This is a genomic window from Salinicoccus hispanicus, assembly GCF_009831115.1.
GTDB classification, from domain to species: domain Bacteria; phylum Bacillota; class Bacilli; order Staphylococcales; family Salinicoccaceae; genus Salinicoccus; species Salinicoccus hispanicus.
Genome location: NZ_WUUK01000005.1, coordinates 112411 through 170081, shown reverse-complemented (window position 1 = coordinate 170081; position 57671 = coordinate 112411). Strand labels below are relative to the sequence as shown.

58 protein-coding genes and 2 pseudogenes (2 of these 60 only partly in view) are annotated in these 57671 nt (G+C 44.7%); 39 read left to right on the top strand and 21 right to left on the bottom strand.

From position 1 onward, the window contains the following. Together GQ671_RS12345 and GQ671_RS12340 are read right to left on the bottom strand one after the other, a co-directional pair. Positions 1-743, bottom strand: the 5' portion of a protein-coding gene (locus GQ671_RS12345) for an alpha/beta fold hydrolase (RefSeq protein ID WP_160657747.1). It extends 70 nt beyond the left edge of the window; the window shows 743 of its 813 coding nt (coding positions 1-743); it begins with the start codon at positions 741-743; its stop codon lies beyond the left edge, outside the window. A gap of 225 nt (positions 744-968) precedes the next feature. Beyond that, complete coding sequence (locus GQ671_RS12340; RefSeq protein WP_160657744.1) at positions 969-1838, bottom strand: patatin-like phospholipase family protein; 870 nt, start codon at positions 1836-1838, stop codon at positions 969-971. A 158-nt stretch (positions 1839-1996) separates the two neighbouring features. Between GQ671_RS12340 and GQ671_RS12335 the strand changes: the two genes are divergently transcribed. Continuing rightward, positions 1997-2224 carry a hypothetical protein gene (locus tag GQ671_RS12335; protein WP_160657740.1) on the top strand — a complete coding sequence of 76 codons (228 nt, stop codon included), beginning with the start codon at positions 1997-1999 and terminating at the stop codon, positions 2222-2224. Positions 2225-2244: 20 nt separating this feature from the next. Next, entirely contained in the window at positions 2245-2457 is a 213-nt protein-coding gene (locus tag GQ671_RS12330; protein WP_160657737.1) for a hypothetical protein, read from the top strand. Positions 2458-2498: 41 nt separating this feature from the next. On the opposite strand, the gene GQ671_RS12325 is transcribed toward GQ671_RS12330, so the two are convergent. Then, complete coding sequence (locus GQ671_RS12325; protein ID WP_160657735.1) at positions 2499-3266, bottom strand: SDR family oxidoreductase; 768 nt, start codon at positions 3264-3266, stop codon at positions 2499-2501. A gap of 243 nt (positions 3267-3509) precedes the next feature. On the opposite strand from GQ671_RS12325, the gene GQ671_RS12320 reads away from it, so the two are divergent. Further along, on the top strand, positions 3510-4409 hold the full coding sequence (locus GQ671_RS12320) for a YsnF/AvaK domain-containing protein (protein WP_246153261.1): 900 nt from the start codon (positions 3510-3512) through the stop codon (positions 4407-4409). A 44-nt stretch (positions 4410-4453) separates the two neighbouring features. Here the strand turns inward: GQ671_RS12320 and GQ671_RS12315 are convergent, their stop codons facing one another. Then, the gene (locus GQ671_RS12315; protein ID WP_160657733.1) at positions 4454-5209 is read right to left on the bottom strand and encodes a hypothetical protein; all 756 of its coding nucleotides are present in this window, start codon (positions 5207-5209) and stop codon (positions 4454-4456) included. Positions 5210-5468: 259 nt separating this feature from the next. Here GQ671_RS12315 and GQ671_RS12310 point away from each other — a divergent pair, with 259 nt between their 5' ends. Beyond that, a complete protein-coding gene (locus GQ671_RS12310; RefSeq protein ID WP_160657730.1) occupies positions 5469-6176 on the top strand; it encodes a DNA alkylation repair protein in 708 nt (235 codons plus the stop codon). A 74-nt stretch (positions 6177-6250) separates the two neighbouring features. Here GQ671_RS12310 and GQ671_RS12305 read toward each other — a convergent pair whose 3' ends face one another. Continuing rightward, positions 6251-7024, bottom strand: a complete 774-nt coding sequence (locus GQ671_RS12305; protein ID WP_160657727.1) for an acetoin reductase — start codon at positions 7022-7024, stop codon at positions 6251-6253. A 224-nt stretch (positions 7025-7248) separates the two neighbouring features. On the opposite strand from GQ671_RS12305, the gene GQ671_RS12300 reads away from it, so the two are divergent. Together GQ671_RS12300 and GQ671_RS12295 are read left to right on the top strand one after the other, a co-directional pair. After that, positions 7249-8520, top strand: coding sequence for an OFA family MFS transporter (locus GQ671_RS12300; protein ID WP_160657708.1), 1272 nt, complete (start codon positions 7249-7251; stop codon positions 8518-8520). 83 nt (positions 8521-8603) lie between these two features. Beyond that, a complete protein-coding gene (locus GQ671_RS12295; protein WP_160657705.1) occupies positions 8604-9389 on the top strand; it encodes an SDR family oxidoreductase in 786 nt (261 codons plus the stop codon). 122 nt (positions 9390-9511) lie between these two features. Here the strand turns inward: GQ671_RS12295 and GQ671_RS12290 are convergent, their stop codons facing one another. Together GQ671_RS12290 and GQ671_RS12285 are read right to left on the bottom strand one after the other, a co-directional pair. Further along, complete coding sequence (locus GQ671_RS12290) at positions 9512-10147, bottom strand: NAD(P)-dependent oxidoreductase (protein ID WP_160657702.1); 636 nt, start codon at positions 10145-10147, stop codon at positions 9512-9514. A 232-nt stretch (positions 10148-10379) separates the two neighbouring features. Continuing rightward, entirely contained in the window at positions 10380-11219 is an 840-nt protein-coding gene (locus GQ671_RS12285; protein WP_246153284.1) for a YitT family protein, read from the bottom strand. Positions 11220-11787: 568 nt separating this feature from the next. Between GQ671_RS12285 and GQ671_RS12275 the strand changes: the two genes are divergently transcribed. The 6 genes from GQ671_RS12275 to GQ671_RS12250 all read left to right on the top strand — a co-directional run bounded on the left by GQ671_RS12275 (position 11788) and on the right by GQ671_RS12250 (position 17936). Continuing rightward, positions 11788-12255, top strand: a complete 468-nt coding sequence (locus GQ671_RS12275) for a MarR family winged helix-turn-helix transcriptional regulator (RefSeq protein ID WP_160657694.1) — start codon at positions 11788-11790, stop codon at positions 12253-12255. Continuing rightward, entirely contained in the window at positions 12255-12767 is a 513-nt protein-coding gene (locus GQ671_RS12270) for a GNAT family N-acetyltransferase (RefSeq protein ID WP_160657691.1), read from the top strand. Before GQ671_RS12275 ends, GQ671_RS12270 begins: the two co-directional genes overlap by 1 nt. Positions 12768-12781: 14 nt before the next feature. After that, on the top strand, positions 12782-13399 hold the full coding sequence (locus tag GQ671_RS12265) for an FMN-binding negative transcriptional regulator (protein WP_160657689.1): 618 nt from the start codon (positions 12782-12784) through the stop codon (positions 13397-13399). A 243-nt stretch (positions 13400-13642) separates the two neighbouring features. Further along, positions 13643-14386, top strand: a complete 744-nt coding sequence (locus GQ671_RS12260; RefSeq protein ID WP_160657686.1) for a glucose 1-dehydrogenase — start codon at positions 13643-13645, stop codon at positions 14384-14386. Between the two features lie 811 nt (positions 14387-15197). Next, on the top strand, positions 15198-15704 hold the full coding sequence (locus GQ671_RS12255; protein WP_160657683.1) for a CueP family metal-binding protein: 507 nt from the start codon (positions 15198-15200) through the stop codon (positions 15702-15704). A gap of 171 nt (positions 15705-15875) precedes the next feature. Beyond that, positions 15876-17936: a copper-translocating P-type ATPase gene (locus GQ671_RS12250; protein ID WP_160657679.1), complete on the top strand. Its 2061-nt coding sequence runs from the start codon at positions 15876-15878 to the stop codon at positions 17934-17936. A 132-nt stretch (positions 17937-18068) separates the two neighbouring features. Here GQ671_RS12250 and GQ671_RS12245 read toward each other — a convergent pair whose 3' ends face one another. Next, positions 18069-19118 carry a homocysteine S-methyltransferase family protein gene (locus GQ671_RS12245; protein ID WP_160657676.1) on the bottom strand — a complete coding sequence of 350 codons (1050 nt, stop codon included), beginning with the start codon at positions 19116-19118 and terminating at the stop codon, positions 18069-18071. 381 nt (positions 19119-19499) lie between these two features. On the opposite strand from GQ671_RS12245, the gene GQ671_RS12240 reads away from it, so the two are divergent. From GQ671_RS12240 to GQ671_RS12190, 11 genes and pseudogenes are all read left to right on the top strand, one after another. Next, on the top strand, positions 19500-20318 hold the full coding sequence (locus GQ671_RS12240; protein ID WP_160657672.1) for a MerR family transcriptional regulator: 819 nt from the start codon (positions 19500-19502) through the stop codon (positions 20316-20318). 80 nt (positions 20319-20398) lie between these two features. Continuing rightward, the gene (locus GQ671_RS12235) at positions 20399-21595 is read left to right on the top strand and encodes an MFS transporter (protein WP_160657670.1); all 1197 of its coding nucleotides are present in this window, start codon (positions 20399-20401) and stop codon (positions 21593-21595) included. 87 nt (positions 21596-21682) lie between these two features. Continuing rightward, positions 21683-22087 (top strand): DoxX family protein, encoded by a 405-nt coding sequence (locus tag GQ671_RS12230; RefSeq protein WP_160657668.1) that lies wholly within the window; start codon positions 21683-21685, stop codon positions 22085-22087. 28 nt (positions 22088-22115) lie between these two features. Further along, positions 22116-23069, top strand: coding sequence for a VOC family protein (locus GQ671_RS12225; RefSeq protein WP_160657666.1), 954 nt, complete (start codon positions 22116-22118; stop codon positions 23067-23069). Positions 23070-23396: 327 nt separating this feature from the next. After that, positions 23397-23813, top strand: a complete 417-nt coding sequence (locus tag GQ671_RS12220; RefSeq protein WP_160658018.1) for an NUDIX hydrolase — start codon at positions 23397-23399, stop codon at positions 23811-23813. Positions 23814-23839: 26 nt separating this feature from the next. Continuing rightward, positions 23840-24073, top strand: a complete 234-nt coding sequence (locus GQ671_RS13145) for a GNAT family protein (protein ID WP_380645457.1) — start codon at positions 23840-23842, stop codon at positions 24071-24073. Beyond that, positions 24055-24543, top strand: coding sequence for a GNAT family N-acetyltransferase (locus GQ671_RS12210; protein ID WP_160657662.1), 489 nt, complete (start codon positions 24055-24057; stop codon positions 24541-24543). Before GQ671_RS13145 ends, GQ671_RS12210 begins: the two co-directional genes overlap by 19 nt. Before the next feature lie 72 nt (positions 24544-24615). Continuing rightward, entirely contained in the window at positions 24616-24903 is a 288-nt protein-coding gene (locus GQ671_RS12205) for a hypothetical protein (RefSeq protein ID WP_160657660.1), read from the top strand. A gap of 95 nt (positions 24904-24998) precedes the next feature. Further along, entirely contained in the window at positions 24999-25289 is a 291-nt protein-coding gene (locus GQ671_RS12200; RefSeq protein ID WP_160657657.1) for a hypothetical protein, read from the top strand. Between the two features lie 450 nt (positions 25290-25739). Next, a pseudogene (locus GQ671_RS12195) lies at positions 25740-26213 on the top strand (IS30 family transposase); the annotation flags it as partial. 793 nt (positions 26214-27006) lie between these two features. After that, positions 27007-29145 (top strand): LTA synthase family protein, encoded by a 2139-nt coding sequence (locus GQ671_RS12190; RefSeq protein ID WP_160657654.1) that lies wholly within the window; start codon positions 27007-27009, stop codon positions 29143-29145. Between the two features lie 181 nt (positions 29146-29326). Here GQ671_RS12190 and GQ671_RS12185 read toward each other — a convergent pair. The 3 genes and pseudogenes from GQ671_RS12185 to GQ671_RS12175 all read right to left on the bottom strand — a co-directional run. Next, positions 29327-29595, bottom strand: a pseudogene (locus tag GQ671_RS12185) (alcohol dehydrogenase); the annotation flags it as partial. 165 nt (positions 29596-29760) lie between these two features. Further along, positions 29761-30612, bottom strand: coding sequence for a formyltetrahydrofolate deformylase (purU, locus tag GQ671_RS12180; protein ID WP_160657652.1), 852 nt, complete (start codon positions 30610-30612; stop codon positions 29761-29763). 339 nt (positions 30613-30951) lie between these two features. After that, the gene (locus GQ671_RS12175) at positions 30952-31461 is read right to left on the bottom strand and encodes a cupin domain-containing protein (protein ID WP_160657649.1); all 510 of its coding nucleotides are present in this window, start codon (positions 31459-31461) and stop codon (positions 30952-30954) included. A 115-nt stretch (positions 31462-31576) separates the two neighbouring features. Between GQ671_RS12175 and GQ671_RS12170 the strand changes: the two genes are divergently transcribed. Beyond that, entirely contained in the window at positions 31577-32089 is a 513-nt protein-coding gene (locus tag GQ671_RS12170) for a GNAT family N-acetyltransferase (RefSeq protein ID WP_160658016.1), read from the top strand. Between the two features lie 137 nt (positions 32090-32226). Here GQ671_RS12170 and GQ671_RS12165 read toward each other — a convergent pair whose 3' ends face one another. From GQ671_RS12165 to GQ671_RS12145, 5 genes are all read right to left on the bottom strand, one after another. Then, positions 32227-33093 carry a DMT family transporter gene (locus tag GQ671_RS12165; RefSeq protein WP_160657647.1) on the bottom strand — a complete coding sequence of 289 codons (867 nt, stop codon included), beginning with the start codon at positions 33091-33093 and terminating at the stop codon, positions 32227-32229. A 297-nt stretch (positions 33094-33390) separates the two neighbouring features. Continuing rightward, entirely contained in the window at positions 33391-34170 is a 780-nt protein-coding gene (locus GQ671_RS12160; protein WP_160657644.1) for a sulfite exporter TauE/SafE family protein, read from the bottom strand. Next, a complete protein-coding gene (locus tag GQ671_RS12155; RefSeq protein ID WP_160657642.1) occupies positions 34170-35531 on the bottom strand; it encodes an MBL fold metallo-hydrolase in 1362 nt (453 codons plus the stop codon). Before GQ671_RS12155 ends, GQ671_RS12160 begins: the two co-directional genes overlap by 1 nt. A 60-nt stretch (positions 35532-35591) precedes the next feature. Then, complete coding sequence (locus GQ671_RS12150; RefSeq protein WP_160657640.1) at positions 35592-36686, bottom strand: DsrE/DsrF/DrsH-like family protein; 1095 nt, start codon at positions 36684-36686, stop codon at positions 35592-35594. A gap of 117 nt (positions 36687-36803) precedes the next feature. After that, complete coding sequence (locus tag GQ671_RS12145; RefSeq protein WP_237605974.1) at positions 36804-37073, bottom strand: metal-sensitive transcriptional regulator; 270 nt, start codon at positions 37071-37073, stop codon at positions 36804-36806. A gap of 448 nt (positions 37074-37521) precedes the next feature. Between GQ671_RS12145 and abc-f the strand changes: the two genes are divergently transcribed. After that, positions 37522-38979, top strand: coding sequence for a ribosomal protection-like ABC-F family protein (gene abc-f, locus GQ671_RS12140; protein ID WP_211364920.1), 1458 nt, complete (start codon positions 37522-37524; stop codon positions 38977-38979). 152 nt (positions 38980-39131) lie between these two features. Here the strand turns inward: abc-f and GQ671_RS12135 are convergent, their stop codons facing one another. Then, positions 39132-40481, bottom strand: a complete 1350-nt coding sequence (locus tag GQ671_RS12135) for a dihydrolipoyl dehydrogenase family protein (RefSeq protein ID WP_160657635.1) — start codon at positions 40479-40481, stop codon at positions 39132-39134. A 94-nt stretch (positions 40482-40575) separates the two neighbouring features. Then, complete coding sequence (locus GQ671_RS12130; protein WP_160657632.1) at positions 40576-41085, bottom strand: cupin domain-containing protein; 510 nt, start codon at positions 41083-41085, stop codon at positions 40576-40578. 198 nt (positions 41086-41283) lie between these two features. Here GQ671_RS12130 and GQ671_RS12125 point away from each other — a divergent pair, with 198 nt between their 5' ends. Continuing rightward, positions 41284-42456 (top strand): ImmA/IrrE family metallo-endopeptidase, encoded by a 1173-nt coding sequence (locus GQ671_RS12125; protein WP_160657629.1) that lies wholly within the window; start codon positions 41284-41286, stop codon positions 42454-42456. A 12-nt stretch (positions 42457-42468) separates the two neighbouring features. Then, positions 42469-42987, top strand: a complete 519-nt coding sequence (locus GQ671_RS12120) for a DUF4411 family protein (RefSeq protein ID WP_160657611.1) — start codon at positions 42469-42471, stop codon at positions 42985-42987. Positions 42988-43096: 109 nt separating this feature from the next. Here GQ671_RS12120 and GQ671_RS12115 read toward each other — a convergent pair whose 3' ends face one another. The 3 genes from GQ671_RS12115 to GQ671_RS12105 are packed head-to-tail and all read right to left on the bottom strand — an operon-like array spanning position 43097 to position 45815. Beyond that, the gene (locus tag GQ671_RS12115; protein ID WP_160657608.1) at positions 43097-43945 is read right to left on the bottom strand and encodes an aldo/keto reductase; all 849 of its coding nucleotides are present in this window, start codon (positions 43943-43945) and stop codon (positions 43097-43099) included. A 56-nt stretch (positions 43946-44001) separates the two neighbouring features. Beyond that, positions 44002-45348, bottom strand: coding sequence for a dihydrolipoyl dehydrogenase family protein (locus GQ671_RS12110; protein WP_160657606.1), 1347 nt, complete (start codon positions 45346-45348; stop codon positions 44002-44004). A gap of 5 nt (positions 45349-45353) precedes the next feature. Next, a complete protein-coding gene (locus tag GQ671_RS12105) occupies positions 45354-45815 on the bottom strand; it encodes a MarR family transcriptional regulator (RefSeq protein WP_160657603.1) in 462 nt (153 codons plus the stop codon). Positions 45816-45963: 148 nt separating this feature from the next. Here GQ671_RS12105 and GQ671_RS12100 point away from each other — a divergent pair, with 148 nt between their 5' ends. From GQ671_RS12100 to GQ671_RS12045, 12 genes are all read left to right on the top strand, one after another. Further along, complete coding sequence (locus tag GQ671_RS12100) at positions 45964-46830, top strand: putative RNA methyltransferase (RefSeq protein ID WP_160657601.1); 867 nt, start codon at positions 45964-45966, stop codon at positions 46828-46830. A gap of 59 nt (positions 46831-46889) precedes the next feature. Then, positions 46890-47150, top strand: a complete 261-nt coding sequence (locus GQ671_RS12095; RefSeq protein ID WP_160657598.1) for a DUF2188 domain-containing protein — start codon at positions 46890-46892, stop codon at positions 47148-47150. 183 nt (positions 47151-47333) lie between these two features. Continuing rightward, complete coding sequence (locus tag GQ671_RS12090; RefSeq protein WP_160658014.1) at positions 47334-48611, top strand: alcohol acetyltransferase; 1278 nt, start codon at positions 47334-47336, stop codon at positions 48609-48611. Positions 48612-48631: 20 nt separating this feature from the next. Continuing rightward, the gene (locus GQ671_RS12085; RefSeq protein ID WP_211364919.1) at positions 48632-49273 is read left to right on the top strand and encodes a DUF6320 domain-containing protein; all 642 of its coding nucleotides are present in this window, start codon (positions 48632-48634) and stop codon (positions 49271-49273) included. A gap of 106 nt (positions 49274-49379) precedes the next feature. Then, positions 49380-50357 (top strand): alpha/beta hydrolase fold domain-containing protein, encoded by a 978-nt coding sequence (locus GQ671_RS12080; protein ID WP_160657592.1) that lies wholly within the window; start codon positions 49380-49382, stop codon positions 50355-50357. Between the two features lie 14 nt (positions 50358-50371). After that, on the top strand, positions 50372-50608 hold the full coding sequence (locus GQ671_RS12075; protein ID WP_160657589.1) for a hypothetical protein: 237 nt from the start codon (positions 50372-50374) through the stop codon (positions 50606-50608). A gap of 67 nt (positions 50609-50675) precedes the next feature. After that, positions 50676-51665, top strand: a complete 990-nt coding sequence (locus GQ671_RS12070; protein WP_160657587.1) for a LacI family DNA-binding transcriptional regulator — start codon at positions 50676-50678, stop codon at positions 51663-51665. Between the two features lie 96 nt (positions 51666-51761). Then, positions 51762-53168, top strand: a complete 1407-nt coding sequence (locus GQ671_RS12065) for a sucrose-specific PTS transporter subunit IIBC (RefSeq protein WP_160657584.1) — start codon at positions 51762-51764, stop codon at positions 53166-53168. A 13-nt stretch (positions 53169-53181) separates the two neighbouring features. After that, positions 53182-54630, top strand: a complete 1449-nt coding sequence (locus tag GQ671_RS12060) for a glycoside hydrolase family 32 protein (RefSeq protein ID WP_160657581.1) — start codon at positions 53182-53184, stop codon at positions 54628-54630. Between the two features lie 128 nt (positions 54631-54758). Next, positions 54759-55355, top strand: coding sequence for a class I SAM-dependent DNA methyltransferase (locus GQ671_RS12055; RefSeq protein ID WP_160657578.1), 597 nt, complete (start codon positions 54759-54761; stop codon positions 55353-55355). Between the two features lie 32 nt (positions 55356-55387). Then, positions 55388-56671, top strand: coding sequence for a TolB family protein (locus GQ671_RS12050; RefSeq protein WP_160657575.1), 1284 nt, complete (start codon positions 55388-55390; stop codon positions 56669-56671). A 367-nt stretch (positions 56672-57038) separates the two neighbouring features. Next, on the top strand, positions 57039-57671 hold the 5' portion of the coding sequence (locus GQ671_RS12045; RefSeq protein WP_160657572.1) for a hypothetical protein. The gene runs 498 nt beyond the window's last position; the window shows 633 of its 1131 coding nt (coding positions 1-633); it begins with the start codon at positions 57039-57041; the stop codon falls past the right edge of the window.

Genomic DNA, 57671 nt, shown 5'->3' with positions numbered 1-57671 from the left:
GCATCATCCACTTTGTGCAGTGTATAGTTCGGCAGTGTGTCTTCTAGAACATCAGAGAACTCGATCGGGCATACCGCATCTTCTTTCCCGTGTATACCGAAGATCGGAAGATCAAGGTCTTTGATTTCTTCCCTAAGATCAGCATCTCTCAATGATTCAGCCAGCTTCACTGTCGCAATGAGTGAAGAAGTGGAGACGAGTCCGTGGAAGTAAGTTTTATAATCCTTGGAGTTCTCAACGTTCGATGAGAAGAAGTTTTCACCAAATTCACCGAGTGCTTTCGGACGGTCCTGTTTAAGTCCTTCGATCAGTTCGTCGACTTCCGCTTTCTTCATGCCGTAATCGTAGCCGTCCTGCTGGACGAAGCTTGGTGCAGCTGGGGAGATGAGGATCATCTTATTCAGGTTATCGCTATTGTATTTTACTGCGTACTTCAATGCGATCGGGCCACCGACAGAGAAACCGACAACAACGATATTTTTAAGGTCAAGTGTCTCGACGACCTGCTGGATATCGTCAGCAATATCGCCGTAGCTGTATCCATCTGCTGTAATGTCGGATCCACCGTAGCCTTTGTAGTCGATGCCGATGTAGCGGTAGCCTTTCTCAACTACTGAGAGTGATTGAGCTTCAAACATCCTGTTGTTTGCTGGCCAGCCGTGCAGGAATACAATCGGCTGCCCGCTGCCATAGTCTTCAACGTGAATTTTATTACCATTTTTAGTTTCAATCTGATGTGTCATCAATTTGTCCTCCTTGGAGTCTCGATTGCGATTACGAATATAATCTTCCCCGGTTGCAGAATAATAAACATTTCGAATTCGAAGTATTTAAAGAGTGTCACTATCCCCGCAGAGGGTATAATCGGCAGAATACACTGAAGTACTTAACCTGGTTCTCTTAAAAATCCGACACTATCCATAGTTGAAAACAAAAAAGAGACCTGGCAGATATTTCTGCCAGGTTATTTAATGATTGTACTGTTTTTCCATAGATCCTAGAAATGCTCTCATCTTTTCGTACTGTGCTTTCGCATCGTTCCAGCCAAGTTCATATAAACTTTCCAGTCGTTCCCTATTCTTTTCAGTCCGGCCCACTTTGATATCCTGACTCGGACTGATGACGAATGCCTTGCCCGCTTTCTCCTGCCTGGTAATGTAATGAAGGGTTTGATTATAGTGCTTGTAGCGCACACCGAGTTTATCGTTGATGATCGGGTGATCTTTATATTTGATGATCTTCGACATCTTGCCTGGTTTCTTAAAATAGCCGCGCGGCTTGGTCAGCACAACGATGTTAAGTTCGAAGCCGTCACTTTCCGCCTTTTTGATGGGGATTGGATCGGAGATGCCACCATCGAGCAGTAGTTGCCCGTTATGTTGGACACTCGATGCGACGAAAGGCAGGGAGCTCGATGCCCGGAGCAGTCTTGCGATTGTCGTCTCATCATAGTCACTTTTTTTGAAGTAGACCGGATCGCCGGATTCGCAGTCCGTGGCACCGATAACAAATTCCTCGGGTCCATTCATCAGTGTTTTGACATCGAATGGTACAAGCTTGTTCGGTATTTCATCGAAAATGAAGTCCATGCCGAATACTTCACGCTTTTTAATATAGTTTGAGAATGAAAGATAGCGCTTATCCTCAAGGAAGTCGAGATTAACTTTCCTGTTGCGTCCCCGCTGACGTGCAAGATAGGAAGCCCCCATGCACGCACCCGCTGAAACACCGATGACATACGGGAAATAGAGTTCCTTGCTCATGAAATATTCCAGTACGCCCGCTGTATAAAGACCACGCATGCCGCCACCTTCAAGCACCAGTCCTGCGTCTGTCATAGATTACACCTTCAATTCCTTTTAAATTGTTTCTTTATGTAGAATTCTAACAGATGATTGATGTGTAAGTAAGTCTCCAGGCTCTGGAAACATTGAAGTCAAAGGTCCTAATCATGTAGACTGAAAATAATAGAACTTTTTATAAAGGGAGAACAAATATGCCGCAACTGAACAAAACATCCTTACTACTTGGGCTGGTCTGGGTGATCGTCTCATTTACACTCGCGCAAACTGTACTTGAAGAGTGGCTCTTTTCAATGAATCTGATTGTCATTCCACTCATCATCGTTGCACCGGTGCTATTGATTAGAATTCTTTTTGACTATATCCTCAAATACGACTTCTTTAATAAAAACTACAAGAAGGATAGGAAGCAACGTAAATAAGCTTCATTGGAGGAGAGGACATGTCTAAAATCAATGGTACCGCCGCTCTAGTTGGATTTGCCTGGCTCATCTTCTGTAGTATTTTATTGATGACTGTTTTTGAAGAATGGTATCATCGCTCCCATTTTGTACTTCTGATCATTCCATTGGGCATGTTTTTTATAAATTATTTATTTGAGTACATTCTCAAGTATGATTACTTCGATAGAGATTACGAAAGAGATGAAAAATAGACCGGCGTCCATATGCATATGGATGCCGGTCTGCCTTATGTTTAGAACCCTGCGGTCCAGCCGCCATCGACTGTCAGAACAGTACCGTTGACGAAGCTGGAAGCATCAGATCCGAGGAAGAGTGCAGCTTCGGCAATCTCTTCAGACTGGCCGGTCCGCGGAGAAAGGCCATGGGTCATGCCAGCACGCTGCATGCCGAAATCACTGACACCTTTCATGCTAGAACCGATATTGGTTTCCACTGCGCCTGGTGCGATGCCATTGACACGAATACCGTTCTTCGCATACATGAATCCGGTGTTTTTTGTCAGTGCCACCACGGCATGCTTGGAGGCACCATAAGCGACACCGGCATGTGCGCCGTTCAGCCCACCAGTTGAGATGGTGTTGACGATGACGCCTTCCTTCTCTGCATTCATCCAGTAATTCACTACCTTGCGCATCGCACGCATGACGCCTTTAGTATTCACATCGAAGATCTGATCCCATTTTTCATCTGTAATTTCTCCTACAGGTTCAAAACCATCCATGATGCCTGCGTTATTGACGAGAATATTCAGTTCACCATATTCGTCAATCGTCGTATCGATCATTTTTTCTATCTGATCGATATCGGTTACGTTGACACTCATTGCTTTCGCTGTACCGCCGTCTTCCATGATTTCTTTTGCGACCGTCTCCGCACCTTCCATATTGAAGTCTGCTACAACGACTTTCGCACCTTCTTTGGCGTAGAGCTTGGCAATCGCACGTCCCATGCCGGATGCAGCACCTGTGACAATTGCTACTTTACCTTCTAACTTAGCCATAACTTTCTCCCCCTGATTCAAGTTGATTGATACACTTACATTTTATTCCTAATTGATAATATTGCAAGCGTTTACATCTATTGGCATTACCATGTATCACTCTGGAGCAAAGATGAGATATGCATATGTTTGCCATGCTGTGGCACGGGTAAATATGCATTAACCGTAGAGTTGAAATGGAAACATTTTGACACGGTAATGAAAAAATAAATTGATCAATGAAATTAAACTGGAGGACTAATCATGAGAAAAATGGAAACGTTTATCGACGAAAGAGAAGTCAGAGACAGAATAGACCAGTTGAAGTCACAGGGCGTAGAAGAAAATAATATCACGATTATCGCTAATCGTGACCTGAATATGGGTGGTACATTTGGAGATTATTCCGATGTGAACATCAAAAGTTCCGAAGGCAGCCCGTGGGATAAGGTTGTGTCATTCTTTACAGGTGAAGATACACGGAATCAGCCGGTTGATGATACGAGCATGACAGCCGGTGAAGAAGAAGAGTTCAGACAAGCGTTGGACGAAAATAAAATTATCCTTTATGTCGATGGTGAATCATCAGCATCTGGTAATGTTGCCACTGCTTCAGAAGGTGCAACTGCAAGGACAACCGACGACTATGCTGCAACAGACATTGATCGCGATACAGGCAATTCATTTGGCGACGCTACTGGCGTTTCAGAGGGTGCAACTGCAGGGACAGCCGGTGCCTATGATGCCACAGACCGCAATCGCAACGTTGCATCTGATGAAGAGACGATGGAACTGCGTGAAGAACGCCTTAAATTTGAAAAAGAAAATGTTAAAACAGGTGAAGTGGGTGTCGACAAGCATGTCGAAACAGACCATCAGGAATTTGATGTACCTGTAGAACGTGACGAAGTGACAGTCGAGAGACGTCCCGTGGATAATGAAAGACCTGCAGACGACTCCGCCTTCATCGAAGGAGACGAATCCATCAGAATCCCGGTAAATGAAGAGCGTGTCAACGTCGACAAGGAAAGTGTTGTTTCCGAAGAAGTTGTCGTCAAGAAAGATAAAGTGCAGGATAAAGAGCACGTTTCTGAAGATGTCCGTCACGAAGATGTGGATATCGACGAGACGACAAGAACAGATAGAAGAGACGATAGAATATAAAATTAAGTGATGATAAGCCCGACTCAGAAGAGTGGGGCTTATTTTTAGCTGTAGATTGCGATGATTTCCACTTCTATCGCGTTCGCATCCATGATGATCGGCTGTAATTGCTTCTGATTTCCAATATCGTTCTCCATTACTTTTCTCGCGTTGCTGTCGAGGTTCATAAAGTCTTTCAATGGATCAAATAGAGTGAACGTTCCCTCATATATCCTCTTCACTTTGGCAAGGATGATGTTATCCTCCCCCAGCTCATCGAATTCATTTTCCTCGATCAGTATGCAGTCCTTATGGATCCTGCTGAAGATCAGTGTATCCATATCGTTGTTGTAGACCGGCAGCTTCACTTTGTCGAAGTCGAAGACCATATTGAACAGGTCCGCGTCATCGGAAGTCGAGCCCATCAGTCCGGAATTTATAAGCTGCGTCTTCATCAGATGCGACATCTCATACATATCGAAATCTTCGTGTATTTTCAGAGGCATTGTCGCTCTGAAGATCATCCTTCTGCTCAGATCCTCGATATGCCTTAATGGATCTCCCGTTTCAAAATCCACAAAGTAGTCATTATGCTCAAGGCTCTTCTCCAGACTGATCAGCTTTGATGGTGCATTATTTATAATTTCACCCTTTATGACAGACGACTTGCCCAGTCCGAACTGTGTACTATCGAATCCCAGTTGGGCCCCTTTATCCGTCTGAGATTCGATTTCCCTGAATTCCACAGCCTGACCGGCACTGGCGAATGCATAATAGGTGTCATATAGGTTTTCGTTGAAATAAAGCAAGTTATAGAACATGATCTGACCTCCAATGTCATAGGGTGGCTACTCTCTAGAAGCATTATGCTCCAGATGCATTTTCACCATCCTATTTTCAAGTGTCACCCGAACGTAATCATATTATAACACGAACATATGTTCGATTAAATACGAACGTTTGATAAATAAAATTTTTAAATCCAGTTTGTCATGGCTATTTAAGGAGACACGTGAGGCTAGTACCTTCTGTCAGGTAAAGTGATAGAATTGAAGTGACTATGACGAAGGGGTGAAGGATATGGATTTTGAAACAGTGATGGAGAATCTGGAGAGCCTTGGCAAGGAAAGGAGCAAGAAGATGTATATATCTAATGGTGCGAAAGAACCGCTCTTCGGTGTTGCGACAGGTGCCATGAAGCCGATGGCCAAGGAAATAAAAATCGACCAGCCACTGGCAGAGCAGCTATATGCGACAGGCAACTATGATGCCATGTATTTCGCAGGGGTCATCGCAGATCCGAATGGGATGAGCGAAGCAGATTACGAGCGATGGATTGATCAGGCATACTTTTATATGCTGTCCGACTATGTGGTTGCGGTGACACTGGCGGAAGCGGATATTGCACAGGATGTTGCTGACAAATGGATCGACAGCGGAGAAGAGCTGAAGATGTCGGCTGGATGGAGCTGCTACTGCTGGCTGCTCGGCAGCCGAAAAGACCATGAGTTTTCTGAAGAGAAGATTGCTGGTCTGCTGAAGCAGGCAGAGGCGGAAATCCATGATGCTCCGGAGAGGATGAAAGCTTCCATGAACAACTTCATCTATACGGTCGCCACCTCATTCAAGCCACTGCATGAAGCAGCGATAGAAACATCGGAAAAGGTAGGCATAGTCGAACTTAAAAGAGAAAATAAGAAGCCCGCACAACTGAATGCACATGAGAATATCATGAAACAGGTGGAGAAGGGGAGAATCGGGTTCAAGAGGAGATATGTAAGGTGCTGATAACAACTGAAATATGAAAAATACTCCCCAGAATAAACTATATTCTGGGGAGTATGAATTTTGTCCTATATATCCTATCTATACACCAGTCCGCCATCTGTAACGATTGCCTGACCAGTAATATAATCGGCCTTGTCGGATGCAAGGAAACTGACGAGATTCGCTACATCCTGTGGCTCCTGATAGCGTCCGAGTGAGATGGCACCGGAGAATTCCGCGAATGCATCTCCAGGTTCCATATCGTCATTGTATTTGACCATTTCCGCATCAATACGATCCCACATCTCGGTCTTCGCTACACCCGGGCAGTAGGCGTTTACTGTAATATTCTCTTTTGCGAACTCCTTGGAAGCGGAGTGCGTCAGCGATTTGACTGCGTGCTTGGTTGCGGAATAGGCGCCGAGCATTTCATAGGATTCGTGCCCCGCGATACTGCACGCATTGAGTATTTTTCCTTTACTGCCCTGTTCCATGAACTGTTTGGCAGCCGCCTGTGTACCGAACATGACGCCATTGACGTTGATGGCAAAGATCTTGTTCATCTGTTCTTCGGTCGTTTCGATGAACGGGGCGACGATATCAATGCCTGCGTTATTGACGTATACATCCAGCTGGCCGAAACTATCGACTGCTGTTTTGACAAACTCGGTATGCTTGTCCCGCTTCGATACATCTCCCACTACAGAGACGACTTCATACCCTTCGTTCTTGAATTCTTCTTCAGTCGATTTCAACGCATCTTCATTAATATCCTGCAGGACGATTTTGAATCCATCTTTCGCGAGCTGTAATGCGATACCTTTACCTAGACCCGCACCGGAACCTGTAACAACTGCAACTTTATTCATCTACTCATCCTTTCAAATTTAATCCACTTCCTCTTTACCCTTAATCGAGTAAAACAATTTTAAAAATGAGGGATAAATACTTTTTCTAAAGATATTCGTATAAAAAGATTATAAGTGATAAATGCATATAAAAATTATAAATAAATTATATTATTTACGTACATTTATGTTATTATTCTATTTATCGTTCGTATTTTAAATAGATAAAGTGGAGGAATTGTCATATGGATAAGTTCAACAATAAGTGGATGCGCGCTGTGCTCCCGGCTTTATTGATTCACTGCAGCATTGGAACAGTATACTGCTGGTCACTCTTCAAGGGAGACATTGCCGCCTACATGGGAAGTAGTGTCGGTGATGTGGAATGGGCATTCAGTATTGCCATTTTCGTTCTTGGGATGTCTGCAGCTTTTGGTGGAAAGTTTGTCGAGAAGGACATTCGGAAATCGTCTCTGCTTGCGGCAGTATTCTTCGTTGCCGGGATGGCGGGCACAGGTTTCTCCATCGCCCAGCAGTCACTGATTGGCGTCTATATTTCCTACGGAGTTGTCATGGGGATTGGTCTTGGCATCGGCTATCTCACACCGGTGAAGACATTGATGCTCTGGTTCAAGGAGCAGAAGGGGCTGGCGACAGGTCTTGCGGTTCTGGGATTCGGATTGGCGAAAGTCATCGCAAGTCCGCTGATCGGCCAGTTGCTTGGTGCCAGAAACAGTGAAGGTGTGCTCATCAATCCTGAAAATGTCTATACGATGTTCTATATTCTGGCGGGTGTCTATCTGGTGATGATGATGATCGGGCATCTGATGATCAAGAAGCCGGACGGCTATACGGAAGCCATCGCCCAGGGGCAAAAATTTAATTACATAGAAGTATTGAAAAATAAAACATTCATCGGTATCTGGCTGATGTTCTACTTGAATATTACATGCGGATTGGCATTGATCTCACAGGAGAAGGGCATTCTGCTGTTCGTTGGATTCGGTGCAATCGGTCTCGTCAGCTCACTGACTGCTGTTTTCAATGCCGGTGGCAGACTCATGTTTTCGGCGCTCGGTGATCAGCTGAAAGACCGCAACTCGATCTATAAGATTATCTTCATTTCATCCATTACAGTTATTCTATTGCCACTCGTATTCAATAATATGAATGGGGTAGTCATGGCATTTCTCATCATTGCTCTCCTGTGCATCATCAATGCAGGCTATGGCGGGGGATTCTCATCCCTGCCGCCACTTCTCGCCGACCGTTTTGGACTCCATGCCATTTCCACTGTCCATGGTCTGGCGCTATCCGCCTGGGCCATCGCCGGGCTGACCGGCAACCAGCTTGCAACATTTATACTCGATCAGACAGGATCCTACAACGTACTGCTGTTTGTCATCATGGCACTCTTCACCGTTGCGATGCTGATCAGCATATTCGTCGTCAAACCTGGAAAAGTGGACCTGCCAGGTGAAGCAGTGGAGCGGGAGAAAGCACTCGCCACCAGCTGACTGCATGCTGTATCCTTCGACGTTTATGAATACATGAGACGGGAAGAGTACTTTATCATTAACGATAAAGGAGACGGCTATAAATGAGTAAGACCATTATGATAACAGGTGCTGGTTCCGGACTGGCGAAAGGCACAGCAATTGGGCTGGCAAAGAATGGCCACAAGGTGATTGCCAGTGTTGAAAACCACCCGCAGAAGACGGGACTGATGGAAGCGGCCGAAGCGGCTGGTGTGGACATCGAGATCTTCAAAATGGATATTACGAACCCGGATGATCGGGAACGCATGAAGCGCTACGAGTATGACGTATTCGTCGCCGATGCAGCAGTCAATGAAGGCGGTCCGATCTGGGAAGTGCCGATGTCGGCACTGCGTCAGATGTTCGAAGTGAACGTATTCAGTACACTTGAAACGGCACGCATCGCAGCGGAGCAGTTCGTCGAGAAGAGACAAGGTAAGATCATCTTCATGTCATCCATGGCAGGCACGATGGCTGCAGCCTACAAAGGGCTTTATTCCTCTACCAAGCATGCCCTTGAAGCCATCGCCAAATCGATGCGCCAGGAGATGGAAGAGTTCAATGTACAGGTGGCTACAATCAATCCGGGTCCATTCGAGACCGGTTTCAACAAGCGTGCAGTAGAAGAGAAGTGGGAATGGTTCGATCCGGATAAACACCATACTTCCGTCGAGAATCTGAAAGAAAGTGAACAGGGTCTCGATCAGCAGAACGATCCGCAGCTGATGATCGATAAGATGGTGGAAATCATTCCGATGGATCATCACAAGTTCCGTACCGCATTTCCGGAGGATACAGCGGAGAATATGCGTAAAGAGGAAAAAGAAAACTGGGAGATCGAGATATAGTGACTGATGATCTATATAATGTAAAGTAAAAAACTGGCGCCGATTTAATATCGGCGCCAGTTTTTCTGCTGTCTAATTTCAAATATTCAATAGAGGAAATCACCCTCCATATGATAAATATACTATCTTTCTCCAACAACAGTGAACCGCTCGTTGACGTGTTTTGGATTTTCAATCTCATCCAATACCGCAATGGCGTAGTCGGCATAGCTGATGTAGCTTTCGCCCTCGGAGTTCGATAGGAGATGATCCTGCCCAGTTTCGTAACTACCGGTTCTTTTTCCTTCGGCATCAAAATCTGCTGAAGGACTGATGAATGTCCATGTGATATCAGACGTCTCTTGAAGTTCCTTCAGATTGCGAGCTTGTCCATTCGCTGTCGGTTTAAAGGCATCTGGAAAATCGTCTGTGTCCGCTACTCTGAGAGTCTTGTCTTCGTCAACAAACAGACTGCCTGCACCACCGACGATGACTGCTTTCGTATCTGTACCTTTCAGTGTCTCAATCAACGCGTGTCCTGCATCAACGTGAGGCTGTTCTTCACCGATTGGTGCACCAAATGCGTTGACCACAACATCAAGTGCATCCAAATCCTGTGATGATAAATCATAGATGGATTTTTCGACAACATTGACATCCGCTGTCTGAAGTTTCGAAGCATCTCTTACGATTGCTGTAACTTCATGTCCACGATCCACTGCTTCTTTTAGAATAAGACTACCTGCCTGACCTGTTGCCCCAATGATTCCAATTTTCATTTGTATCCCTCCAATGGTTGATAGGGTCATATTACCACGGAGATGTCCTACTCACTTTATTTATGCTCACAATTAAAAGAATCTTAAGTCCGGGAGACTGGGGCATGGCGGGAAGTTCATTTAATCCGGGTCGTTTAGTATCATGACCAGTCCATAAAAAACCTGTCCTTCGTATAGTACAAAGGACAGGACTGTGGATTAAAAGATTTTTTGTCATGATTTATTTGATCACCTAGGCGATGGAATTGCCGAGTACGCTGTTCACATCGTTAACTACGACAAATGCATTTTCATCATAATGCTTGATCAGACGCTTGAGTCGGGTCAATTTGGATTTATTGATGACGACATAGAGGATGTCGTTCTCTTCCCTGGAATAGAACCCTTTGCCGTTCATCATCGTGACACCGCGACCGATCTCACTGTTGATCAGCTTGCCCAATACTTCAGGTTTCTGTGAAACAATGGTGATGGCTTTTTTCGGGTTCATACCTTCTATCATGAAGTCCATGACTTTCACATTGATATACATCGCAACGACAGTGAGCAGTACCTGCTCGATTGTCAGTACCGTCAGGCCGATTGTAATGACCATGAGGTCGAATACCAGTATGGCATTCGCAATTTTTATATCCGTATACTTATTGACGATCCGTCCGAGAATGGCCGATCCAGCCGTCGTCGCACCAATGCGGATGACAAGACCATTACCGAGACCAAGGAACAGGCCACCGAAAATGACATTGAGCATGATTTCATCCGTCTGTATGACAAATGAATCTGTAATTCCGAGGAATATGGACATCATGATGACCGCAAATATTGTGTAGTACATGCCGCGTCTGGATAGGAACTTGAATCCGATCACGAGCAGAATACCGTTCAGTACGAGTGTGGAAATAGCCGGGGATATATCAAACGCGTACAGGATGATGATCGCAAGCCCCGATACGCCGCCATCTCCGAGGTTCCCTGGAATCATGAATTGGTTGACCCCGATCGAGAATAGGAAAGCCCCCAGTATGACAGCTGCTATATTCAGCAATGTCTGAAGTGTAATTCTCGGCGTCATGAGTATTTTTATATTTTCAAAATTGATTTTGTTCAGCCCTTTTTTTATCATTTCAATAACCCTCCTTGTGAATCGTTTATTAATGCCGCTGATTCATAATAAAGGGGATGGTAACAAATTTCAACTCATTTACTCATAGTCCTAATAGAAAGATAATTCAGCCTGGAATCCTTGCGGCCCAGGGGATTTGAGCATTTTTAAAAGTAAGCGTTTTCCTGAATGAATAAAGGATAGAGTGCAAAGATATTGATACAATAAAACGAGCAAAGAAGTGAGTTTTCATGAAAGTTGAGGTTCAAGACTATAGAGAAGAATGGATCGATATGTTTGAAGAGGAAGCTCAGAAAATCAGGGAAATCTTTGGTACGGTATTCGCGGATATCCAACATATTAAGCTGTTCGTAATTCTTCTAAGAGGGGATTTATGATTCCAGAGAAGTGTCTTCCAACTTTACCAACTATAATTATCAAAAATGAGAGAATTGGAAATATTTTTTATAGTAAATGCAACAAAATATGATATAGTAGGCTTATAAATATGTTGCATTTGCAACAAAAAGGAGGAGCTATGAAGGATATATTAAGGGATATTGGCATTATATCCAGAGCACTCGATTCGATCAGCAACATAGAGTTCAAAGAACTTGATCTGGCAAAAGGTCAGTTTGTCTATCTCGTAAGAATTTGTGAAAACCCTGGAATTATTCAAGAGAAATTGGCGGAGATTTTAAAAATTGATAGAACAACTACTGCGCGAGCTATTAAAAATCTAGAGAAGAATGGGTTAATAACCAAAAAAACAGATTCAAATAATCAAAAAAACAAGTTGCTGTTTCCAACCGAAAGAGGAGAAGCAATCTATCCATTTATAATTCGCGAAAATGAACATTCCAATGCTGTGGCTCTACAAGGATTAACCGAAGATGAAATTGATGTCTTAATAGGTTTATTAGAAAGAGTTAAAGACAATGTTTCACACGACTGGCTACGTGTGAAAAAGGATATAAAAGAGAGTATTAAAAAGGGGAATAAATAATGATCAGACAATGTACAATTGAAGATCTATCTGAATTAAAGGAAATAAGCTACGTCACATTTGATGAAACCTTTAGACCACAAAATAAAAAAGAAAATATTGATGCCTATTTAAGTACGGCATTTACATCGGAAAAAATACTCAAGGAATTGGAAAATCCGCATTCATATTTCTATTTCATTTACTATCAGAACAATTTGGCAGGGTATTTAAAAGTTAATGTTGAAGATGCCCAGACAGAAGAGATGAAAGGTAAGAGTCTGGAAATAGAACGTATCTATGTATTAAGTAGATTTCAAAAGCATGGATTGGGAAAGCAGCTGTTCAATCAAGTGCTGGATCTTGCTCAAGAGATGAACCGGAATAAATTATGGCTGGGTGTGTGGGAGAAGAATGCTAATGCAATTCGTTTCTATGAGAAATTAGGATTTCAGCAAATAGATGAACACGCTTTTTATATGGGTGACGATCGTCAGATTGATATCATTATGAGTAAATCTTTAAAGGGCTGAAGAGAGGAGTTAATATGTACATTCCAAAATATTACCAAGTAAATGATTTCAATGAGATCAAAAGCTTCATCCGAGAAAACTCATTTGCAGCAATTGTCTCATATGACGGGGTTAAACCCATTGCAACACATGTGCCTGTCAATATTCAGGAAACAGAAGGCGATTTATATGTTTCCGGTCATTTTGCAAAAGGGAATCAGCAATGGAAAACGATGGATGATAAGCAAAATGCTCTAGTCATGTTTCAAGGGCCACATGGCTATGTATCATCAACGTGGTATAAAGAAGAAAATGTTCCTACCTGGAATTACCAAAGTGTACACATATATGGCACCAGTGAGATTCTAAGCGAAGAAGAATTGATTGAAGATTTAACAAGCCTGTTGAACAGTTATGAAGGTCATCGCGAAAAGGGCGCAACATGGGATAATTTATCTGAAACTACCCGTCAGCAAGTTAAAGGTATCGTCGGCTTCAGAGTTAAAGTCGATGAAGTCCAGGCAGCGTATAAATTAAGTCAAAATCGCAATGAAGAAGACTATGAGAATATTATTAAAGAATTAAGGTCTTCTAAAAACAGAATGGAAAACGAGCTGGCTGATGCTATGAATACATTTCTACCTGAATTATAAGTGTTAAAGTTCAACACATGGTCCTCTTCATTATTCTATATAATTTGACATATACTACATGAGTCTCCCGTAAGAAAAAATAAAAAGCCTTTGGCATATTACCTAGAGTTAAAACCGACTTTACACTTTAAAAATGTCAGTAAGTTCTAAATTTGAAGGCGCTTACATTGAATGTTAAATAGATGTCCGATATACTGAAATTGGAATTAGATATACATTTTACTATAAAAGGGGTTTTTGTAAATGGCAAGATTAGAGGGTAAGGTTGCAGTGATCACAGGGGGAGCTGGCGGCATGGGTAAGGTGCATGCAAAGCTCTTCGTTGATGAGGGTGCTAAAGTTGTCATCGCAGATTTAGGCGCTTCGGATGGGAAAAAGACGGCAGACGAACTTGGAGACCAAGCAGTATTCATTGAACTCGATGTCACCGATGAAAGTAACTGGACGAAGTTGATCGAAGAAACAGAGAATAAATTCGGACCGATTAATATACTCGTCAATAATGCTGGTATTGTCGTATCCAAATCAATTGAAGATACATCGTTGGAAGATTTTCGCAAGACAAGTATGATTAACCAGGATGGTGTTTTCCTAGGTATGAAACATGTCTTGTCATCGATGAAAAAAGCCGATAACGGATCGATTGTTAATATATCTTCTATTTCTGGCATGGTGGGCAGTGCGAATACCAGTGCTTACATTGCATCCAAATTCGCAGTCAGAGGACTGACAAAAGCTGCTGCAGTAGAATTTGCTCCCCATGGTATCAGGGTCAATTCTGTGCATCCAGGTACAATACGCACACCAATGACAGAGCAGGAAGATGTACGAGAAATGGTAAAAGAATTGGAACAGAAGATTCCTCTTAAACGTATGGCCGAGCCGCAAGAGATTTCCAATCTCGTATTGTATCTGGCTTCTGATGAGTCGAGCTACTCTACAGGCACAGAGTTCGTCGCAGACGGCGGTTTGATACAACAGATGTAAAGTGGTCATGTGTTAGTAAATCCAGTAAGATTATAAAGCGAATAATAAATACAGAACTATATAGACGGTGTGCTCATTGAGCACACCGTCTATATAGTCTATCGTCACTCTGATTTTTTTATATCAGTTATTAACGGTGTTGGAAAACTGTAGATGAAACTTAAGCTGATGTACAATCGTTCAGATTGTGTTTCCGTAATCTTGGTCTTTGTCAATTCACCGGGCTCCTAGCGATTATGATAGAGGAGCCAACCCAGTTGGAAAAGTACGTTTACAATTTCCGCCGATAGACAGATCAGAAAAAGTCAAATATTCTCCTGTAATCTGGGAGGGGGTTGGAAGTCCACCTACATAGCCATTCATCTTTTCTTGTATATTAACAGGATATGGCTCAATGGTTCTGGTCCACGTAAACGATTCGATGCTCGCTTTTTCTTGTATACGATGATGTTGAAATACTCAATCGTAATTACGAAGGTTGATGGCGTGATTATGATATTGAATGATAATCTTCTTTATTTCGATGTTATGAATCGATTCTTTCCTTGATGATTATTAAAGAATCTTTTTGTAGATATAGAAATGAAAAATGCATTGTAATGGAAATGAAAGTTTCAACTGAAAGACTTTAGTCTGGTCTTGAAATTATTATATATAAAAAAAAATTAAATTAGCCTTATCACTACAAGAAGATAAGAAGGTGGATATCTATTGTCTTTTCATATCTTTGCTTGTAATTCACATAATTGTTACAGTTCCGAGAAACGTATTTGAGTAGGCTTGATATAATTGAGCGGAAGGAGGGATTCAAATGAAAAAGTATTTAATGCCAGCTTTAGTAGGTTTAATGGTTATTCTAACAGGATGTGGCAACGATTCAGCTTCAAATGAAATAAATGTCAAAGAATTCGTATCACAGCTGAGTGCCAGTAATATCGTAGAGTCGGCTTCAATAAATGATAAGAATATTGTTGTTCGGAATGGTGGAGAAGAGGAGGTCCATGATCTTCCTGAAGATGAATTTTTTGTATCGATAGCGCCTTACCTTACATATACGCATCCATGTGAATTCCATAATCTGACCGGGTGTCAGGGTGAGGTGGCAAATGAAAAGGTGGATGTGAAAATTACAGACGAACAAGGGAAGGTACATATTGATGAGACAGTAACAACCCTTGAAAATGGCTTTATGGATCTCTGGTTGCCCAGAGATAAAAAATATACAGTAGAAATCAGTTATCAAGATAAACATACCGAGTATGCTTTCTCCACTTTTGATGGAGATAGTACTTGTTTGACTGACTTGCAGCTGAAGTAGTTATTTCCGACTTGAATCTCTGAACACTTCCAAAGTGTTCGGGGATTTTTATGTTTGTATACCAGCTGAATAAATCCCTTTATAAAATTCGATTTTGGAAATCGTTTACTTGTTTCATTATACCCCTAAGGGGTATAATGAAATTAAGACAAAATATTAGGGAGTGATAGAATGAATCATCATAGTCAGGAAGAGACGGCCTATCATGAGCACGAAAGTCACAATGGGTCTCATGATGAGGCACATGATCACGATAATCATGGGCACGGTGCACATGATCATCACGGGCATATGGTGACAGAATTCCGGAATAAGTTTCTTATTGTTCTGATATTCACCATTCCCATCCTGCTCCTGTCACCGATGATCCAGAATTTCATGGGAGTCGATTGGCGCTTTACAGGGAACATTTATATTCTCGCTGGCCTGTCCACATTTGTTTATTTCTATGGTGGCTGGCCTTTCCTAAAGGGTGCTTTCGATGAACTGAAAAACAGAGAACCCGGGATGATGACACTGATTGCCATGGCCATCTCCATCGCATTCTTCTATAGCATGGCTGTCGTATTCGGGTTCAACGGGGAGCAGCTTTTCTGGGAATTGGCAACCCTGGTACTGATTATGCTTCTGGGGCACTGGATTGAAATGCGGTCCATCAATAAAGCATCCAAAGCCCTGGAGTCACTTGCATCCCTGATGCCAAGCACGGCAAGCCGCATTACTGAGAATGGCGAAACGGAAGAAGTGCAGGTTGATGATATCAAAGCAGGGGATCTGCTCCTGGTCAGACCGGGAGAAAAGATGCCATTGGATGGAAAGATTGTTAAAGGGAAATCGCAAATCGATGAATCCATGCTGACAGGCGAGTCCGTTCCGGTAACCAAGTCTGTTGATGATGAGGTGATCGGTGGATCAATCAACAGGGAAGGCTCACTTACAATAGAAGTAGAAAAATTGATGGATGAGTCCTACTTGAATCAGGTCATCGAAATGGTCAAAGAATCCCAGAAGACCAAATCCAAAACGCAGGACATCACAAATCAGGCGGCCAAATGGCTGTTTTATATCGCTCTGGCTGCCGGTATTATCACCTTTGTTGTTTGGATAAGCATCGGGGCCACTGTGGATATGGCGATACAGAGAACGGTGACCGTCATGGTTATCACCTGCCCGCATGCTTTGGGTCTCGCAGCACCTCTGGTTATTTCTGTTTCTACTGCTTTATCAGCAAAGCATGGCCTGTTGATCCGCAGACGTCCTCAGTTTGAACGGGCGCGTAATATCGATGCAGTGATTTTCGATAAGACGGGTACGTTGACTGAAGGTAGATTTGGAGTAACAGACGTGCAAACGTTCAGTGATATGGACGAAAATAAGATACTAAGCTATGCTGCTACAGTGGAGAATGACTCTGAGCATCCCATTGCTACGGGAATACTCAATGAAGCAGGGGAAAGAAAACTGAAACTGTATGAAATGACAAATTTCAATTCTATTACTGGTGTGGGAATTGAAGGGACAATCGATAACAGGAATATCAAAGTTGTAAGTCCCGGATATATCAGTAGACAGGATATCCCCTTTGAAGATCAGAACTTCAACAAATGGTCCGAACAGGGAAAGACGGTTGTATTCCTGATCATTGATGAAGCGCTGGCAGGTGCCATCGCATTGGCAGATAAAATCAAAGAGAGCTCCAAACAGACGGTTGAACAATTGCACAAGCGAAATATCAAAGCCATCATGCTTACTGGAGACAACCGGAAAGTGGCGAACTACGTTGCAGAACAAATTGGTATTGATGAAGTATATGCAGAAGTTTTGCCGGATCAGAAGGCAGAGAAAGTGAAAGAAATTCAAAAGCGTGGTCTAGTTGTAGCAATGACAGGTGATGGAATTAATGATGCACCGGCGTTGTCACAAGCGGATGTTGGCATTGCAGTCGGAGCAGGGACGGATATCGCTATGGATAGCGCAGACATCGTTCTTGTAGACAGCAATCCTAAAGATATACTGGCCATATTCAGTCTTTCCAAACGAACCTATAATAAACTGGTCCAAAACCTGATATGGGCAACCGGCTATAATATTTTTGCCATCCCATTGGCTGCAGGGGTTCTGGCGCCTTGGGGCATTGTACTCAGCCCGGCTGTGGGTGCGATACTGATGAGTTTAAGTACCATCATCGTAGCCCTCAATGCACAATTGCTGCATCGATTTGAAATGGATTAAGATAGAGTGATTTTTATACTATGTGCATGAAAGATAAAGGAGTCCATCCAGAAATGAATGGGCTCCTTTATTGATCATTATATATATTAAAATCCAATTCGCCGCAAGTGATGAATAGAAGAATGCTGCTACTTAGGCTTTTGTACGGTAGTCCAGATTATGTTTCTGCAGTGTTTCGTCTTTACCAAACAGGAAGTGTTTCTCCATGTCAGGAGAATACTTTGAGTTGACTGCTTCTACACCGACAGCCTCCGCAACAGACCGGAGCATAGCGGGTGAGGCACCACAGCATAATCCGATATAGTTCACTCCAATAGCGTGCGCCTTCTTTGCCCACTCGGCGAGCTCGTAGCGGTTATGATAGAGTGGGTCCAGTGAAGTCGGGAAGGTTGTCTCAAGAGGCAAGTGGCAACTGCATCCACCATCCGGGAGATTGAAGAAAGTCGGATGTGCATCTGTCGTGCGGTAGGGAATAGGCAGTCCACCGACGTATCCATCCACCGCTTCACGTATCTTTTCAAGATAGGGCTGCATGGTGTCTGGCCCACGGAAGCAGTTCATACCCACCACCAGTGCACCTTTCTCAGAGAGTATTCTACACGACTCTTCAACGGTAAAGCCATCTCTTAATATGTTTTCTCCCATGAGTCCCAGCGTGATGACAGCCGGCATATCCTGCTTCAAAATCTCTTCCAGAGCAATGACTGCTTCTTCATGATAATAGAATGTTTCTCCGTTGATGTAATCCACTTCTTCTTCCTTGCACCATTGGACCATTTCAGCGAACATATTTCTGACCTGTTCCTTTGATTCAGGATTTTCATGATCAAAGAGATTTGTATTGGAAATATTGCCCGCGACCAATGCTTCTTCTACGGGATGCTCCTTTGCCACTTCTTTTGCCAACCGGATAGCGTTCCGATTCAAAGGTTCCAATAGCTCTTCCTTACCTATGATTCTCATCTTCTCCCTGTGGGCGTTGTAGGTAAAAGCCAGAACCACATCGGAGCCAGCATTCATAAAATCACGGTACGTCTGTTTGAGTGCTTCCGGATTATCCAATGCAACTTCTGGTACAAAAGACCCCGCCTGCAAATAGCCTCTCCGTTCCAATTCAAACAGGTACCCTTCACCTGCGATCACCGGGCCATCTTTCAATCTTTCTTCCAAACTACGCTTCATATGAATTGCCTCCTTGAATTTAAAGAGAAGGTTTGGAACTTTTATTAACCTAATCTTTTTTGGTTAAGGCAAGTCTACCATGATACGCATGGTGTAAAATAATACTGATAATTCATGGTTGGATATAGTGTAAGGCTATAACCCCGAAAGATATACATGGTATGAAGGTATAACACAGATTACGGAGTGATCATTTAGCCTTAATCGGAATGGATAAGAAATCGTTGAAGATGATGTCCATTTCCAAACACTATTTTGATATTCTGTTGTTATTCGTTGACGTAGGAACACCGCCATTCATTAGAATGATGTTGCAAATATGTAGTAAGTAGAAGAAATTAATAATAAGATAAAAAGCAATTAGAGAAGAGGAGGGGCAAAGTGAAAAACAAGTTTTCGATTGGAGAAATGGCCAAACTACATAATACAACAATAAAAACGCTCCACTATTACGACAAGGTGGGTGTATTGAAACCGGATTACGTCGAATCGGAAAGTGGATACAGATATTACACAACCGACCAGTTTGAACAGCTTAACACCATCCAGTATTTAAAAGAGCTCGGCTTTAGCTTGAAGGAGATCAAAAGTCATCAGGATCATCGGGACATTGAAGGCTTTCTGGAACTGCTGGAGAAACAGCAGGAGCTGACAGAGATCAAAATAGAAGAACTGGAACGTGTGAATCTCAGGTTCAAAAATCGGATAGAGGATATCAAATCTGCTCAAAAAATAACAGAGCTCGGCACGCCATTCATCAAAGAGGTGGAAGAGCGAAAAGTTGTCAGATTGATGGAGAAAATCAGTTCAGAGCCAGAGTTGGAAATGTCACTGAGACAGTTGGAGAATCTGGCGAATCGGCACTCCTCAATTTATATTGGTGGTGTAGGACTCACCATAGAGTGTGATAAAGTGAAGCAGCAGAATTTCAACGAGTACAACTCGATTTTCATACTGGTTGAAGAAGAAGATGTTTCAGGTCCACTGGCGACGACTTTACCGGCAGGCAGACATGCATATATATATTTCAGAGGTGATCATACGCACTCTCACTTCTACTACAACATTCTGCTCGACTATATCGATGACAACGGATTCCAGATAACGGGCGATTCCATTGAACGTACCATCATTGACCATTACATCTCCAATTCAAAAGAAAATCATCTTACGGAAATACAAATTCCAATTAAACGTTGACCCTCCTGTTACAGGAGGGTTTATTATTTGATAGTGATTGATTTTAGCTCAATCTTTACTAACTTCCAAAGGAGAAAAAAATGGGAAATTCTAATAATAAAATTTGGTCATGGTCTTTTATCTTTGTCATGGTTTCCAATGCGCTCGTATTCATGATCTTCGAGATGCTTCTGCCGACACTTCCTCTTTTTGTTACAAACATAGGTGGTGGACCAAGCCAAGTCGGTCTGGTGACAGGTATTTTCATGGTTTCGGCAATCCTGATACGTCCATTTGCCGGACTGTTTGCAGCGAAATTTGATAAGAAATTACTGCTCATTTTAGGACTCGCTGTCATCGCTCTATCGACAGGTGCCTACTATCTGGCTCAGAATATGCCCGCATTGCTGGTCATTCGACTGATTCACGGTGCAGGGTTTGGTCTGGTAACCACATATTTTGCCACACTGGCTGCAGAAATCATTCCAAAAGAACGCAGAGGTGAGGGCATCGGATATTTCGGTGTCGGAGAAACAGTGGCGATATCGATCGGACCGATGGTCGGTATCATGACATTGGAACTCTACGATTTCCAGCGCCTGTTCCTGGGTGGTATGGCAATTCTGCTTCTTGCAGTTTTGATGGCATTCTTTATTAGGCGCGCACCTGAAGGAAAAGAAAGAGATCGTCACGCAGAAGTGACATTCAAGCTGGTGGAGAAACGGGTGCTGGTTCCTGCGCTCCTCATCCTTCTTGTCGGTATCGCTGCTGGCGGCATCATGTCGTTCTTTTCTTTGTACGCACTTGAGAGGGAGTTCAATCATGTCGGGTTATTTTTCCTATTGATCGCAGCGGCAAGCTTTATTGTTCGTCTGATATCAGGAAGATTGTTTGATAATTATGGACCAGCTGTCATTCTGATACCTGGTTCCATCCTATCAGCTACTGGAATGTTTCTGCTCTATACCGCTTCCAACGACGTGATGATATTCTCAGCAGCACTCCTGTATGGATTCGGCTTCGGGGCCATTTTCCCGGCCATTCAAACATGGTGCATCAATCTGGTCGGAGAACATGAACACGAAGATGCGATGGCTTCATTCTTCAACTTCTTCGACCTTGGAATCGGTGGCGGATCATTTCTTCTTGGACTGATTGCAGCAGCTGGATCCTACCAGTCCATTTTCATCTTCACTGGACTCATCTACGGCGTATTCCTGGTTGCCTATTGTGGATATATAGTAATGAAAAGAAGACAGCAAATGGTTTCCAATACAACAGGTAAAGGCCTTCATTAGAACCAGCAAATCGTTTTAAAGAGAATCACCCGTGTAATCACACAGATGATTCCACTGCTTTATATAAAATATCTAAGGAGAATTACAATGAACAACAGAACAGAAATCGGCGCACTCATACTGCGCGTTGTAGCAGGACTTATTTTTTTGGCACATGGTATTGAAAAATTTCAGGATGGCATTGCCAATACTGCCGAGTGGTTTGGCAGTATCGGCCTGCCTGGATTTTTAGCATATGGTGCAGGTGGACTTGAAGTGATTGGCGGAATCCTTTTGATTCTGGGACTCGGCGTCCGCATTGTAGGCGCACTATTCGCTTTATTGCTGCTGGGCGCGATCATTACAGTCCAGTTCGCAGCAGGTTTTGTCGGTGGCTACGCCTATGATTTGGCACTATTGGCCATTGCCATCTACTTGGTACTCGGCGGAAGCAGACTATACGCACTGGATCAGGTAATGTTTAGAGCGAAAAATAATGGAACGACCAAATAAAGAAGCGCTATAGGTGAATTGAATGAATATGATTAAAATAGTAATGATTATTGTTCTAGTAGGTCTTGCATTATCCGTCTTTTTCTTTCTTGTAAATACAGGGAGTGGGGAAAACATGAACACGGCTGTCTACACAGAAGATCACGAACCAAGAATCGGTCATGTCGAGCTGCAGGTTTCAGATTTGGATGAGTCTGCCCAGTTCTACGAAGATCTGATTGGTTTCAGTGTTCTTGAGAGAAGCGGCAGCACAGTCGAACTCACTGCTGACGGAACGTCACCGCAACTTATCCTGACGCACAATAATAACTTTGAAGCACGCTCCCCAAGAACCACCGGATTATATCATCTGGCAATTCTAGTGCCGACACGGCAGGATCTCGCTCTGTCCATCCAGCACCTGACGGCATCCGGATATCCATTGCAGGGTGCTGCAGATCATCAATACAGCGAAGCACTCTACTTGGCCGATCCGGATGGCAACGGCATCGAAATCTATACAGATCGAAACCCGAAAGAATGGGTACGTGACGACAACGGAGGATATGTAGGCGCGACAGATCAATTGGATCTGGAAAACCTGTTTGCGGAAGTCGGAGATGCCGAGTGGGATGGATTGGCCGAAGGGACAAGAATCGGTCATATGCATCTTCAGGCATCGGATCTGGAAGCCTCGGAAGCATTTTATGTAGATGCGCTGGGCTTTGATATTGTCGCGCAGGACAGTCATATGCTGTTTGTGTCAAAAGATGCTTATCACCATAACATTGGAATGAACACATGGATGGGGACAGATATACCACAGCCTTCAGAAAATACTCTGGGACTGAAGCGTTTCACCTTCCATTTGACCGAAGACGAGTACCGGGAAGCAAAAGCCGGACTCACCGAAGGAAACTTCCAGTTCGAAGAGGAAAACGAAGCATTGATGGTAGAAGATCCAACCGGAGTTGAACTGAAACTGATTTTGAAAAGTGAATAGATCCAATATGAAAGCGTAGGAACCAGTCAATATGGGTAATTCTAACACTTTCTCAATTCGACATTATTTTTGTCTCATTTATAGATATAAATGGTCCGGTTATTTTCAACCGGACCATTTTTTTTTCAGAATACAGAGAAGAAGACAAAAGCAGGTGACTTGCCTCCACCTTTGTAAGTATTTGGTATGATACAATCAACTTAATAAATGATTCAATATTCAGAAATAAAATAATGGATATTTTAATAGTAATGATAGAGCTTTTGGCAATACAAGCTATTACAGGGGCTGAAGGCTGAATTCATCTGTAGACATGGAGGGATGTAACTGATGCGGAATAGAAGCGCGGTGGTCATAGTCGAGGGTGGGAGCAAGGTTGCACTGATAAAAAGGATTAGAGATGGATCTGTCTATTATGTGTTCCCTGGTGGTGGGATTGAAGGTGGAGAAACACCAGAAGAAGCGGCAAGGAGAGAGGCATTTGAAGAATTGGGCTTAAAAGTAAAAGTCGGAGAATGCATCGCAGAAGTAGACTTTGACGGGACCCATTACTTTTTCTTAGCTAAAACTATCAGTGGTACGTTTGGTTCTGGTCAAGGAGAAGAGTATATAGATTCTGAGAGGGATAGAGGTAAATACATACCGATGTGGGTGGATATGGATAGACTATCATCCATTGATGTCAGACCGAAAGCAGTGGCGGTAAAAGTTCAGGACTTATTCAGCCAAGACATGCAGTTTTGAGCATTATTTAATCCAAAAGAAAAGGAATTGGGACAAAGATTATGCTACATGCTATAGACGTCGCCTATAGAAATTTAGGGATCACGACTTTCCACGCTGAAACACATGAGAATAATAAGAGAGTGAGAAGGATGCTTGAGAAGATTGATTTTAAAGTGATGGACTGGAATAAGACTGAACAACAATTCAGAGCGAGTAATGGAACAATAATGTATAGATTGATGTTAGAGGAGGTATCTGAGTGCCACCCTTTGAATTGAGTTTATTCGATAGAGAAAAAGATTTTGATCCTTTCTACAGTTTTATAATGAGAAATACGGACTATTTTACAGAGTACCTGGAGACGGCGCCGTCCCGTGGAGACGTTGAAGCGGAATTCCTATTGGATGTTCCTCCTGGTGTGGATATTGAAAACAAAGAAGTATATGTGATCTATCAGGAACAGAACATCATCGGGTTCTTGGATATTCTATTCAATTATCCGGATACTTCGGCCTGCATGATCGGCTATTTAGTTATTGATCAGAAGCATAGAAATCAAGGGATTGGACAACAGGTGTACGATCAAGCCATTGCCTATATCAAAGTGAAAGATATACAAAAGGTAAGACTCAGCGTCGTTGAAGAAAATAAGTCAGCGATAAAGATGTGGAATAAACAAGGATTTGAAACAGTGGATGAAGTGACTACAGAGTATGGTGTGCAGCTGATGATGGAGGTTAGGTTGTAAGTACGTCTAGGTAAACAAAAGACTTATATACGCACTGTTTTTTGACAGTAATGATTAGATGAGAGAAGATATATGGAACTTGTTATTATACTGATTGTGATTGGACTCGGATTCTTTGCCTACAGACGGTTGAGAGGTTACAGACAAGGACAGATAATTTTGGAGATGGATGACAGATATAGTGACCAGACCAAATATGTGGAGGCAGTGCAGCGTGAACTCACTAACGAAGGAAGACAAGTCGAATATAAAGGGAAGAACAAATTTCTGATCGATGGACAGATTTATATTTTGATGGAGCATAATGTGTCCATGGGCCCAGGTGTGGTACAAAGAACGATTTTGACACCAGAGAAGTGATACTGTGTAAAGGGATTTGTCACAGTAGCCATGCATAACCGATAAAAAGTAGTTGTAGTTTAGGATATATAAATTGAGAAATAAGGGTGATAGAAATGAAAGCAGTAGTAGTTTGGGGAAACCTAATCGTTTGTGGATGTATTGCTGTCTTTATCTCTTTTTTCTTCGCTGAAGGAACTATTGCTGAAAATTATACGCATGAAAGATTCGTGGCACCAGAATTCTTTTTTATATTACCCGTCTGGACTGTTGGTGCATTATTAGTAGGATGGTACTTCTATAAGAGTAGTTTTATGTATATCTCGTATATAAAAATTATATTGATCAGCCTATTACTTTGGTTAACCATACCTGGAGGGTTATGGTTTTCAAGCTTATTTTCATGAAATTATTGAAATATAAGTCGATTAATAAAATCTATCATTCTATGCAATAGCCCTTGATCATTATCAGAGATAGCGATTAGTGTAGAGCTGTCTACTTACATCCTCTTTTGTTACAAGTCACAGGTTTTGAAGTTGATTCCCAATCCTCAGGATTATCATCAATCCGGGCACCACATGCTGTATAGTTCCCATTTCTAACATGTATTTTCCCATTTTCAGACTTTCGAGTGTCACTACCAATATACTTAATATTCATTTCTGTACATCCCCTTTTTAAATAAGATTTTATAACCAACTTATATATTGTAATTATATAATAATATAATTATTAAACAAGTATTAGAAAAAATATAAATTTAGGATATAAGAAACAATTTATTAATCGCCGATTGTAAAATTAAGCTAGACACATAAAAAGGTCACGCATGATACACTCAAAATGGTTTTCCGATGGAGGGTGATACCATTGTCGGTGTCCGTCACAAGAGTGCTTTCATTACGCTGGTCGAGCGCCTGTCAAAAGTCATCATCACCTTGAAATCCGAAGGCCGGACGGCGCAGACGATTGAGGCTGCCATCAACAGCTGGTGTCATCAGATGACAAGAAATCTATTCAAATCCATCACTTTCGACTGTGGTAAGGAGTTTTCCAACTGGCAATCGATGAGCAACCAGAACGATCTGTCAATCTACTTTGCCGATCCGGGAACACCATCCCTACGGGGATTGAATGAACATTCCAACGGACTACTCAGAAAGGATGGACTGCCTAAAGGCATGGATTTCAACACGGTCGATCAGATATTTGTCTCGTCCGTCGCTGCAAGAAGAAACCACATTCCAAGAAAATCGTTAAACTATCGAACACCATTGGAAGTCTTTTTGAGTTACATGGGTGAGAAAGAACTGTCTAGCTTATTTTGACAAACGAAAATTATAAAGAACATATCTCTATAAAAGTCCCTTCAGAAAATAATCTGAAGGGACTTTTTGGTTATAGTACAGTCAATTTCTATTTTTCTTCGGTCAGTTAGTTGATTATCTCTTCGGTGGAGCAAGAAAACCATATGTTTAGCCGTCTGTATGAACGATCTCATCCTCCAGTGGCAGTTGCCCACCCAATTTTTTCTTTCGAATCATCTCTCATAATAAAGCTTTGTTTAACACTTCATATTATATTTAGTTTTAACTACCCAACTTAGTTTTATCATCTTATCTGAATCAAACCAGAGTAGAGAATTTTATGTTCTAATGATCCCTAGGGGCCATTTCATGCGGCATAACCGAACAATATAGCAAATCTTTCTATGGGAAATTGATTTACTTCATTAAATGTCATTGTTAATAAACGAGTATTTTTTTGCTTAAAAACTACATATTGTTCTATAATGAAAAGTATTGATAAAGTTAGTTAAGTATTTGTAAAAAATCCGAGGCTGTAAGTGAAAAGACTGGAATCATCAATATAGGCTCTGCAAAAGTGATAACACCCCAATGAAGTGGATGAAGTAACTGTCCATATATTGATTTTAAGTTATTGCAACTCTTGATATTAAAGCATTTCAATTTTACTTGTCGCCCGTCACCAAACCCTCCACGCTTGTTTGAGGGTTTTCTTATATTTTACTCTATCTTAATTCACTATGAATGATCCGTATAGAACCTATATGAATCATTGGAGGTTAAGAGACAAGGCAGAGAATAAGGAAGTGAAAATATGTCAAACATGAAAGAATTATTGAATAAACGCTATGGATATTTCATTCTGTTCCTTTTTTTATTCTGGTTGAAAACATACATGGCTTACTGGATTGAATTCAGTTTAGGCGTATCAGGTATATTCGAACACATCATATTGTTCATCAACCCGGTTGCGACCGGCGTCATATTGTTGTCCATCGCGCTATTTTTCATTAGTCCAAGTTTAAGAAAATGGGCAATGTTCATAATGTTAATCTTAATGACTTTATTATTATATGTGAACATACTATATTACAGGGAGTTCGCCGATTTTCTGACGTTTAATATTGTATCGGGTACTAATAATGTGACCACCGCCTTATTTACTTCTACATTTGAAATGATGAGGATTTGGGACTTGTTATACTGGGTCGATATCATGTTGTTTGTCTATTTGTTCTTTTATAAAAAGGAGGCACCGCTCGCTGAAGATAAGAAAGAACATAAGAGGCGTACAAAAGTCTCGGTTACATTAGTGGGTGTCTTACTTTTGGCAGGGAACTTGATATTGGCGGAAATTGACCGTCCAGAATTATTAACGCGCACTTTTGACAGGAATTATATGGTTAAATACTTAGGTTTGAATTTCTTTACCGGTTATGATGTGTTCCAATCATCGCAAAACAGCCAGGTGCGCGTGAGTGCCGACGAGTCAGATTTAGCGAAGGTGTTTAACTTTTCAGCCGAAAACTATGCAGCGCCAAATCCAGAATACTTTGGGGCGGCAGAGGACCGCAACGTTATTGTGATTGGGTTGGAAAGTGTGCAGCAGTTTTTAATTGATTACGAGCTGGAAGATGAATATGGTGAAACTCACGAAGTCATGCCATTTCTTTCAAGTATATATGACAATGAGGACTCATACAGTTTTGAAAACTTTTTCCATCAGACTGGCCAGGGGAAGTCATCAGACGCTGAAGTTTTAGGGGAGTTGTCATTGTACGGCCTCCCTCAAGGCAGTGTTTTTCAATCATTGGGATCCACTAATACATTTCATTCAGCGCCAAATATTCTGGCACAGCATGGGGGCTATACCTCAGCCGCTTTTCACGGGAATGTCGGATCTTTTTGGAACAGGACGGATACTTACCAAAGTTTCGGCTATGACTTCTTCTTTGATGCCGAGTTTTATGATGTTTCCGGGGACAGATCAATGGAATATGGCTTGAAAGATAAATTGTTTTTCCATGATTCGGCAGAGTACCTTGAACAGCTGCCTCAGCCATTCTACTCCAAGTTCCTCACCGTCTCTCATCACTTCCCTTACCCTTTGGATGAGGAAAATGTGGAGTTTCCAGCTGCCCAAACAGAGGATGATACAATTAACAATTATTTCGTTACAGCACATTATGCTGACCAGGCGTTGGAGGAATTTTTCAATTACTTGAAGTCAAGCGGCTTATATGAGGATTCAATCATAGTCATGTATGGTGACCATTATGGTATTTCCGATATGAGAAACCCGGAATTGGCACCTTTAGTGGGTGAAGATCCGGAGGAGTGGAATCAATACCATGACACTCAAATGCAAAGAGTGCCGTTCATCATGCATGTCCCCGGCGTTGAAAATGGTGAAGTGTTTGACACATACAGTGGTCAGGTGGACATGCTTCCAACCTTAATGCATTTACTAGGCATGGAAACAGATGACTATTTATTTATGGGGCAGGATATTTTATCAGAAGAACACGATAATACCGTCCCACTCAGAAATGGACGTGTAGTGACACCGGAATATACTTTCTTTGAACAGGAAATCTACGATACAGAGACAGGGGAGGCACTGCAGGATCAATTTACCGAAAAAGAATTGGAAGAACTTTATCGCTATAGAGACGAAGCGAGGGAAGAATTAAACCATTCCAACGAAATTCTGATGAAAGATTTACTGCGTTTCTATAACCCCGAACCTCTGGATGGATTAAAAGAAATTGATTATTTATATCGTGATCAAATGGATGTCCTTGAAGAGCACCCAGGAAAAGAAACGAGACTGATTGAACAACATGATGGAGAATCGAGCAGAGGTCTATATGAAACAGATGCGCCGGAGCTGGAAGAGTCAGAAAGAGGCGCATCAGATGAAGGTTCCAATCCACCTGGTCGACCGGAATGAATCAGATCAAAACTAAAATAAGAATATTGAAGCTTAAAAGACAATATATTCATCCTTAAAAGGGCCTTCAGAAAAGTATCTGAAGGCCCTTTTTATTACAGTACAGTCAGTATCGATGACTTTCACACAAAATAAGAACCCTAATACTCGGGTCCTTATTTTTATATAGTATCATCATTTCTCAATGCATCTTCACTATAAGCCACGCCACCGTCGCCTTTGTGCAGCCTGTCGAAACCTTCGTTAATCTCTTCAAGCGACAAAGTATCTGACCACAGTGTGTCCACCGGGAGTCTGCCCTGCTTATAAAGCTCGATGAACCTCGGTATATCCCGGGCAGGTACACAGCTGCCGACGTAGGACCCTTTCACCGTCCTTTCTTCCGCCGTCAGGATCACCTGCGGGAAGGAGAAGTTATGCGGTTGTTACCGTCATCCCGCCGCGTCTTGTTGTTTATCTTTTACCTTCCTAACGTAAACATAACCTTATAGGAGAATTGAGATCATTTTATAAAAGTACTTACAAAACAAAAAAGATTACTGATGGGATGAAGAAAATTCGAATAATGGACGTATACGCTTTCTATGTGCTGCTCATTATTCGGATTTATTTTAATCAATCAAATACAATCGTTTTATTGCCATTGTTTACAATGACTTTATGAAGTACATGATACTCAACTGCTTGCGCTAATACTGTTGCTTCCACATGGCGGCCTATTTTCTTCAGGCTCTTTACGTCATACCTGTGATTGACGCGTATGACATTCTGCTCGATAATGGGGCCTTCATCGAGGTCTGCAGTGACGTAGTGGCTCGTTGCACCGACGAACTTGACGCCGCGTTCCCATGCCTGCTTATACGGATTTGCTCCGATGAATGATGGGAGAAATGAGTGATGTATATTAATGATTCTATCTTTGTAGTGATTGACAAAGTCATCGGATAGGATCTGCATGTACTTGGCCAGAACAATCAAGTCCACTTCATGTTCCTCACAGATGGCAATCATTTTCTCTTCGACTTTCTCTTTCGGTTCATTGCTCGGCACGTGATAGAAGGGGATGTCCAGATTCTCTGCGAAATGTCTATTATCCTCATGATTCCCTACAGCACAGACGATTTCTGCTGGAATCTCGCCACGTTCAACTCTCAGCAATATTTCATTAAATGCATGGTCTTCCTTTGAAACGAACAATGCAATCTTTGTATTTACGGCACTATCGAACAGTTCAAAATCGATGTTCTTCTGTTCGAGTTCATTCTCCAGAGCAGCTTTCAGCCCATTCACTTTCTCAAACTCGAACCTCAAATACAATTGACCTTCATCAGAGTTGTCATAATCGTACTCCGTGAAATGATCGAGATGCAGTATATTAGAGTCATATTTTGAGATGATTCCAGTAATCAGGTTGGTGATGCCTACCTGGTCCTTACAGCTTGCCAACAAAATATATTTATCATTCATGTACGTAATCTCCTCGTCTAAGTGTACTTGCTTTATTTAAACCGGTTTAATTTAATTCTTTCAATTCGTATATTGCGGTTGTTTCATCCATTGATATGGTGTGTTCGATGAATGGATATAATGAATAGCATACTAAAAATTCAAATAACTATGCAAGCAAAATGTGAAAGTAGGCATAGGGGAGTTGTTGAGGACGGCATTCGATGGAGTGATAGGATGTTTCGGTATATCATCTTTAATGGATAAAGAAAATAAATCCAGGGAGAATGACGGAATCACTGCATCTCCCTGGGTTTTGATTTTATGGCGTTGATTGCTGGTTTATTTAAAATGGTGAAGCTAACTTTTCCAGTAATCGAATAACGGTCCATCCTGTCCGAATACCGGGTCGTATTCCGGCAACGCGACCTGCTTGATATTGTCCAACTTTTCAGGGCGCTCTTCCGCTTTCCCGTAGCACATGTCAAAGCTGACTCCGCCTGGGTAGGCGCCATAGTTTGCGTAGTCGTCACTGGCTTCTATTTTCTTATGACCATAGCCGGCAGGGAGGATGATGACGTCACCTTTTTCGGCTTCGACCTGATCACCTTGTTCACCACCGAGCTGCAGTTTTGCAGTGCCGGCTTTGACGGCAAGCACTTCATGGGTGTTGCTGTGGTAGTGGTGGAACGGATGGACGGATCCGAGCCACTCTCCGGACCAGTCGTTGGCATTCAGTATCTCCGGAATATCATCGCCATCCTCGAACAAATTCTTATAGACGAGCAGGGGGAAGTCCGGGTGGTTGGGTATGCTGCCATCGTCTTCCGCTTTCAATTGGATGATTTCGATATCTGCAGTAAGCTTCATTTTATCCCTCCATATCGTAGTTATTGAACATTTACCTCTTCAGCCTGGAAGTAATCATCGTGTAGAATAGAAACTGGTCTCACAATGATGCGAGAAAAGGAATGGAGGGTTCACTATCAACATAAGAGTATTAGATACAGACGATGCCAAGCAGTACCTGTTGCTGAGGCTGGAAGGATTGAAAACAGATCCGGCTGCCTTTGGAACGACATACGCCCGGGAAGTGGAACTGTCACTCATGGACTTTGAACGGCGTATTGATGCTTCCGAAACTCAGTTTACTGTAGGTGGCTTTGATGAAGTAGAACTTGTGTGCACTGCTGCTTTCATCCGGTCACAAGGCGCGAAGTCGAAGCATAAGGGAAGTCTGATTGCGATGTACTGTAAAAGTGAGTACAGAGGCACAGGCATCGCCAAAGAGGTGGTGAGCCATCTGATCGATCGGGTGAAAGAAATAGACGGGGTGGAGGTTATCAATCTCTCAGTAGTCACTGAAAACGCCAGAGCTGCTGCATTCTATGAATCATTCGGCTTTGAAGTGTATGGTACAGAACCGAAAGCGATGTCCGATGGTGACAGGTATTACGATGAGCATCTGATGACATTGGATCTGAAGGTTTCTGGTTAACTTATAAGACAAATTTAAAGGCATGCTTCCTATGGAATTATAGGAAGCATGCCTTTTAGAAATCTATCTGATTGGATTGTCCTTTTCGAATTGGCTGCGGACGGATTGGATTTCCTTATGACATTATCCAATGGACATCATGCCTGTTTAGCGCTCAGCACCGTGATGGTCACAAGTATGATTCCCATACCGAGAATCTGAACGAAGCCGAGGCCATCCCCGAGAATAGCCACTCCAAAAAGGGATGCGGTCACAGGCTCCACCATCGCGACCATTGAAGCGGTCGTCGGGCGGGTCCGCCGGACACCGATGACATAGATGATGAATGATACACCGGCACCGACTGCTCCGAGCAGCAGGAACCACCATAAGTCTTCAGATGTCAGCACACTGAATGCTTCATCCATATCGATGAACCATATAAGGGTCAGGCAGAATGCCAGGAAGGCGACAGTCAGTATCGTCTGTGGTCTGCCGATGTCGGAAGCATTCTTGAAGCCGAAAATGAACAGTGCATATGACAGGCCGGCAGCGAGACCTGCTATCACACCGAATATGCCGGTCGATAGGGCTTCCGGGTCATAGGCACCTGTAAGTAGGACGATACCGATGATTACAGAGCATACGCATAACCATTTAAACCATGTTGATTGTTCTATTCTGAATAGAAACGAAACCAGGAGAACGAATATAGGCGCCGTATACATCAAAGTCGCTGCAACAGCAACGCTCGACTCCTGTATGCTCAGGAAATAGAAGGTGAAGTTTCCCGCGACGCCAATGCCGCCAAGCAGCGACCAGAGATAAAAACGTGGCGAAGTACTCCAGTTCTTTTTGAAGTGGATGAAGAACCATGCGAAGAAGAATATGAACCCGACTGCTCCGCGATAGAATGAAATGATGAGCGGATCCCATCCTTTGTTCATCAATATATCTGCAATGCCACCGCTGATCCCCCAGAAAATGGCAGCGAGTATGACAAGCAAGATGCCGGTGTATTTCATGGTTACTTCCTCCTAGATCCAGTATGGGGCAGGGTGGTGGGTGATCTGATCGACAACTTTAGCTTGTCTGGAAATATTCTCTGGTACACCTGCCTCTGATGCTCTCGTTACATTGTTCCCGAGTGGGCGACGTATTACACTCTTCCTGCATATGAAAAGATAGAACCGCCACTTGTGTGACGGTTCTTAAGACTTTGCGTATCTTGGCCCTGATCGCTGTAACAAACTGCAATCGAAGATCTATGAATGATCCAATACGGTGATCGACAGGCACTTTTTAATTGATGAAAGTTGAATTTAGAAAAAGATTTCCACCCATATCTTCAGAGAAGTTCCGAGAATGAGCAGGGCCAGAATCCATTGGAGTATTTTAACATTCATCTTCTGTCCCACTTTTGCGCCGATCGGTGCTGCGATGAGGCTCGCAACTATCATGATGGCTGCAGGCCCATAGAGCACCTGATCGGTGACTACCTTACCGATCGTAGTGCCGATGGAGGAAATGAAGGTGACGGCGAGACTGGTGGCGATGGTTACCCGGGTGGGTATTTTAAGCACGACAAGCATGATCGGTACGAGAATGAATGCTCCGGCCGCACCGACGATGCCGGCCGCAGCACCGGTAATGAACGCAAGTGCTGCAGCCAGAGGTCCATTGAAATCAAGGGTATCACCCGGGTTGAATGGCACTTCCTTTTTTGGCAGGAACATCATGACGACAGCGATGGTGGCAAGTATCGCATATACGAAGTCTATCTGGGTCTCTGTAAGGAACTCTGACCCGTATCCGCCGAGCAGACTGCCGATCAGAATGGCACTCCCCATATAGATGATCAGCCTCATATTCAAGTAGCCGCTGCTCTTATATGCCCATACGCCAGCGATGGTTGCGAAAATGACCTGGACGGCGCTGATGCCGGCGACTTCATGAGAGGTGAATGCGGCAATACCGAGCATGGAAGGGATATAGAGCAGCATGGGATACTTGATGATTGACCCGCCGATGCCTACCATCCCGGAGATGAAGGAACCGATGAATCCGATCAGGAATATGATGATTATAAATGAAGTGTCCATTACCTCATCGCTTCTTTAATGCCGCCATAGCCTTTTTCTATATTGACGACGTTATCGAAGCCGCGTGCTTTAAGTGCACTCATTGCGATGGCTGAACGTACACCGGACTGGCAGTGGACATAGACTGTGTCGTCTGTGCTGAATGGCACTTCTTTATCATCGAGATGTCCAAAGTGGACATGATGCGCATTATCAAGGTTGCCTTCCTTGTACTCGGAAGTGGAGCGGACGTCCAGAATATGATTGTTTTTATAGTTCTCGACGAAGTCTTCAGGAGTGACATTTTCATAGGAATCATCGAAGTACTTGTCCGCTTTGTCTTCAGGCACAATCAGTTCAAGATTATCGAAACCGATGGACGCAAGGTCTTCCTGGAGTGTTCTGCTATCTTCAGGGTCTGCAATTACTGTCATTGGCCGGTCATAATCCACATACCAGCCAGCAAACTGAAGGAATTTATCATTGTATGGGATGTTGATGGCGCCTTTTTTGAACCTTTTTTTGAATGCTTCCTTGCTTCTGAGGTCGAACAGCTGGCCTGGAAGCGTACCAGGTGTCGCCACTTCTACTGTCTTCACCTTGAATTCGGGCAGACCTTCCTTATTGACCTTCTTCATCTGTGCAAAGTAGCTTGGCGGCTCCGGCTGGTCACTCGTCAGTTCTTTGATGAAGGCTTCTTTATCCTCGTATTCGAACACCCAGTTGTTCTTGCGCTCATATCCAAGAGTGGACAGCGGCACTGCACCAAGGGATTTGCCGCACGCACTGCCGGCACCATGACCAGGCCATACTTGCATGAAGTCAGGGTAGTCATTCATCTTCTTGAGGGAATCGAACATTGCGTTGGCACCTGCTTCGGTCGTCCCTTCCATGTTGGCCGCTTCTTCAAGCAGATCCGGACGGCCGATGTCACCAACGAATAGAAAGTCTCCAGTGAAGATGCCCATCGGTTCGTCGCTGCCACCTCCGCGGTCGGTCAGCACGAAAGAGATGCTTTCCGGGGTGTGACCTGGTGTGTGGATGACTTTCAGTTCGACATTGCCGACATTGATGATGTCGCCGTCTGTAAGGTAGACGGTATCTTCCGGCATATTTTCGTATTTCCAGTTGTCATCGCCTTCATCAGATACATATGCTGTCGCATTGAAGCGTTTTGCAGCGTCGCGCAGTCCGGAAGCGAAGTCTGCGTGTATGTGTGTTTCCGTCACCTGGGTGATGTTGAAACCTTCTGCGTTTGCGACTGCTTCATATTCACCAATCACACGCTTTGGATCGATGATGATTGCCTCTTTTGTCTTCTGGCAAGCGACCATATAGGATGTCTGTGCCAGTTTTTTATCGAAGAATTGTTTAAAGAACATTGATATGCACTCCTTGGAATTTTAATTGGTTGTCGGGGACGCGCAGGGCAGTCTGTTCAATTATATGAACAGGTTCAGGTTGCCGTTTTCTGCATCGCCGAGGTAGGTGCCTACGCCGCCGAAATTGATATTAGGCAGCAGTTCATCTTTTTCAATGGCCATGATATCCATGCTCATTGTGCAGGCGACCATTTTGACTCCGAGTTTATCCGCCTTGTCGATCATTTCAGTAAGCGCGTCGACTTTTTTCTTTTTCATTACATATTGGATCATTTTGGAGCCGAGCCCGAACATGTTCATGTTGGATATAGGCAGTTTCGCAGCGGATTTAGGCATCATCATGCTGAAGGCCTTGTCCAGGCCGGATTTCTTCTTTTTCGGTGCTTTTGGATCCTTGATGACATTCAGTCCCCAGAACGTGAAGAACATGGTGACATCTTTGCCCATGCTTTTTGCGCCGGTCGCAATGATGAATGAAGCCAGTGCCTTGTCCATATCACCACTGAATACGACCATCGTTGCACCATCTTTCGTTTCGACCATCTGATGGCCTTCGCCATCGGTTTTGGCCTGTGGTTTGTTTTTCTTGAGCACTACTACAACTTTGTCTTCCGAACGTTCATTTTTAAGAATGGAATTTCCAGTCTTGCGGGCCCATGCTTCGACATCCGTGCAGAATCCGAAATCTGTAACCGTGATTTCCATCTGCTGTCCTGGTTCGAGTGCTCCCATCACTTCATTGACCTTGAGGAGAGGGCCGGGACATTGGAGTCCACTTGCTTCCACTTTTATTCGGTTGGGATCAATTTCAATGCTTCCATCCTGTGCATCTGAATCTTCCACTTCATCTGCGCTGTTATACCTGCCTGTGTATGCAGAGTAGCCTTCCTCAAGGTTTACTGCATCAAAGCCATTACGCTCCAGTATTTCTACAGCATTTGCACCACGCTGTCCACGTTGGCAGTAGACATGGATTCTCCTATCCTTGGGCAGTGATTCAAGATGTTCTTCAATTTCATTCACGGGTATATTGTCTGCTTCGGCAATGTGTCCCATCTCGTATTCAAAAGGTTCTCTGACGTCCAGCAGATATCCGTTTTCCTTGACCAGTTGGTCGGCATCGCTGATGTGATAATTTGTTTGTGTCCTACTCATATTAGGAATCATCCTCCTGTTTTTTTAATACCTATAGGGGTATATTAGCACCCTCTTCATTCTTTGTCAAATACCCATTGGGGTATATTTTGATTTAAATAAAAACAGATGATCACATCATCTGCTCTTATTGAGTAGTTCAACTGCTTCTTTCACCAGTTCATCGGTATCTTCGTCCGGGTTGTTCATGGTTTCTTTGACACATTGTACAAGATTCTCGCTGACAATGACATTCATCGTCCGATTGAGTGCGCTTTTGGCTGCGCTTAACTGAGTGACGACATCTTTGCAGCTTTTACCTTCTTCAATCATTTTCAGCGCACCATTGATCTGTCCTTGAAGACGGTTGATCCTGTTGACAATGGCTTTATCGTAAGTAGCCTGCATTTCAAGTTCGGTCATCAAACTCACCTTCCTGTATGGTTTATTGTCTTCATTATAAATCTGCTGGCACAATAAGTCAAATACCCCTATAGGTATAAAGGGTTAGGATGGATCAATGTGTTTACAGTCACCAGGTATCTTAACGTCGTCTTAAAGAAGTTTGGAAAAGGGCTGAAAGTTTAACCGTTGTTGCCGAAAACTGAATAGAATGATAAGATTGCACCAACAAGTAAAAGGGGTGAACTTTGGGCCGATGAAAAAATAATCCTTATTCTAAACGACAACATAATACGTCATGGTCTATTTCGTGATGGAAATTTATGTTGGAATAAGGGTTATATCGGATAAAGTGGGCAAGTACGTGTATTTGCCGTACCTATTTTTGGATATATGCGCCTTATTCCGACAGGGAAAGAGGTGCTTTTTTATGTTGGAAATAAATAGCTTAACATTGGAAGTCGAAGGGGAGCAGCTGCTGCATGTGGATCAGGCGCGGGTCGCAAGTCCGACGATCATCGGGCTGATCGGTGATAACGGGTCGGGAAAGACGACGCTGTTCCGGCATATCGTAGAGATGCATGATAACGTCACATATGTTCCACAGATCAAGGAGACAGAAGACACGAAGAGTGGTGGAGAGACGACCAAGCAGTATCTGCTTGATGGATTGAAGCAGTACAGCCAGGTGCTCCTGCTTGATGAACCGACGACCCATCTGGATGAAAACAATATCAAATGGCTGACAGGAAAGCTGAAGCGTTACGATGGCATCGTGGTCGTCATTTCACATGACCGGCATTTTTTGGATCAGGTGGCACGGGAGATCTGGTCAATTGAACAGAAAGAACTGTTCAAATATCCTGGCAATTATACTAAATTCAAACAGATCCAGGACGAGAAGCTTAGACGCCAGCAGGAGGAATACCGCCGGTATATGAATGAGAAAAAAGCCATTGAAGATAAGATCAGACGGAAGAATGATCAGGCGGCACGATCGAATGTTGCGGAAGGTGTCGATCACGGGGATAGCGGATCGAGTCCGTATTTCAACAGACTGCAGAAGAAACTGCACAGTACATCGAAGGCGATGGCATCCAGGCTCGATCATCTGGATGAAAAGGAGAAGCCGGTCGAGGATAAGGAGATCTTTTTCCATAGTGCTACTGAAAACAAATACGGCAACAAGATGATCATCCGTTTCGATTCGAGTGTCGGTGTCGGAGATAGGACGCTGATAAAAGATCCCGGTCTATATATCCGCAATGGAGAAAAGGTGGCCATCAGCGGACCGAATGGCAGTGGCAAGACGACGCTCATCAACCAGATTGTCTCCAAGTACAATGAACAGCTGAACATCGGCTATTTTCATCAGAACCTGGAAGGGCTGGATGAGGAGAGAACCATCCTCGAGAATGTGATGGATACGGCCATCTATGACGAAACGACAGTGCGGATCATACTGGGACGGCTCAATATCCGGCGGGACGATGTTTATAAGCCGGTCAGGCTGATCAGTGGAGGAGAGCGCATCAAAGTTCAGCTGGTTAAGATACTGGTCATGGATGCGGATATCCTGATTTTGGATGAACCGACCAACTATCTCGATGTCAGTTCGGTTGAAGCACTGGAATCCATGATTGCGAACTACCCGAATGCAGTCATCACCATCAGCCACGACAGGCGGTTCAAGGAGAATGTAACGGATAAGGAATATGTCATTAAAGACAAGACACTGAAAGAGAATGTGACAGTACGTCCTAGAGACGATACTGACGAAGCATTGATGGTGGTAGAAAATAAAATCTCCCAAGTGATCGGTGACATGGCCGATGGTTCCACAGAAGCACTGGATAGGGAATTTAAGGAGCTGCTTGCGGAGAAGAAGCGGCTGGTAAGTGAGCGGAAATAAAACCGAAAGACAATTACCTTCTGCACAGCTCAGGCATATGAGATATTCAGCCATTAAATGAAATGTAAAGCTCCCCTGATCTACAAAAAGTAGGTTGGGGGAGCTTCATAGTTTAGCAATTTATTTATATAGTGAGTGGGTTCAATTTCTTTTTAAAGCATGGATCCCAGGTCAGAAGAGGCAGTCGGGTACGCATAGATCATCTGTTTAAGGTCCTCTGTCTTCAGCTTGAACTGGATCGCAGTGGCAAAGTGATTGATGAGTTCATCTGCTTCCCGGCTGAGCAGGTGGGCGCCGAGCACCTGATCTTTATCTTCATCGATAATGATTTTGACCATTGCGTATTTTTCATTCGTCCGCTTGTAGGTATACCATTCCGAAGTGTCGATCTTATTGACTCTGATGTTGTAGCCTTGATCTCTGGCCGCTTCTTCCGACAGTCCGACTGCAGACAGTTTCGGAAGCGTAAATACAACACTCGGCATCACTGTATAGTCGGGGGTCTGTTTATTTTCATTGAGTAGATTGGATGCTACAACCTGGGATTCCATTGAGGCAATCGGTGTCAGGGGCAGTCCCTTCGTGGCTGCTGCATCTCCCGCCGCATAGATACGGGGATTGCTGGTGCTTTGCAGATGTTCATTGACAGAGATCCCTTTTTTCTCCCAGTCGACATTTCCTTTTTCAAGATTCAGATCATCGATTTCAGGGGCGCGACCGGCGCCATGGACGACAAGGTCACCTTCCAGTTTGAATGAGTCATCATTTTTCACACCTTCGATCGTAAGGGAAGATCCAGCTTTCTCAATGGATTTCACTTCTGTGTTCAAGTGAACCTGAATACCGTTCTCTTCGGAACTTTTCACGAGGAGATCGACCAGCTCCGGTTCAAAGTTTTTAAGCGGTCTTTCACCCCGTTGGATGATGTGCACTTCGGCACCCGCACGGGCTGCGATATGGGCAAACTCGAACGAGATGTATCCGCCACCTACAAAAATTACTTTTGAAGGCAGCTCGTCCAGTTCCAGAAACTCATCGCTGTATGTCAGATGCTCGAGCCCTTCGATCGGCAGCTCGACCGGCTTTGCACCACTTGCAATCAGAATGTGCTTGCCTGTCAGCTGATCATCCTTGACCTGAATTGTTTCTTCATCTACAAAGGAAGCCCGTCCATGGAACATATGGATACCTGCCTCATGCAGCTTCTTGGTTGTTCCTTCAGGTATCGGTTCTGTGAATGTCCGCTTGAACGCCATCAATTCGGACCAGTTGATGGACGCGCCAGGATCCAGACCTTTGCCCCGCATTCTTTCGGCATCGTCGATCATTTCTGCTGCCCCTACGAGTACTTTTTTAGGATCGCACCCTCTCAGTGGACAAGTGCCACCGTAAGGGCGGGAATCTATCACGGCTACTTCCCATCCTGCATCCCTGCACTTCATCGCAGCAGTCGTCGCAGCAGAACCTGTACCGACTACAATCAGATCAAAATTCATTGTCATTTAGACAGCTCCTATCCAGATTAAATGGTTTATTACATCTCTTCTCTGAAATAAAGAAGGTTAAACGCATATTCCATGTATTTTCACCTCGGTATCAGTCCTTCCAATGGTCGAAAAGCGGACCGTTCTGGCCGAATACAGGATCAAATTCCGGAAGCGGAACCTCTTTGATATTGACCAATTTTTCAGGTCTTTCTTCGGCTTTTCCATAGTTCATGTCGAAGCTGATGCCACCGGGGTAGGCGCCGTAGTTCGCGTAATCTTCGCTTGCTTCGATTTTCTTGTGGCCATAGCCGGCAGGCAGGATGATAACGTCTCCCTTCTCCGCCTCAACCGTTTCACCCTGTTCGCCACCGAGCTGCAGTGTCGCTCTTCCTTCTTTCACTGCAAGCACTTCATGGGTGTTGCTGTGGTAATGATGGAAAGGGTGGACGGATCCAAGCCAATCCCCGGACCAGTCGTTCGCATTCAGAACTCCTGGAATGTCATCGCCCTCCTCAAACACATTCTTATAGAGCAGTAGGGGAAGTCCCGGATTATTAGGTATGCTGCCGTCATCTTCTATTTTCAGTGGAATGATCTCAACACTTTCAATCCTTTTCATATATTTCCTCCTTTATAGTGCTTGTTAACCTTTTACCTCCTGAATTTAAGAATAATCATGATACAGGGGAGGAATGATTATGATGAAACCAAGATGGCTTTGGATGTGGCAAATAACGCTTCCGTTACTGAATGAAAATAGCGGAGGTGGTATAATACACTTAAAGGTATACATATAACTAATAGGGAGGTGACATCGATGGCCAAAGTAGAAATGAAAGTGAATCCTGCGGTTATCAGGCACTACGTAGATCAGTCCAGATATGACGTAGAGTTTTTAAAAACTCAGAACACATTATCCAATATTGAGAAGTGGCTTGATGGTACTAGGCAGCCGACCTTGAGACAACTCGAGAATCTTGGGAAGAAGTTGAGCATTCCTCTAGGCTACCTGGTGCTTGATGAGCCGATTGATGATACACCTCCTATTCTGGATTACAGAACAGTGGACTCCCTTGAGAACAACAAAGGGTCCAGAGAACTGATCGACACAATAAAGTTTGCACAGCAGCAGCAGGAATTTGTATCCGAGTATCGTAGGAATAATGGATTTGAGGCGCTGAGATATGTTGAATACTTCAACTTGGAGTCTCCTGTTGAAACAATTGTCGAATTTTCCAGAAGCCTGTTCGACATTGATGCACACTGGCAGAGAGGACTGAATGGCAAGGAGCCATTCAAGTACTTTAGAGAAAAATTGAGCCAGCTCGGGATTCTGGTGCTAGTCAATGGCATCGTAGGCCAGAACACCCATAGAACATTGGATATAGAGGAATTCCGTGCCTTCGTAATTATAGACAGGTATGCACCAGCAATCTTCATCAATACCAATGATTCCAGAAACGGGCAGGTATTTTCCATGCTTCATGAATTTGCCCATATTCTATTCGGTGAAAATGAAGTCTATAATGCCAGCGTCAAGCTGCATGGCACACCTTCTCCCATGGAGCAGAAGTGTAATCAGTTCGCCTCTGAAATACTTATGCCCAACCATGTATTCCTAGAGCAATGGGAAGCTGTAAATGATAAAGACCCACTGGAGACAGCAACAGAATTAGCAAAAACTTTTAAAGTCAGCTCCACAGTAACCGCCAGAAAAGCTCTGGACAATGGATTGATTAAAGAAGAAATCTTTAACAGCATTGCAGAAAAAAATCATGAAGGATTCAAACAGGGCAAGAATAAAGCGAAGGAAAGCAACTCTGGCGGGCATTACTGGAACAACCTGAATTATAAACTTGATCCTGTTGTGTACAAGACTGTCCGCAACAGCTTTTACGAAGGTGACTTGCAATTTACCCAAGCTTTAAAGTTATTGAACATAAGTGCCAGGGCATTCCACAAGTTGGATAATCAGAATGATTTAGATTAGCGGAGGGATAGAATGGAGTTTATTATGGATGCCAACACGTATATTGATGCACACCGACGAAGCTATCCTTTCGATCTGTTCCCTGGTTATTGGGAAAGAATCGTTCTGTACTCAAAGAAAGGCTCTATTAAACTCAATACTCATGTCTATAATGAAATTGCTCAAGAAGATAAAGAACCTTTAAAAGATGATCTGCAATTATGGCTTGAAAATGAGTTTGAAGGAGAGAATCTAAAAGTTTCTCAAGATGTGGTCGATACATGGATCCGTATAATCAATTATGTTGGTGAATCGGATTTATATAATCAAAAAGCCCTCGATGCCTGGGCTGATGGAAGTGTCGCAGACCCTTGGATTATAGCAACCGCAAAGGTACATGACCTGACAGTTGTTACGATGGAAACAAAGCATGGGAACTTATCTTCAGGTAGTCCGACCAAAGCGGTAAAGGTTCCTGATGTCTGTGAAGCTTTCGATGTTCGTTGTCTGACTTTGCCGGAGATGCTGAGACAGTTGCAGTTTGAGTTATAGAAGGTTGTGTATCTGTAATTAGAGGATATATTTTGAGAAATCCAAAAAAAAGAGGATACTCCAGGTAGAATTGCATCCTGGCTATCCTCTTTCATGGTTTCATTTAATTCTAGAAATCAACTTCGTTCGGATTCATGCCGGAGAAGCCGACGTTTTCCATTGCGTCCATCTGTTTCATGTCTTCATCAGAAATTTCGAAGTCGAATACGTGGGTGTTCTCTTCGATTCTTTCCGGAGTGACAGATTTCGGTAATGGCAGTGCGCCGTTCTGCAGTACATATCTGATGCACAGCTGTGCAACTGATTTGTCGTATTTCTCGGCGATTTCTTTCAGAGATTCATCTTCAAGCAGGCGGCCGGATCCGATCGGGCTCCATGCTTCAACGAGGATGTCATATTGCTTGCATAGGTCGACCACGCCATCCTGCGTGTGGCCCGGATGGTATTCAATCTGGTTGACCATCGGTTTCACTTCAGTTTCAAGGAGTGGCTCCAAATGCTGTGTCATGAAGTTGGATACGCCGATTGCCTTGATTTTCCCTGCTTCATAGAGTTCCGTCATGGCTTTCCAAGTTTCACGGTTGATCTCTTCCCAGTTGTCGAACTGCTTTTCGTTCGCTGGCCAGTGGATCAGGTAGAGGTCAAGGTAGTCTGTACCAAGCTCTTTCAACGTCTGCTCGAAAGCCGCTTTCGTCTTGTCGTATCCACGATCTGCATTCCACAGTTTGCTTGTGATGAAAAGGTCTTCGCGGGCGACGCCGGATTCCTTGATGGCCTTGCCGACGCTGCCTTCATTTTTATATGCTGCGGCTGTATCGATATGGCGATAGCCGGATTCGATGGCTTTCTTCACAGAGTTTACTGCCGTCTCTCCATCTGGTGTCTGCCAAGTTCCAAAACCGACACATGGAATTTCAGTGCCATTGGCTAGTGTGAACGTATCTGTCAATTTCTGCATATCTGTTGCCTCGCTTTGTCATTTAATGTTTGGTACACATGAATTATATACCATTCCTAGAGCATCTCAAACTTAAGAAGATCGAGAACGCCGCTGGATGGGCTCGGGAAGGCAAAGATCATGCTGGAAAGGTCTTTCACTGTGACCTGCTGATTTACAGCAAATGTCAATACGTTGACGAGGTCTGCTGCATCATTGCCGTAGATTTCAACGCCAACGAGCTGCTTGTTCTGATTGAGAACGATGTCCATTTCCGCTTCTGTCTCATTCTTATATTCGAACACCATGCGTTCACCGAACTTCACCCTCTTCACAGTGTAGCTGTCATCTTCTTTCGCCTCAGCTACGGTGACACCAATGGAAGAAAGTCGTGGGAGCGTATAGAGTACCATCGGGATGGCAGGGTACTCGATCGGGTCCGGATTCATACCGAGAATATGTGCTGCGATATAATCCGATTCGAACGTCGCTGTCGGTGTCAGTTTCGGAATGTCCTTATCGAGCACATCACCACTGGCATAAATATTTGTTTTTGCAGTGCGCAGGAAACCGTCGACTTCGACACCTTTCTTGGAATAGCGGACCCCCGCATTCTCAAGCCCAATGCCTGCCACATTCGGCACGCGACCTGTCGCATCGACGATATAGTCCGTACCCATATTCAAGCCGGATTCGGTCTTGAGCGTATAGTCCTTTTCATTTTTGACAATCTCGGTTGTACTTTCATTGGAATGGAACTGGACACCTTCCGCTTTCAGCTTGTCCATCAGTTTGTCGACATGACCTGTGTGGAAGCCCTCCAGGTATTCGTCCGAGTGGTTGATGATGTGTACTTCGGCACCCGTCTTGATGGCGATGGAAGCAAATTCGAACGTAATGATGCCGCCGCCGATGAATGTAATGCGTCCAGGCATTGCTTCAAGGTCCATGAACTCACGGCTCGTATGCGTGTATTCCTTGCCTGTAATATCCAGTACATTACTGTGCTGGCCGGTTGCGATGACGATATTATCTGAAGTCAATGTCTTGCCATCCACTTCAATCGTATGTGCATCCTGCAGCCTGCCGTATCCCATATGGATGTCGATGCCGGCATGTTCCATCATCTGCTGCATGCCGTCAGACATCGGATTGATGACCTGCTTCTTATACTCCATGAGTGACGGCCAGTCGACCGTGACATCCTGACTGAGAATGCCTTTATAGTGTCCTAGTTCCTCAAGTACTTCAAATGGTCCTTCAAGCAGAATCTTCGGATTGCAGCCGTAATTCGTACATGTGCCTGCGATTGTATCTTTCTCGATGATTGCGACACTTTTTCCTGCCTGTCTGAGTGTCAATGCTGCATGCCATGCCGCATGGCCACTTCCGATGAATGTAACATCATAATCATGATTTGCCATTGCTGTCATTCCTCCATTTTTGATTCATCCGTCAATAAAGTTCTGAGTGCCATCTCGAGCTGGCTGATTGTTTCCTGTGTATCGTTGTACTGGTCGATATCGAGGTGTTCCTTGCCGATGCACTCGGCAATCGCCTGCTGGATCGGTCCTTGTGATTTCTGACCTTCAGCAGTCAGATGGACCGTCAGCTGCCGTCTGTCATGGGTGGATTTCTCACGCGTCAGCCAGCCGGCGTCCTCCATCCGTCGGAGCAGGGGTGTCAGCGTATTGCTTTCCAGATAAAGGGCATCCCCAATCTGGTGCAGCGTCTGCCCATCTTCCTCCCACAGTGCCATCAGCACCAGATACTGTGAATAGGTCAATCCGAAATCCGAAAGTGCGCGCTGGTAGAACTTCGTAAAGAGCCGACTCGTATTGTAGACCGAAAAGCAGAGCTGGTTGGCCAGTCTGATGTGATCTGTCTGCAAATCATTCACCTACTTTCAATCGTGCGCGATTAATTAAAGTGTAGAGCAGCGCGGATGCAGTTTCAAACATTCTGCTTCAAAGAATTGATGGAAGGTGTCACATCCTCTATTATTAAGGAAAGATGAATGACGCAACTGGAGGAATACGATGAATAAGAAGGAAAGAAGTGCTGCACTCGTCAGTGAATATGCAGCACTGATTCGCTGCCCGGTATGTGGCGGGGATATGCATGTCGATTCACTGGCCAGCCTCACATGCAGCACCAATCATGCATTCGACTTTGCCAAGCAGGGCTATGTCAATATGCTGAATAAGCCGGTGACTACGCAATACGATCAGGCACTGTTTAAGAACCGACGGGACTTCATTTTGGAGAGCGGCTTCTATGAGAAGATGCATGAAGCGGTTGTGGATATCATGCATCGCCTCGACACCGATGATATGACCGTACTCGATGCAGGCAGTGGGGAAGGGTCTCATATGGAAAGGATACTGGCAAAAGTTGAAGGGAAACACATCGGCTTCGGTATCGACATCGCCAAGGAAGGCATTCTGATTGCAGCCAAAAACTATCCCGACTCGATCTGGTTTGTCGGGGATCTGGCGAACCTTCCGCTTAAAGACGGTAGCTGTGATGTCATACTGAACATCCTGTCGCCCGCCAACTACAGCGAATTCAACCGGGCGATCAAACCGGGAGGCATCGTCATCAAAGTCGTACCACAGTCCGGCTACTTGGGAGAACTGCGTGAAGCACTGTACAGGGATACGGATAAAGCCGAATATGATAATGCGGGTACAGTCTCGCTGTTCGAAGAGAACTTCGAAGTGCTGGAACGTGTTCAAGTAAAAGAAAAGGTGATGCTTGATCGTACGTCCCTCGCGAATCTGATCCATATGTCGCCGCTCGCGTGGAATCATGAAGCGGGAGAGCTGGATGATTTCATTTCAGAGGAAAGGCCGGTGACCATCGATCTTGAGATACTGGTCGGCAGGTCTGTCATCAGTGTTTAGCTTCACACCCCTTGAGGTAAAGTATAATCGTATTCAAGATAATGCTTAGGAGGGGTAGAATGGCAGATCAGAATAATGATAATCGTGGGAACTACTTCGAGAAAAGAGAAGGTACGAGTGATGCACGCTACCACGTCGTGCCCGGTGACGATAAGAAATGGGCAGTGAAAGAAGAAGGTAAGGACGATCCGGTCTATACATCGGATGATAAGAATGAAGCTGTGGATGAGGCAAAGAAGAGAGCAGAGGAAGCGGGCTCCAAAGCAATCATTCATGATGACGAAGGGACAATCGAAGAACAGATTGAATACGACCAGTAATCGATCGATCTCGAATTCGAGGTGGGAAAGACATTCAAGGTATTGGATGTCTTTTTTATTTTTAGGGCACTTTTGATGACCCCATGAGAGGCTTCCATCGGTTTCTCTATTTAAAACCATCACTCATAGGGTAGAATGAAAGAAAAGCAGAGAAAGACCTTTGCAGAAAGAGAAGGTGCACAAATGGACCAGTGGTATAAGATAGACAATACAGGTAAAATTTTTCATGCGGTCTCAAGTGCCACCAATTCCTCTGTATTCCGGGTCTCCATGATATTGAAGGAAACGATAGAGCCAGACTGCCTGCAGAAGGCGCTTGATATCGTGGCGATACGTTTCCCTACGCTCACTGTCCGTGTGCGTAAAGGGGTGTTCTGGGACTTCATGGAATATAATGATGCGCCGCTTCATGTGAAAAAGGAGTCGGACTATCCGTGTGCGCCCATTGATACGAAAAGCAACAATGCCTATCTCATCCGTGTTCTGTATTTCGATAGACGAATTTCAGTCGAGATCTTCCATTCGCTGACGGATGGGGGTGGCGCGGTTGAATTTTTGAAGACATTGGTCTATCAGTATTTGATATTGAAGGGGGAGAGTGTTGCTGCAGAAGGTGCGGTACTATTGCCGGAAGATCCTCCGAATAAAGAGGAGATCGAGGATAGTTTTGAACGTTACTCGACGGGACGTTCAGAAAAGCGATCGGGCAGCAGAGGCGAGAAAGCGTTTCAGATCAAAGGCACTGCTTTTAACCCCCTTGGCATAAATGTAATTCACGGAGTGGTTGATGCATCCGGTCTCAATGCATTTGCCAAGCGCCACGGAACTTCGCTCACCGGCTTCCTGATGAGTGTGTTGATCCACGTCATCCATACAGAAAAGATGACCCGCGGAAAATCGGAAGAAAAAGTTGCGATTGCACTACCGATCAGTCTGCGTCGGCAGTTCCCCTCCATGACCTTGAGGAATTTCTTTTCTGTCGCAAACATCGGCGCCCATGTGGATGATCATGTGACATTTGATGACATCATCAAAGAAGTGACCGGACAGTTGAAGGAACGGACGGACAAGGAAGCCCTGCAGGCCAATATCAACCGCTTCGTATCACTCCAGAGCAGCCTTTGGACAAGGCTCACCCCTGTCGTACTGAAATACCCTGCGATGCGACTCGGGTTCAATCAGTTTGGTGAAAGGGCGAAGACGATGACGCTGTCGAACCTCGGCAATGTAAAAATGCCTGAGTCCATGGCACCTCATATAGAAAGAATGGATGTGGTGCTGTACCCGACCCGCAATAGTCCGATCAACTGCGGTCTTGTCACATTGAATGATCAGTTGACGATCACGTTTGCACGGTCGATTGAGGAGAATGATATCATTACGGCATTCTTCAGGGAACTGAGGCGGCTGACGGGCTTCGAAATAGCGATCTACTCGAATGATTGGGGGGAGGAGACATGAATCGCTGCACGCATTGCGACTTGAAGACCAATCATGAAACATGTCCGCTATGCCATGCGAAAGTGGGGGCTCAAGCGACCCAGGTGCAGGGGACGCTGTATCCGGCCTACGACACAAAGGAATACCGGACGAAAACGCGAATATCAAGACTTGCGATTTTCCTGGGTGTTCTGACTGTACTCATATGCCTGGCCATAAACATTATCGTCCTCCCGGAATTCCTTTGGGTATTCTATGTTGCGGTATCGGTATTCTATGTACTGATACTCCTCAGCCACACGATTCTCTCCCGATCACATCTCGGTGGGAAGATTGTCGCGCAGGTCGTCAGTCTGACGATACTGCTGCTGGTCATCGACCTCATGTCCGGCTCCATCCAGTGGTCGGTCGATTATGTTGTGCCTTTTCTCATCGTTGGTGGCATCCTGCTCATGTCCATCATCATTTTGAAAGTACGCCTCCGCTGGGGTGGGTACGTAAGCTTTCTTCTGCTGATGCTTGCGCTCGGTTTCCTGCCGGCCCTTTTCTATGTGGCCGGCGTGGCGACAGTCCTTTGGCCAAGCATTGTTGCAGCTCTGTTTGCAATGACCACTTTCAGCGCCATCTTCCTGTTTGCCAACCGGGCATTCAAGACACAGCTCGGTCGTCGTTTCCACATATGATGATCGAAAAAGGCAGGAAGTATCGGCTCGACTTCCTGGCTGGCCGGGTCCATATTCAGTTTTATTTTTATGATAAGAAGGTATGAGAAAGAAAGGAGTGGGTGACATGAACAGAATTTTAAAAACATCAGCAGTCCTCGCTTCGGCAGTCAGTGCCGGCGCGATGCTCTATTCCCTGCATGCCATCCGTCTACATAATGGAAGTATCGGCAGCAGGGTGGCAGAGGATCTCATCAGAATCGTCAATTCCGATGCCGAACCATTGGATGAAAAGCGGACGAATAGTAAAATTAAAGAGAATCGAAAAGAACATAAAGTTGCAGCGGGACTTATGAATTCTGAGGTAGAAGCATTCTATAAGGATGGGATGAAAGTATTCAGGGTTCGGCCAGAGGGAGAGACGCCGGAACGCAATGTACTTTACTTGCATGGCGGTGGATATATCAACCAACCCTCATTGTTTCACTGGCTTTTCGTAGACCGCATGGTCCAGGATACCGGCATGACGTTCATCGTGCCGATCTACCCGAAAACGCCTGAATATACATTCAAAGATGCCTATCAGGTGGTGTCTGACTTATACTTGGATCTCATTGAAGACCATCCCGAAGGTCTGGCGCTCATGGGAGATTCAGCCGGTGGTGGTCTGGCGCTCGGCCTCAGTCAGTGGCTCAGCTCAAATGGTCATCCATTGCCGAAACTACTGGTCCTGATCTCTCCCTGGCTCGATATTACAGTCGATAACCCGGAAGTCAACGTCTATGATGCGCTTGATCCGATGCTTGATGTGTCGAGTTTAAAGGATGTCGGACGGGTCTGGTCAGGTGATGCAGATCCATTGGATTACAGGCTTTCGCCGATGTATGGAGGTCTGACAGGGCTGCCGAAGATCGGCCTGTTTGCAGGCACACGGGAAATCTGTCTGCCGGATGCAAGAAAGTTTGCCGCCATGCTCAAAGAAGCGCACGCTGAACATGTATACTATGAGTATCCATGGATGAATCACATTTTTCCCTTATACCCGATCAAGGAAGGCCACGCAGCCAGGCAGCAGATTGTAAAATTATTGGATGAGGTGGAGTAGAAAGGAGTAATATCATGTACAGACTGATTGCGATGATCGCAACATTTATTCTGATCTATGCTGGCAGTTATCTGATTATTTCGGTGGATGAACCCTATCGTCTGATTACTGGAGTTGTGGTCGGCATCATTGCAGTGATTCCAAATGTGATTGTAGCGGCACGGGACAGAAGGAAGAAAAGAGATACGCGAGAATTGGATGAAGAAATAGAAGCATGGTCACGAAGCAGAAGCAGCGGACATATTCTATAATGCCTTTAAATCTGTTATAGTCGAATCATCACTAAAAACAAGCGAATGGAACTGCAGGTGAAGCGCCATGATAACCATCAATGATATAGCGAAACAGGCCGGGGTTTCGAGAACGACCGTATCCAGGGTGATCAATAATACGGGGTATGTCAGTGAAAAGGCCAGAAAAAGGGTGATGGATGTCATCGGGGAGACGGGCTATGTCCCGAGCCAGCATGCGAAATCACTCAGAACGAAAAAGACGAAGATCATCGGTGTCATCCTGCCGAAGATCAGTACCGATACATCTTCAAGAACGGTCAATGGCATGACTGAGGTTTTCGAAGCGGTCGGCTATCAGATTCTGCTGACGAGTACAAACCTGGATAAGCAGAAGGAGATTGAACACCTCAAGCTGCTGCAGAACCGGCAGGTGGATGGCATCATCCTGATTGCGACGAACACAAGCCAGGAACTTCTGGACGAAATAAAAGTCTCCAAGGTGCCTGTTGTCGTCATCGGCCAGGAAATGGCAGATGTTCCGTCCGTCATCTTCGATGATTATGCAGCTGCCCGCCAGATGACGCAGCTGATGATCAAGAAGGGGCATAGGCGTATCGGCTATATCGGAGTCGACGAAGAGGACCGGTCGGTCGGCATGCTGAGGAAACAGGGCTACGTTGATGTGATGGCAGAGCATGGGCTTCATATGGAAGATGCGTGGATGCAGAACGGTGACTTCTCGATCGATTCCGGCTATGAAGCAATGAAACGCATGATGCTCGCATCATCTGGAGACTTGGACGGTGTCTTTGCTGCGACGGACAGGATGGCGCTCGGTGCGTGGAAGTACATAAAAGGTCAGGGACTGGTTATTCCAGACGATATTGCCGTGGCTGGTATCGGTTCGTCCGAAACATCCCGCTTCATAGAACCGGCATTGACGACCATCGAATATGAACATGCACAGGCGGGGGTGGAATCCGCCCGCATCATGCTGCAGGTTCTACAGGGTGAAAAAGAGATTTCCGATAAAAAAGTACTTGACTTTAACCTTGTTGAGAGAGATAGTATATGAAAAGAGTGAAAGCGTAATCATTCGTTTTCATTTTTTTCTGCACAAATGTGGAATCGATTCCCTTATTCAGACTATTTAGCAAAAGGAGTGTTGGAAATGTCGGAGAACAGTAGGATTGCCAAAGAGGTCATCGAAGCAGTAGGGGGAGAGGAGAATATTTCCTCCGTCGCACATTGCGCCACACGATTGCGTCTGATCATAGAAGATAAGAGCAAGATTGATCAGGAAGCGGTCGAAAATATTGATAAGGTAAAGGGTGCTTTCTACAATTCCGGCCAGTACCAGGTCATTTTTGGTACCGGCACGGTCAACCGGATTCATGAAGAGATGCTCAAATTCGGTTTTGATGGTTCCACCAAGAGTGAAGCGAAAAAAGAAGGGGTGAAGAAGGGCAACTTCTTCCAGCGGGCCATACGATCGTTCGGCGATGTATTCGTGCCGATCATACCGGTTCTTGTCGCGACAGGTTTGTTCATGGGTCTGCGCGGACTCGTCGTTCAGGAGCAGATACTTGGTCTTTTCGGTTTGTCGCCTGACGATATATCCGAGAACTTCCTTCTGTTCACCGAGATACTGACGGATACCGCGTTCATCTTCCTGCCGGCACTGGTCGCCTGGTCGACGTTCAGAGTCTTCGGCGGGACACCGATCATCGGGCTGGTGCTTGGCCTGATGCTCGTCAGCCCCGCTTTACCGAATGCATGGGATGTCGCTGGTGGTGGCGTGGAACCGATCATGTTTGCCGGCTTCATACCGGTCGTCGGCTATCAGGCATCCGTTCTGCCGGCATTCATCGCCGGTATCATCGGAGCCAAAGTGGAGCGCTTCATCCGCAAAAGAGTACCGGAAGCACTTGATCTGATCATCACGCCATTCATGACGCTGCTGATCATGATTGCGCTCGCACTCTTCCTGATCGGGCCGGTCTTCCACGCACTGGAAGGTGTCATACTGGACGCGACGCTGTCTGTACTCGCATGGCCGTTCGGCATCAGTGGTATTCTGATCGGTGGTCTGAACCAGATCATCGTTATCACGGGTGTGCACCATATATTCAACCTGCTTGAAATACAGCTGCTCGATGAACTGGGCGCGAACCCCTACAATGCCATCGTCACAGCATCCGTTGCAGCACAAGGTGGCGCAACGCTCGCAGTCGGCCTGAAGACCAAATCGAAGAAGCTGAAAGCACTGGCTCTGCCATCTTCATTTTCAGCATTCCTCGGTATCACCGAGCCCGCCATATTCGGTGTCAACCTGCGCTATGTCAAACCGTTCATCATGGGACTCATCGGCGGCGCGGCCGGTGGTTTCGTCGCTTCCATTTCCGGCCTTGCAGGCACAGGCATGGCGATCACCGTCATCCCGGGTACACTGCTCTATCTGAATGAACAGATCTTCATGTACCTGCTGGTCAACCTGGTTGCCATTGCTGTCGCATTCGTGCTGACATGGATGTTCGGATTCACTGATAAGGAAACTGAGAAAATCACAGAAGAATAGAAGGAGTTTTGGTATGTCTCAAAAAAGTGAGTACCAGACAAACATAGATGAACAGATCGAAGGCAACAGACGCTTTATCGAAACAGATACGCACCGGATGAGTTATCATCTGATGCCGCCTGTCGGCCTTCTGAATGATCCCAATGGACTGATATATCACGAGGGAATATACCATGCCTTCTTCCAGTGGAATCCGTTTGAAACCGCGCATGGGAAGAAGGCCTGGGGACACTATACTTCAAAGAACCTCGTGGACTGGTCGCTTGCCCCTGTGGCACTTGCGCCAGACCAGTGGTATGACAAGAATGGCTGCTATTCCGGCAGTGCCATCGTACATGAAGGTGTGATGCACCTTTTCTATACCGGCAATGTAAAGGATGCGGATGACCGTCGGTCTTCCTATCAATGTCTGGCGATTTCAGAGGATGGCATCACCTTCGAGAAGAAGGGGCCCGTCCTCCATCTGCCAGAAGGTTATACGGCACATTTCAGGGATCCGAAAGTCTGGAAAGACGGCGATCACTGGCTGATGATTCTTGGTGCACAGAATGCAGCACTCAAGGGGGAAGCGGTACTCGCCCGCTCCAGCAACCTCACGGACTGGGAATTCCTCGGTCCGATTGCCGGCAGCGGCATGAACGGTCTAGGGAACTTCGGCTATATGTGGGAGTGCCCTGACCTCTTCAACCTTGACGGGAAAGACGTACTGATCGTCTGCCCGCAAGGACTCGATGCAACGGGGGAGGCATACCATAATCTGTACCAGGCAGGCTATTTTGCCGGCGACTTCGATTCAACTGATTACAGCTATGATCACGGCGAATTCCAGGAGCTTGATCGCGGATTCGACTTTTATGCCCCCCAGACGTTCACGGATGATGAGGGACGCAGAATTCTGATCGGCTGGATGGGCATGACGGATGATCAGGAGCAGAATCAGCCGACAATCGAAAACAACTGGCTCCATGCTCTGACCATTCCGAGAGTACTTGAAATGAGAAACAATCAGCTGGTACAGCATCCGATCCCCGAACTGGAACAGCTGCGTGGGGAAAGGAGGTACTTCTCCCAGCTTGAGCTTGAAAAGGATGTGGCATTCCGTGAAGCCATTGCACCGTCGAGTGAAATACTTCTGGAGTTCACACGTCCGGTCGAAAATACGTTTGAATTGGAAATTCGTAGTGGTTTGAAAATCATCTATGACAGGAGGAGCTTTATTGTCGAAAGAAACACATTCGACGGCAAGACATCCGAACAGCGTGCATTCAGTCTTGCCAGACTCTCCGATATGCAGATCTTCCTTGATGGTTCATCCGTGGAAATCTTCGTCAATGGGGGAGAAGTGGTCTGCTCGAGCAGATACTTCCCGCAAGAAAAGGATGATGCGATTGAAATCAGAGGTCATATGCATTTCGACCTTTCTCTCTGGAAACTGGAAGGCAGCACGATAGACATGTTCTGAGCGTAGAGATCGAGCCGGGCGGGAAGCCCGGCTCTTTTTTATTTGGATCCAGATATATCGATGTGATGACATGGAGTGTCTATGGTACATTCCATATAAGGGAATCATGCAGAAGGGGATGTACAAAAATGACAGACAATGTATTTGAAAGTATGGCAAAGCGTTATGATACAAAAGATCGGAAGGCACTGGCCACCATCATCATCAAGGAGATCCGTCAGGCGCTCTCGGGTCATGCCTATCGCTCGATGCTCGACTATGGCAGCGGTACGGGACTGGTCGGTCTCGAGTTCACTGATATGTTCGACCGGGTGACACTTGCCGATGCGTCAGAACAGATGGTGCAGATTACCCAGACCAAAATTGATGATGCGGGGCTTTTACATGTGGAAGCAGTCCAGCTGGATCTGACACAAGAACAGACGAACGTTGAAGCGGATGTCATCATTATCTCGCTCGTCCTGATCCATGTACCGGAAGTTGACAGCCTGCTTTCAGCACTATACAAGGTGATGACTCCGGGTGGCAGACTGGTCGTTGTCGATTTTGACAAGAACCATAATGTCCATCATCCGAAACTGCACAATGGGTTTGCTCACGATGAAATAAGAGGTCTGCTTCTGGAAGCGGGATTTACACCAACTGACGACAGAACATTTCACGAAGGGGAGCAGCTCTTCATGAAACAGGACGCCTCCATGTTCATCGCCACTGGCAGCAGATAGCATCCAAACAGCATACATCAAGGAGGGATACCATGGGAAAGAAAAGCATATTGCTGATACTGATCGGCATCGTGACACTCCTGTTCGCCGGTACTGTCACCTATAGCCTTATGAACAGCAGCACTGTATACAATCATCACACGGGACTCGGGGCGTCGATCGACATCTCTCCGGACGATGAACAGCTGGCGTTCTCATATTATCTGAATGGCAGGGAATCCATCTATCTCGGAAATCTTGAGAATGGCAGTACGGAAGAAGTCGCGCCGTCCGATACAGCGCAGCATAGCCACCCGGAATTTTCGCCCGATGGTGAAGGCATGATCTATTTTGCTTCGCAGGGGGATGGGGTCCACACGGTGGACTATCTATCTGCGCCGGGTGAAGAACCGTTGAAGCTGACTTCTGACGACTTGCATGTTTTCGACGCAGTCATTTCTCCGGACGGTAATATTGTATACTACATCGCCATGCCGGCAGACGATTTCAATCAGCCACCCGGCAAGCAGGAGAATGGCAGCGATATCCACCGCATAGGCATTGATGGGGAGTCCCACGAGAAACTGACGGATAAGGACGCATACGACATGAATGGGCTCAACATCTCAAATGACGGAGAAGCCCTCTACTATGCCGATGGCAGTGGGATGACCCGCTATGATATTGAATCAGGCACGGAAGCGGACAACGACATTACAGGACTGCCTGACTATGTCTACCATCCGACACTGTCGCAGGATGGTGAACAACTGGCCTACGTCGCACAGGAAGGTGAATCCGATAATGGCACGTATATATACGAACTTTTCCTCATGAATACAGAAAGTGGCGAGTCCGAGCGGCTCACGGACTATAACGCGTCTGTCACATCACCCGCTTTTTTCACAAACAGCAATCGTCTGGCATTGCTGGCAGAAGAAAACTGGCCGAGTGAACCGTCGGAATTCGAACTGATGACCATTTCCGAAAATGGCGGAGACCTGACCCGTATCGATATGGCACTCCCTGAAGGTGGCAGTTTCCAATTCTGGGCGATGATCGACCGGATGGTCAATACAGTGACCATGATGGTACTCTACCTGCTGATGTTCGGTCTTTCCATTGCCTATATGCACATGCACAACAGAACCTATCTGCCCGTCATCATCAGTGCAGTACTAGCAGGTCTCACTCTCATCGGTGCTTTCATCGCAGCAGCCAGCGACCCGTGGATGGCCATAGGACTCACGATGGTCGCTCTTTGGCTGGCTGGATTTACTTTAGTGCTCTGGTTATTTGCATTGATGTATCGGAGAATAGTGGGTAAGGCAACTTGAACATTGTCAAAAACCTCAAGAGAGGTGAGGCACGATGGTAACAAATTTTTCTACTTCTTCCGACTCAGCTTTAATCCATAATCGGATGATCTTGGAGTATTACAGTAGAGAAATGTTAATATGTAACTCGTTTCATTTACTTGATTCCCTAGCACTTTTTTACAGAAATCTATATATTACTAGAAAAGGAACAGTTGTTGCTGTTCCTTTTTTTATTCTTTTAGTCTATGTTATGCATTGAAAATATTTTTATGATAATTAAAGGGCTAATAGGATGTATTTGTGCAGAATTTAAAGTTAGTAGATAGTGGAAAAAACTTTACACCATCTCCCCATAGGGTACGTGTTGAAAAAGGAGGCGTCAGAGGTGAAGAGTTTAGTTGGAATGGTTGGAGTGATTTTTGTCGCTCTACTACTCTCAGGCTGTCAAGACACTGAGAACGAAGCAGTGGACCAGAATGTGGATGCAGTAGATGAAAGTTCTCAAGATGGGGTTTCATCAGAGGGCGAGGAAGCAGTAGAAGACAGTGAGGAGAACAAGAACGAAGAGACGCAAGAGGAACCCTCAGGTGGCTCCAGCAGTAGCACCTCTAATGATGAGCAATCAGAAGAAACAGAAGAAAATAATGATGGAAACAGCGATAGTGAAGAAGTGGAAGAGGAATCATCTGATGAGGCTGCCGGTAATCATTCTGATGATTATGAAGATGTTCAGATGACGCCTTATTACTTCATTGATTCACATACTTATTTGACAGAAACGGATTATCTGACTGCATACAGCATCAGTCGTGATGAGACTCAGGGCAGTTCATTGGGAGATCGCCTGGAGCAGTCTCTCAAAGAGAGTGACCCTTCCGAACAGGAAATTTTGGCAAGTTTTACAAACATGACTGTCGAATGGCCAGAACTCACTGTAAATTTCAATGAAGAGGGCACACATTTATCCACGACCAGTGCCCAAACGACTTTCTTCTATGAGTCGCTGTTTGGAATCAGC

Bases quoted from the DNA above. Each gene is read 5' to 3' on its own strand.
- GQ671_RS12090 (WP_160658014.1), top strand. From the start codon at position 47,334: ATGGACCAGTGGTATAAGATAGACAATACAGGTAAAATTTTTCATGCG.
- GQ671_RS12130 (WP_160657632.1), bottom strand. From the start codon at position 41,085: ATGAAAAGGATTGAAAGTGTTGAGATCATTCCACTGAAAATAGAAGAT.
- GQ671_RS12260 (WP_160657686.1), top strand. From the start codon at position 13,643: ATGGCAAGATTAGAGGGTAAGGTTGCAGTGATCACAGGGGGAGCTGGC.
- GQ671_RS12335 (WP_160657740.1), top strand. From the start codon at position 1,997: ATGCCGCAACTGAACAAAACATCCTTACTACTTGGGCTGGTCTGGGTG.
- GQ671_RS12065 (WP_160657584.1), top strand. From the start codon at position 51,762: ATGTCGGAGAACAGTAGGATTGCCAAAGAGGTCATCGAAGCAGTAGGG.
- GQ671_RS12050 (WP_160657575.1), top strand. From the start codon at position 55,388: ATGGGAAAGAAAAGCATATTGCTGATACTGATCGGCATCGTGACACTC.
- GQ671_RS12055 (WP_160657578.1), top strand. From the start codon at position 54,759: ATGACAGACAATGTATTTGAAAGTATGGCAAAGCGTTATGATACAAAA.
- GQ671_RS12110 (WP_160657606.1), bottom strand. From the start codon at position 45,348: ATGGCAAATCATGATTATGATGTTACATTCATCGGAAGTGGCCATGCG.
- GQ671_RS12075 (WP_160657589.1), top strand. From the start codon at position 50,372: ATGTACAGACTGATTGCGATGATCGCAACATTTATTCTGATCTATGCT.
- GQ671_RS12160 (WP_160657644.1), bottom strand. From the start codon at position 34,170: ATGGACACTTCATTTATAATCATCATATTCCTGATCGGATTCATCGGT.
- GQ671_RS12095 (WP_160657598.1), top strand. From the start codon at position 46,890: ATGGCAGATCAGAATAATGATAATCGTGGGAACTACTTCGAGAAAAGA.
- GQ671_RS12275 (WP_160657694.1), top strand. From the start codon at position 11,788: ATGAAGGATATATTAAGGGATATTGGCATTATATCCAGAGCACTCGAT.
- GQ671_RS12200 (WP_160657657.1), top strand. From the start codon at position 24,999: ATGAAAGCAGTAGTAGTTTGGGGAAACCTAATCGTTTGTGGATGTATT.
- GQ671_RS12205 (WP_160657660.1), top strand. From the start codon at position 24,616: ATGGAACTTGTTATTATACTGATTGTGATTGGACTCGGATTCTTTGCC.
- GQ671_RS12150 (WP_160657640.1), bottom strand. From the start codon at position 36,686: ATGAGTAGGACACAAACAAATTATCACATCAGCGATGCCGACCAACTG.
- GQ671_RS12300 (WP_160657708.1), top strand. From the start codon at position 7,249: ATGGATAAGTTCAACAATAAGTGGATGCGCGCTGTGCTCCCGGCTTTA.
- GQ671_RS12060 (WP_160657581.1), top strand. From the start codon at position 53,182: ATGTCTCAAAAAAGTGAGTACCAGACAAACATAGATGAACAGATCGAA.
- GQ671_RS12340 (WP_160657744.1), bottom strand. From the start codon at position 1,838: ATGACAGACGCAGGACTGGTGCTTGAAGGTGGCGGCATGCGTGGTCTT.
- GQ671_RS12135 (WP_160657635.1), bottom strand. From the start codon at position 40,481: ATGACAATGAATTTTGATCTGATTGTAGTCGGTACAGGTTCTGCTGCG.
- GQ671_RS12175 (WP_160657649.1), bottom strand. From the start codon at position 31,461: ATGAAGCTTACTGCAGATATCGAAATCATCCAATTGAAAGCGGAAGAC.
- GQ671_RS12120 (WP_160657611.1), top strand. From the start codon at position 42,469: ATGGAGTTTATTATGGATGCCAACACGTATATTGATGCACACCGACGA.
- GQ671_RS12155 (WP_160657642.1), bottom strand. From the start codon at position 35,531: ATGTTCTTTAAACAATTCTTCGATAAAAAACTGGCACAGACATCCTAT.
- GQ671_RS12230 (WP_160657668.1), top strand. From the start codon at position 21,683: ATGAACAACAGAACAGAAATCGGCGCACTCATACTGCGCGTTGTAGCA.
- GQ671_RS12270 (WP_160657691.1), top strand. From the start codon at position 12,255: ATGATCAGACAATGTACAATTGAAGATCTATCTGAATTAAAGGAAATA.
- GQ671_RS12100 (WP_160657601.1), top strand. From the start codon at position 45,964: ATGAATAAGAAGGAAAGAAGTGCTGCACTCGTCAGTGAATATGCAGCA.
- GQ671_RS12265 (WP_160657689.1), top strand. From the start codon at position 12,782: ATGTACATTCCAAAATATTACCAAGTAAATGATTTCAATGAGATCAAA.
- GQ671_RS12235 (WP_160657670.1), top strand. From the start codon at position 20,399: ATGGGAAATTCTAATAATAAAATTTGGTCATGGTCTTTTATCTTTGTC.
- GQ671_RS12070 (WP_160657587.1), top strand. From the start codon at position 50,676: ATGATAACCATCAATGATATAGCGAAACAGGCCGGGGTTTCGAGAACG.
- GQ671_RS12250 (WP_160657679.1), top strand. From the start codon at position 15,876: ATGAATCATCATAGTCAGGAAGAGACGGCCTATCATGAGCACGAAAGT.
- GQ671_RS12145 (WP_237605974.1), bottom strand. From the start codon at position 37,073: ATGCAGGCTACTTACGATAAAGCCATTGTCAACAGGATCAACCGTCTT.
- GQ671_RS12330 (WP_160657737.1), top strand. From the start codon at position 2,245: ATGTCTAAAATCAATGGTACCGCCGCTCTAGTTGGATTTGCCTGGCTC.
- GQ671_RS12310 (WP_160657730.1), top strand. From the start codon at position 5,469: ATGGATTTTGAAACAGTGATGGAGAATCTGGAGAGCCTTGGCAAGGAA.
- GQ671_RS12125 (WP_160657629.1), top strand. From the start codon at position 41,284: ATGGCCAAAGTAGAAATGAAAGTGAATCCTGCGGTTATCAGGCACTAC.
- GQ671_RS12305 (WP_160657727.1), bottom strand. From the start codon at position 7,024: ATGAATAAAGTTGCAGTTGTTACAGGTTCCGGTGCGGGTCTAGGTAAA.
- GQ671_RS12315 (WP_160657733.1), bottom strand. From the start codon at position 5,209: ATGTTCTATAACTTGCTTTATTTCAACGAAAACCTATATGACACCTAT.
- GQ671_RS12115 (WP_160657608.1), bottom strand. From the start codon at position 43,945: ATGCAGAAATTGACAGATACGTTCACACTAGCCAATGGCACTGAAATT.
- GQ671_RS12255 (WP_160657683.1), top strand. From the start codon at position 15,198: ATGAAAAAGTATTTAATGCCAGCTTTAGTAGGTTTAATGGTTATTCTA.
- GQ671_RS12225 (WP_160657666.1), top strand. From the start codon at position 22,116: ATGATTAAAATAGTAATGATTATTGTTCTAGTAGGTCTTGCATTATCC.
- GQ671_RS12285 (WP_246153284.1), bottom strand. From the start codon at position 11,219: ATGACGCCGAGAATTACACTTCAGACATTGCTGAATATAGCAGCTGTC.
- GQ671_RS12245 (WP_160657676.1), bottom strand. From the start codon at position 19,118: ATGAAGCGTAGTTTGGAAGAAAGATTGAAAGATGGCCCGGTGATCGCA.
- GQ671_RS12165 (WP_160657647.1), bottom strand. From the start codon at position 33,093: ATGAAATACACCGGCATCTTGCTTGTCATACTCGCTGCCATTTTCTGG.
- GQ671_RS12320 (WP_246153261.1), top strand. From the start codon at position 3,510: ATGAGAAAAATGGAAACGTTTATCGACGAAAGAGAAGTCAGAGACAGA.
- GQ671_RS12290 (WP_160657702.1), bottom strand. From the start codon at position 10,147: ATGAAAATTGGAATCATTGGGGCAACAGGTCAGGCAGGTAGTCTTATT.
- GQ671_RS12325 (WP_160657735.1), bottom strand. From the start codon at position 3,266: ATGGCTAAGTTAGAAGGTAAAGTAGCAATTGTCACAGGTGCTGCATCC.
- GQ671_RS12190 (WP_160657654.1), top strand. From the start codon at position 27,007: ATGTCAAACATGAAAGAATTATTGAATAAACGCTATGGATATTTCATT.
- GQ671_RS12295 (WP_160657705.1), top strand. From the start codon at position 8,604: ATGAGTAAGACCATTATGATAACAGGTGCTGGTTCCGGACTGGCGAAA.
- purU (WP_160657652.1), bottom strand. From the start codon at position 30,612: ATGAATGATAAATATATTTTGTTGGCAAGCTGTAAGGACCAGGTAGGC.
- GQ671_RS12080 (WP_160657592.1), top strand. From the start codon at position 49,380: ATGAACAGAATTTTAAAAACATCAGCAGTCCTCGCTTCGGCAGTCAGT.